We start from the raw sequence: 57,671 nt of genomic DNA, 5'->3' as shown, positions 1-57,671 counted from the left end.
CTAGTACGAGATAACCTCAAATCACTGGGATGGTCAGAGAAAGCCCCAGAGCGCAGCGGCCAGGTGCGTCAACGGTGGGAATCCTTGGAGACCCTAGTGGCTCTAGCTGACCGTCTCACCCACGAGAGGGAGCAGCAGCGCCAGCAGGCAGCAACAAATGATGCTGCTGAATTGCCCCCCGAACTCACCATTTACGAGTTCGTGGCGGTGCTCTTCCAACGCTCCACCCAGCGAGATGCCCCCTCCATGAACGGGGTAACTCTGGCCTCCCTGCACTCTGCCAAGGGTCTGGAATGGGATGCCGTCTTCCTCTGCGGTCTTAATGAGGGGCTGATGCCCATCTCGTTCGCCAAGACTAGCGACGCGGTCGACGAGGAACGCCGCCTCTTTTACGTAGGTATCACCCGTGCCCGCAAATACTTGACCTTTACCTGGTCGCGCTCGCGCACCCCCGGGGGGCGCAGTGGCCGGCAACGGTCCCGCTTTATTAACGATATTGCCCCCAAGGTAGTCTAATGGCCTCATCAGTCCAGATCATTGAGGCGGGGGAGGGGCGCCCCGAAATTGAGGTGGTGCGTTCAGTGCGGCGTAGGCGCACGGTGCAAGCACAGCCGCTGGATGATGGGCGGATACGACTTTTGGTACCCGCCACGAGTAGCCAGGCCGATGTCAGGGACTATATAGAGAAACTCCTACCCAAGGTTCAAGCGCGCAGAGCCCGCAAGGAAGCTACCCTTCAGCAGGTCACCTCTGATGACTTCTTGAGCGGACGAACCGCTCAGCTTCGCGCTCAATATCTGCCGGAGTGCCCAGAACCTGCGTCCGTGCGTTGGGTAAGTAACCAGAAACAGCAGTGGGGTTCGGCTACCCCCGCCCAGCTCAGTATTCGAATATCCGATGTCTTACAGGGGGCACCCATCTATGCCCTAGACGCTGTACTTTTTCACGAACTCTGCCACCTGCTCGAAGCTAACCACAGCCCCCGCTTTAGGGCGTTAGAAGCTCGCTACCCGCAGCTTGAAAAAGCACGAGCCTTCCTGGAGGGCGTTACTTTCGGCCAGCGGGGTAAGGCTAGTTAGGTAAAAGGCGCACAGAGCCTCTGTCCGATAGCACCTTGAACCGTTGGTTATCGAACAGAGGCTCCTTATTTACCCGTCATATGACGCTTTCCAGTAAGGGCTAATCTTGGCCGGAGCTATCGTCTTCAGCCTCGGGCTATTCATCGTAGCCGCCGGAGAGTAGTTTTTCGAGGGCTGCGTCGAACTCGTCTTCGCTGGCGTTGATCAGAGCTCGGCGTGAGATGAAACCTTCGGGGTCATCAAGGTCCTCGCTGGTGGGTAGCGTTTCGGGTGCTGCCCAGAGACCGTCGCGAGCCTCAAAGCCGTGGGCTTCTTCGTAGGAGCGCCAGAAACCCAGAGCTTCGCGCATTTTGCGGGGGCGGAGCTCCAACCCAACGAGCTGGGAGAAGGCATGCTCAGCAGGGCCGCCAGTAGCACGGCGTCGTGCCATGGTTTCAGACAGCTGGACTGCCATGGGCAGGTTCGTAGTGGCTTCTTCGGTGATGAGCGTGACCCACCCTTCGATGAGGGCTAGCAGAGTTTCGAGGCGGTCTAGAGCCAGCTGCTGATCCTCTGTGTTCTGAGGCTTGAACATGTCACCGCTGAAAGCTGCCATCATTTCTTCGGGATTGGTGGGGTCAATCTCAATCTCTGAGGCGGCTTCCTGCATCCGTTCAATATCAACGTGGATGCCGCGTGAGTAGCGTTTGATCAGTTCAATAATGTCTTCGCGCAGCCAGGGGTTAGCTTTATGCAAACGGGTGAGGGCCGCTTCACGCACCGCCAGGTAGAGCATAATTTCCTGAGCAGGAATCTCAAGCCCCTCACCAAAAGCAGCAATACCGCCGGGGAGCAGGGCCGAGCGTCCTGGAGCCAGGGGGATGCCGATATCGGTGGAGGAGACAACTTCACCGGCGAGCTGGCCGGTGGCTTGACCCACCTGCATGCCGAACATCATGCCGCCTATTCCGGCAAAGATGTTGCCCCCGCCCAGCATGCCTTTAATTTCTTCGGGCATCTGGGTCTGAATGGAGGTGTTCATGGCGGTAGAAACCGAAGACGCCACGGGTCCAGCAATTTCTTTCCAGGTGTCAAAGGAGTTCTCTAACCACTCTGCCTTAGACCATGCTTCAGCGTTGAAGGCGGGCCGATCGAAGGCGGTGACGGGGTCGAGCCAGAGGTCAGCTAGGGCGGCTGCATCGCGAACAGCGCCTTGCTGATTAGATGTCATGGACGGGTCAGAGCCTGCGGTAATCACCTGCCGGGCGTGCTGCTTAGCTAGGTCCCAGTTAACCGGTTCATCGGTGGGCTGGGCATTCATCATGGCGTTAACCTGCGCGAAGATGCCAGAAAGCATCGCGGGGTCGATGGGCATCCCCATATTTTTCATGGCATCGGGGTCAAAAGCACCGTTAGCTTCCATACCCATAGCGTTGGGATCGAAGCCTGATTCTTGAAGTTTTCTGAAGAATTCTTCCATGGGGTCATTGCCGGAGTTACCAAATGGATTGTTGGTCATGCTCTGCCTCGCTTGTTGGGTAGGGGCGCAGCCCGAGCTGCACGGTTCTTCTACCAGCCTACTTGCTCAGCCCTCCAACTGCCTCGTAGTTTAGCCCTGGGCGAGTGGGAGTCTGCTGTGTAAATAGTGGGTGCCGAGTAAGGGAAAGCGACAGAGATACTGGCCTAGAGATCGCTGCGCGGTAGGGGCAGGGTTAGTTTGCTTGTAGGCTATTGCTTATGGTTTTTCCTCAGAAGGTTAAAAAGAGCAGGGTCCCTGCACCCCGCGCCGATTTGCGCAGGGTCAGTGCTTGGGCAACTCTGGCATTGGTGGCTGTTTCTTTTGTGGCGCCGGCTAACTTTGTGACCGAGCAGCCAGGCCCCACCTTTAATACCATCGGTGACTTTAATGAGAAGCAACTCATTGAGATTGAGGACGCAGAGACCTACCCGGTCAGTGGTGCTCTAGATATGACTACGGTATCCGTAGCTGGTGGGCCTAACTCAACGGTAGGAGCCTTGAATGTACTTTCAGCCTGGCTGAGTGATTCGGGCTCTGTGTTGCCCAGCGACCTCATGTATGCCCCCACCGTGACCAACGAACAAGTCAGTCAGCGTAATTCGGCGGAGATGACCAATTCGCAGGAGGTAGCTCAAGCGGCAGCGCTCACCTATCTCGGTGAAGATTTTACCGAGCATCTCACGGTTTCCGGGGTGGCTGAGGGTGGTCCTAGCGAGGGCCTGATTGAGGAGCAGGATGTTATTCTGCGGGTTGATGGTGCTAACCTAAATGGTTTTGAAAGCCTCACAGAGGCAATTAATAAGCCCCAGGGAGCGGCTGTGACCGTCACCGTTCGGAGGGATGGAGCGGAACAGGATTTCACTATCACCCCCATCTATAACGAAGAAAACGATAGCTATCTTTTGGGGCTCTATCTGGCACGCAGCTTTGACTTTCCGCTGACCGTTAACTACGGCTTAGAAGAAGTTGGTGGTCCCTCTGCTGGCCTGATGTTTGCCCTCGGTATTATTGATGAACTCACCGAGGGTGAGATGACCGGGGGAGAACACTTCGCCGGTACTGGCACCATTGACACGGATGGGGCCGTAGGCGGTATTGGAGGTATCGCGCAAAAGATGCGGGGCGCCTCGGAGGCGGGGGCTACCGTCTTTCTTGCACCCGCTGAGAACTGTGATGAAGTGGTGGGTCGAGTGCCCTCGGGGCTGAGCGTGGTGAAGGTAGAGACGCTCACTGATGCTGTGGAGGCAGTAGAGCAGATTGGCAAGGGTTCAGATCCGGCGACCTTCCCCACCTGCTCCTAAAGACCAGAGGGCTGAGGTTTTCTCTCCATCTGCTAGCTGAATGTTACCTTTCACCTCGAAACCCCCTGTTTTCTTTGGCAGAATGGTGCCTAATACCTTGAACCGTTTCACTACGGTTCAGTTATTTATGTAGCCGCTCAATCTGCGGCGCACCATTACAATACCGAAGGAACATGTGTGAGTACCGGAAGCACCGCTAACACCTCTTCACGCGCTCCTCGGCGTAGAAATAAACCCCTCTTGATGACAGCCGCTATCGTTGCGGTTGCCATCGTAGTTTTTGTTTTTGCTAGCCAGGTATACACCGACGTCCTCTGGTACAACCAGCTGGGCTACCTCAAGGTGTTCATCACTGAGAATCTCACCCGCATTATCATTTTTGCTGGAGTGGCTCTGATTTCAGGGTTAGCGATTTGGGCAAGCCTCTTCTACGCTTACAAGCGCGGCGAACTGCAAACTCCCAACCCTAAGCGTTATCAACAGCGTGGCCCCAGGGTTGACGCTGATGGCAACCCTTTGCCCGATCCCTACGCTGATTTCCAAGAAATGTTCAATCAGAACATGGCACGCTACCGCGATAGCGTTGATTCGATGCGTAAGGTGCTGTTGATTGCAGTGCCTCTACTCCTGGGTGCTTTTATTGGTACCGGGGCCATGTCCCAGTGGGAGACCGTTCTCCTTTTCTTCAACGGTGAAAGCTTCGGTGCCACCGATGCCGAGTTCGGTATTGATCTGGGTTTCTTTATGTTCACCCTGCCCTTCCTGAACCTGTTGACCGGTATTCTGCGCACTATCGTCATTTTTTCAGCGATGGCGGCTCTGGTTATGCACTACTTCTACGGTGGCATCCTGGTACACGAAAAGGGTATTACTACGACTAAGGCCTTCCGCCAGCACTTCGCTATTTTGGGAGGCATCTTCTTGTTGCTGACTGCCGCTGTGCTCTGGCTGGACCGTTACAACGCTACACAGGACCAGTCCGGTTCTTGGGCTGGCGCTATGTACAGTGACGTAAACTCCATCATTCCGGTCAAGGCCATTCTCGCTATTGCGGCTCTGTTGGTCGCGGTTCTCTTTGTCGTGACAGCCATCAACGGTAATTGGCGTCTTCCCATGATTGGTACTGCGGTGCTGGTTATTGCTTCGCTGGTTGCTGGTAGCCTCTACCCCTGGATCGTTCAGCGTTTCCAGGTGGTACCTAACGAACAGGCCGCTGAAGAACCTTACATCCAGCGCAATATTGACGCTACCCGCGCTGCTTACGGTCTGGATGCCATCGAGGTCACTAATTATGACGCGAAAACCTCCACCGCCGCTGGCACCCTATCGGGTGAAAGTGAGACTATCTCGAACATTCGCCTCCTCGATCCCAACGTGGTTTCCGGAGCTTTCGCGCAGTTGCAGCAGTTCCGCCCCTACTACCAGTTTGGGCAGAACCTCTCAGTGGACCGTTACGATATTGACGGCACCCCCACGGATACCGTTATTGCTGCCCGTGAGCTGAACCCTGCACAGAACTCCGGTTCATCCTGGGTTAACCAGCATGTGGTCTACACCCACGGTTACGGCGTTATCGCAGCTTATGGCAACCAGGTAGAGGCCGACGGCAAGCCCAAGTTCATCCAGTCCGGTATCCAGGCAACCGGTGAGATTAGCGAGAGCTATGAGCCCCGTATCTACTTCGGTGAGTCATCCCCCGACTACTCCATTGTTGGTGGAACCTCTGAGGATGAGCCGCTAGAGCTTGACCGCCCCCAGACCACTGACGATGAGAGCGGCACGGACGCCAAGTACACCTTCAGTGGTAACGGCGGGCCTAACATCGGTAACCCCTTTAACCGTCTTGCCTACGCTATCAAGTACCAGTCATCTGACATTCTGCTTTCTGATGCGGTGCGTCCTGAATCCCAGATTCTCTACGACCGTAACCCCTCTGAGCGTGTTCAGAAGGTAGCTCCCTACCTGACTGTGGATGGCAATCCTTACCCTGCGATTGTTGACGATCAGGTGGTTTGGATTGTTGATGCTTACACCACCAGCAACCAGTACCCCTACTCCCAGTCAGCTGAGCTTGATAACGCAACCGCTGACTCTGACACTGCCACCGGTGTTGCCCAGGCGTTGCCCAACGAGCGGGTTAACTACATCCGTAACTCGGTGAAGGCAACGGTCAATGCTTACGATGGTTCGGTTAACCTCTATGCCTGGGATGACGAAGACCCTGTGCTGAAGTCTTGGCAGAAGGTATTCCCCGAGACGGTCAAGCCTTATAGCGAAATGAGCGCTTCACTGATTGATCATGTGCGTTACCCGCAGGACCTCTTCAAGGTTCAGCGTGAGGTGCTCAACGCCTATCACGTGACTCGGGCTAATAGCCTCTATGCCGGTGACGATCTGTGGTCTATTCCTAATGATCCCACCAATGACAGTGGGCAGCCACTGCCGCCTTACTACATATCTCTGCAGATGCCAGGGGAAGATTCAGCTAACTTCTCGCTGACTACCTCCTTTATTCCGCAGCAGTCAGATAGCAACACACGTAACGTCATGTATGGCTTCTTGTCTGCTAATGGTGATGCTGGCACTGGTCAGGACGGCGAGAAACATGAGAACTACGGAAAGCTATCCTTGCTGGAGCTTCCCCGCTCGTCAGTTGTCCCTGGCCCCGGGCAGGCTCAGAACGTCTTTGACTCTGATACCACGGTCTCTACCGAGCTGAACCTGCTGCGTACCGGTGCATCATCGGTGATCAACGGTAACCTGCTGACTCTGCCCGTGGGTGACGGTATTCTCTACGTCCAGCCTGTTTACGTACAGTCATCTGGCGATGCAGCATACCCGTCACTGCGCCGCGTTCTGGTCGGATTCGGTGAAAACGTAGGGTTCGCTCCCACGCTTGATGAGGCCTTGAATGAGCTCTTTGGCGGTTCTTCTGGCGCTGAAACCGCCGCGGATGCCGGTGTGAATGAGGCTGAAGCTGCCCAGGCGATGGACCCTGAAGCTACTGATACCGGTTCTTCTAGCTCCGCTCCTAGTGATGCTGAGGGTCTGCAGGGTGCTCTTGAGGACGCTCAGAGCGCCATGGAAGATGCCGATGAGGCTATGAAGAATGGTGACTGGGCTGCCTATGGTGAAGCTCAGAATCGTCTGAATGACGCTCTTCAGCGGGCTCTTGAGGCTGACGGTGTTGAAGGCACGGTTGCTTCTCAGCCTGCAAATGGTGCGAGCGCTTCGGCACTGGCAACTGCCAGCGCAGGGGCTGACCGCTAGCGATCAGGCCCCTGGCTCATTGAGGGGGCTGGAGCTAAACACAAGGGTGCTGCCCTCCCGTAAGGGGGAGGGCAGCACCCTTTTGGGTTTTTTGCTGATGGTGGTGCCCCTTGCTGCTAATACCCTATGTTTTGAGGGGTCGGTCACAAATAGGCCTCTCGACTTGCGCAGTGGTTATGGGGTGCGTATAGTTATATAAGTCGCCGCGGGGTGGAGCAGTTCGGTAGCTCGCCGGGCTCATAACCCGGAGGTCAGAGGTTCAAATCCTCTCCCCGCAACCAAGACGAAAAGCGTCTCACGAAAGTGAGGCGCTTTTCTTTTTAACTATATGCGCCGATGAGGGCGAAAAAAACCTGCAATCGGTACTGGGGGGCACCGATTGCAGGTCTATATCGTGTATACAGCGATCTTAAAGGTTTTAGTCGGCCTGGAATATCCGGGAAAACGTTTTCTGTTCTTCAAAGAGTGCTTTACGTAAGCTGTTGGCAAAATCAGCGGGGATGCGTGTAAAGCGGTGAGTACCACCGTCTAGGGATAGAGTATGGCCTGCCAGTGGCTGGTAGGACAGGCGTGCGTTCTCAAGACTATCGAAGTTCAGCGAAACTGAATGGCCGGATTGAAAGCTGTTTTTAATAATCAGCAGACGCTGGCTGGTCACGAAAAGAACTGAATCGCCAAAGCCAGAAAAGCGCCCGGGGGCAATTTCTAACACAGTCTCGCAGCCAAGGAGTGAATCAGCCATGTGCAGCGCCTTTTGCAGCTTCTTGAGCTGATTCTGATGAGATGAATGTTGGGAGAAGGCCTGATTCAGGGAGGGGGAGTCGAAGGTTTCATTGACCCAGTTTTCGAATTTCATCATGGTTGGTCCTTCGTGGGGGAAAGGCAGGCGCGTGCTTCCATTTACTATACGGGTTTTTGTCCCCAAAAGGAGGGGGCCTTATTGGAATTAAAAAACTTAGCTTAGGGTCACAATTAATTATCCTGTGGAGAGTAAATGGCGTTTAAGTTTATGAAGCACCTAGTAGAAAAGATTTATAAAGTTTCCATATCAAGTAAATATTTTTCTAATGATGTAATCAGGATTTAGTCAGATAGGGGACAAAACCTGGGTTGGCGGGCAAAGAAGTTAACTGAGGGTGTATAGGTAACCCTCCAAGACTTCCACGCCCTGGTGTCATAAACGTGTCACAATTAAAGAAGTTCTCCACACAATCGGCAGAAGAGACTCATGAAACCCCTCATTATTGGTATTGCAGGCGGCACCGGCTCCGGCAAGACGACGCTCACCAACTCACTTCTTAAGCGCTTCAACGGCCAGGTAGGGGTGATTTATCACGATAACTACTACAAGCGCAATGATCACCTCACCTACGATGAGCGTACTGAACTTAACTACGATGCCCCCACAGCCTTCGATAATGATCTTCTGGTCACTCATCTCAAGGCTCTCATCGGCGGTCAGACTATTGAGACTCCGGTGTATGACTTCACCGACCATAATCGCTCAGAAGAAACGATGATTGTTCAGCCTCAGAGGATTATTATCCTTGAGGGCATTCTCATCTTCGTTGAGGAAGAAATTCGAAAACTGTGCGATATCAAAATTTTCGTTGATACCGATGCAGATGTACGCATCCTGCGTCGACTACGAAGAGATGTCATTGAGCGTGGCCGCAGTATTGAGTCGGTTGAAAGCCAGTATCTCGCCACCGTTAAGCCCATGCATGAGCTCCACGTCGAGCCTTCAAAACGTCACGCGGACATGATTATTCCTGAAGGGGCGAACCTTGTTGCTTTAGATATGCTGTTCCATCGGGTCAACGGGCAAATCCACGGGTGGGCAGACAAGTGATGCCAGCCAGGGCTTAAAGTAAGGGGCCAGGCGCCACAAACAGTGGTGCCTGGCCCCTTAGATAACTTCTAGCCCTGTAGTAGGAGGAGGCTAAAAGTTGGTGAGCTTACTTGCCGTTTTTGAGAGCAGCGAGTCGTGCATCAAGTTCGGCCTGACGGCCCAGCGATTCCAGGTCATTGAACTGGGCGTCCAGGGAGGATGCTGCGAGCTCCTGCTGCCCACGAACCTTAGCTTCCTCACGGCGAACCTTGTCCTCAAAACGGGAGATTTCGCTGGTGGGGTCCATAACATCAAAAGACTTGAGGGCATCGTGCACCTGTGACTGGGCAGCAGCAGATTTCTGGCGAGCGTTAAGCTCATCGCGCTTGCGTGAGATTTCGCCCAGCTTTTCCTTCATCTGAGTCAAACCAACCTTCAGCTTCTCCACGATTTCGGTCTGTGACTGAATCTGAGGTTCGATAGCTGAGGCTTCGTTCTCTGCCTGCATCTGGCGACTAAGGGCAATGCGCGCAAGGTTGTCGAACTTATCAGCGTTGGCGGTGTCACCAGCAGCACGGAACTCATCAGCTTTGGTAGAGGCAGCTAGAGCCTTTGAGCCCCATTCGCTCGCTTCACGGGTATCTTCTGCATGGTCTTCTTCGAGCATACGCAGATTGCCGATGGTCTGAGCAACAGCCTGCTCAGCCTCTGCAATGTTGTTGGTGTAATCACGAACCATCTGATCCAGCATCTTCTGAGGATCCTCTGCAGCATCGATCAAGGAGTTAATGTTTGCCTTGGTAAGCTGTGCGATGCGGCTAAAAATAGTCTGCTTTGCCATGAATCTACCTTTCGGGTATTGCGGGTCAGGCGTCGGGCACATGACCACTTGTTTTATTGTCTCAGGACGCTCGCCCCTGGGCTAGGGCTTAGGGGTATCTAATGCTACGTTCTGGGCGAAATTGGTTATTCTTTGACCTCGCATCTAGGGGAGTGCGCTGGTTAGAAGTTACCACCGGCACCGCCGCCTGACCCCCAGCCACCTCCGCCGAAGCCACCTCCACCAAAGCCGCCGCCTCCGCCGAAGCCACCCCCGAAGGAGCCCCCACCCCAGCTGCCTCCACCAAAGCCACCGCTACTGTTGTTTCCGCCCAGCAAGGTGCCCAGCAGAATGCCGCCCAGCATTGCTGAGTTGAAGTTGCCATTGCTACCACCGCGACCACCGTAGCCGCTGTTGTTGAAGTGATCGACGTCGTTGCGGGCGATGTTCTGGGCCTCGTTGGCCAATCTAATAGCGTCATTGGCGTTAGCCAGTGCGGTCACTGGGTCTGAGGTTTGCAGTCGCTGCGCCTCTTGAAGGTGACGCTCAGCTTCACGCAGACGGGTTCGAGCCTCTGCCTTCACCCCGCCGCGTCGAGCCCACACATATTCACTCGCGGCAGATACCTGGGCTTGGGCTGAAACCAGGGCATGGCCCAGTGTCTGGCGTGCTGACTGTTGCTGTTCGTGGATCTGACGCACAGAGCCTAAAGCGGTGTCCAGTTCGGAGCGCACTTCGTGCAGGCGCTGGCTCAGAAGGTAGGGGTCAATTAGTCCCTTATGGCGTTCTGCCCGAATTTGGCCCAGCACTGCTTCAACTCCTGCTGCTGCACCTTGCAACTGGCTGCTGCTTCCGGCTCCGCTGCGAGCCAGTTCCTTAGCCTGAGCTACATCTCGGTCGGCAATGATGAGAGCACTGTCGAGGGACGCGGCCGTTGCATCGAGGTCTTTGGACGCGTGGTCAATGGACTCCAAAAGCCCCTTAGCTTGCCCCAGGGCCTCTTCAGCGGCACGCAATTTGATGATGGCGCCACTACGATTGGTAGCAAGCTGCTCTTCAGCTTCCTGCTCGGTGTTTCGGGCGAATTCAAGACGGGCCTTAGCCTCTTCGATATTGTCCGCCACCGTGGCGAAGGCGCTAGGGGCGTAGGCTGCGGTCATCGTAGTGAGTGAGCGTTGAGCTGCGGGGAAGAGCTGCTCTGTTTGCTTAATTTCAGTAGCTAGGGACTCTAGAGCCTGCGGGGCATTTTGCTCCAGCTGACGAAGCTTAGCGAAGCTGTCTTCCTGTTCGCTGAGCGCCTTCTGCGCGTCTTGGGTTCTAGCAATAATCTCGCTGAGCCAGGCACGCTGATCGGCTTCGGTATCGGGAATATCGTCATCAAGCTGTTTTTGCAATTGGAAAGATCGCTGCATGTGAGACTTAGCTTCTTCAATAGCTGCCAGGTAGGGGGTTACCGCATCTTCACCGTACTGCAGGCGAGCAAACTCAACTTCTTGCAGGGAGTGGGCAATAGCGTCGTCGGTTGAAACGAGTAGCTCACCGACCTGCTGGCGCAGTTGCTGGATACTGGGCTGGGGAGGCTGCTGGGCAGAGGAGGTGCCCGTACGGCCGCCTCCTGTGCGCTGACCCTTACGGGCAGAACGGCTACGGCTCAAGAGCAGAGCGCCACCGCCGGCTACTGCGGCAACGCCCAACAAGGTGCCGCCACCTATCATCACTTCGGTTGCGCGTGAGGTATCCGAGTTTGAGGCAGCAGATCCACTAGTGCCACCTGAACCCGCTGTTTCTTCGATACCTGTGACCGCGGCGTCGGCAGCCCCCTGGAAGTCAAGCTGGGTGAGTTTGGGGTAGATGTAATCGTTATAGATGGTGTTTTGCTGGTCCCTCGAAAGAACCGAAGTGTCACCGGCAATGAAGTAGGCCTGGCGGTCTTCGGTAGCAATGACTAACAGAACATCCTGGGCACCAAAGTTGTTGAGCTCAGCGAACCGACTAGCCCATTCCGAGGAGCTGGAAGGTGCCTCAAAGCTATCAACCGTCACCACAAAGAGATTAACCCGCTGACTGCTTGAAAGATTTGAGATATCAGTTTCAAGACTGGAGGTATTGCCCAGGGAACTGGTGGTATCGGCTACACGGACACCGGGATCTAAATCAAACGGTGCTTCAGCGTAGGCGGCGGGGCCTAGGGCTAGCCCTAGAGCAGCGAGTAGTGAAGCACTCGTGAGTCGTGTGCGTAACATATTTCCCCTTGGTGTAATGGTCCGAAGATTGCTCTGTTTTCATCATAGGGCGTAAATCACTCTATGGCGCCCTGCTGGGGCCAACCTTTCGCGGTGAGCACAGGGCGAGCAATTTTTAGGGGTGAGCATGGGTTTAGTAGTGAGCTTTCCTCTAAACCTGGCTCCCAGTTAAAGCACAGCTAATCTTCACAGTGAATCCAGATGCGTGGAGAATAATAAGCAATCGAACATGCGCCAACGAGGTCGGAGGCGCTGAATTGATGATGAAGGACATACCTCATGACCGAGAATTCCTGGAACCCCCAGAAACCGCAGAAGCCGCAGGGGGAAAGTGAGCCGAACCCGGCACCTGCTGACCAGGACCAAACTGTTCCGCTGAATACGGCCTACCCCGGTGACCAGGGGCGTTCAGCTTACGGTTCATTTGGTGCCTATCAACCGCAACCGGCCCCCAATGCCCCTTACGAAGCTACAGCAGCTCCCTATAGCGCTAATGCGGGTTACGAAAATCAAGCGCAAAAGAGGAAGCCCGGCTTTAAGACCCTCACCGCGGTTGCCCTGCTGTCAGCGCTGCTGGGCGGTGGCGCCGGTGGGGCTGTGGTCGCAGCCAGTGACTTTTCCACCGCATCAGGTACCGCCTCTCTGAGCAGTGGCACTACCATCGTCAACAACACCGATTCGGTTAACGCTGTAACGGCTGCTGCAGCTAAAGCCACCTCCTCAACGGTGACTATTTCGGCTGCTTCGACGAGTGAATCTGGGGCAGGTTCTGGGGTAGTGCTTGATGATGAGGGGCACATCCTCACTAACACCCACGTGGTAACGCTTGATGGGGCGACAGCATCAGCCGAGATCGAAGTGCAGCTTTCCGATGGCTCGGTTCGTACCGCCAGTGTTGTGGGCACTGACCCAACCAGTGACCTGGCAGTCATCAAGCTCAACGATGTTTCGGGACTGACTCTCACTCCGGCCTCCCTGGGAGACTCGGGGAACCTAAACGTGGGTGACACAGCCATCGCTATTGGTGCACCTCTGGGGTTAGAGAACACGGTAACCACAGGTATCGTGTCTAACCTGGCGCGCACCATCGAGGTAGAATCATCTGCCGTTGATGAGCAGCAGACAGATTCTAGCGCTCAGCAGGACCCTTTTGGTAGTTCCCCTTTCCAGTTTGAGATGCCCGGTCAGCAGTCACAGAGTAGCACCAACTCAACAATTTCAATCAATGTTATTCAGACCGATGCGGCGGTTAACCCCGGTAATTCGGGAGGTGCTTTGGTCAACGCTGACGGTGAAGTCATCGGAATTAACGTGGCGATTGCTTCCACCGATTCAGGCAGCTCAAGTAGCGGCAACATCGGCGTAGGCTTCGCCATCCCTATTAACTACGCCAAGCGCGTTTCTCAGGAAATCATTGAGAATGGATTTGCAAGTCATGGTTTGCTGGGGGCTAGTGTTTCAACGTCTCCAGCTAATAATGATCAGTCTGAGGCATTCGGTGACGGAGCCCTGATTCAGGAAGTGGTCAGTGGCGGTGCAGCTGACCTCGCGGGGCTCCGCAACGGGGATGTCGTGGTTGCTGTCGACGGCCGTTCCATTAGCGAAGCCACTGAGCTTACCGCCGCTGTGCGGGAAGCGGCAGCTGGGAGCAAGGTGAGTTTGACCGTCAACCGAAATGGCTCAATTCAGGACGTCGATGTAACCCTGGGCGATAGCAGGGACGCCGGCTAAGAGATATAACGATGCGGGGTGGGCCTCACTGTTAGGTGAAACCTACCCCGCTTCGTTGTAGCCAGTAACTTCTAAGGCTCTTAGACTCTAGATTGCGCCGCCGGGAAACCCGTGCTGTCGCCATGCTTCGTAAATTGCGATAGAGGCGCTATTGGCTAGATTGAGCGAGCGGCGCCCCGGAACCATAGGGATTTTAACGCGCTCGGTGATGTGCTCATCGTTCTGCACTGCCTCGGGTAGCCCCACCGATTCGGGGCCGAACATGAGCACATCCCCCTCGTGGTATTCGATACTGGCAAAGTTAGTGCTGGCCGTGGTGGTAAAGGCAAAGACGCGGGCAGGGGTAAGGGCTGTCCAGGCGTCCTCCAGGGTTTCGTGGACGGTCATCACGGCTAGGTCGTGATAATCCAGACCGGCTCGGCGCAGGTTGGCGTCCTCAAAGTTAAAGCCTAGGGGTTTGACCAGGTGAAGCTCGGCACCGGTGATGGCGGCTAGACGAATCGCGTTGCCGGTGTTGCCGGGGATCTCGGGGGTATAAAAAAGAATCTTGAACACCCCACCAGTTTACGCAGAAGCCGTGGGGGTTTTTCGTGAACCAGCCCATACACGGCCGGGGGAATGGGCGGGTAAGATGAAAGGCTGTACTTGAGTCGGCACGAAAGGAAGCCTATGCCACGCGTTTATATGGATCACGCTGCTACCACCGATGTCTTGCCTGCAGTGATAGAAGCGGTGACCGAGCAGATGCGTGCCGGCGGCAACCCTTCGTCCCTGCATTCTGCTGGGCGGCGTGCTCGTGCCACCGTTGAGTACGCGCGAGAGCAGATTGCTGGTCTGGCTGGCTGTGACTCAGCCGAGGTCATTTTTACCTCCGGTGGCACGGAGGCAGATAACTTGGCGGTTAAGGGTCTCTACTGGAAGCGCCGCGAAGCCAACCCTCAGACGGTGCGCATTATCCTCTCAGCGGTGGAACACCACGCGGTAGGAGATGCGGCAGAATGGCTAGAAAAGCATGAGAACGCTGAACTGACCTGGCTACAACCGGATGGTGATGGACGAATTGCTCCCGAAACTCTCAGAGAAGCAATAGGCGATCACCCAGAAACGGTAGCCCTGGTCACGGTGATGTGGGCTAATAACGAGGTGGGTACCGTACAACCGGTCTCGCAACTAGCGGCAGTCGCGGCTGAATACGGCATCCCTTTCCATACCGATGCTGTTCAAGCTTTTGGCACTCTCCCTCTTAACTTCCGTGCAAGCGGAGTGAGCACCATGGCTATTTCCGCCCATAAGATCGGTGGTCCCATGGGTGTTGGTGCTCTCATCGCTACCCGAGCTACTGGGCTGACTCCCGTCTTGCACGGGGGCGGGCAGGAGCGTTCGGTACGTTCAGGCACCATCGATGCCGCCTCCATCGCAGGTTTTGGTGAAGCCGCTAAGTGGGTTGGTCAGAACCTGAAGCAGGAGGGCCAGCGTCTAGCTCAGCTACGCAACCGTCTGGTGGAGGGAGTCCTGGCAGCTATTCCTGAAGTGACTCTGCGGGGTGCACCGCTTGAGACCCCCGAGCAGACAGTAGACGGTGCGGGTAGGCTCCCCGGCAACGCCCACTTCACCTTCCCCGGCTGCGAAGGCGACTCCCTGCTCTTCTTGCTGGATATGGCTGGAATTGAAAGTTCCACGGGCTCAGCCTGTAATGCGGGGGTACCCCGCCCCTCCCACGTCCTTCTGGCGATGGGGCTCACCGAATATGAGGCCCGTGGTGCCCAGCGTTTCACCTTGGGCCACACCAGCACCGAAGCCGATGTCGATGCCCTGCTAGCGGCCCTACCCGCAGCATGGGCCCAGGCAAAGAAAGCCGGTATGGCAGACCATACCCCAGATGCTGGTCGCTGGAACTAGCCTAAGAGCAAGCAAACTCACGAAATATGTAGACCCTGCCGGTGGTTGCTCAAGTAAAGAGACCACCGCACCCAAGGATTGAGAAGACTATGAAAATACTGGCAGCTATGAGCGGCGGGGTAGACTCCGCTGTTGCCGCAGCCCGCGCCGTTGAAGCTGGTCACGAGGTGGTTGGCGTGCACCTAGCGCTCTCCCGTATGCCCGGGACCCTGCGCACCGGCAGTCGAGGTTGCTGCACTATCGAGGATTCCATGGACGCCCGCCGAGTCTGTGACCAGCTAGGCATCCCCTTTTACGTCTGGGACTTCTCAGAACGCTTTAAAGAAGACGTGGTTGATGACTTCATCAGCGAATACGAACACGGCCGCACTCCCAACCCCTGCATGCGTTGCAACGAAAAAATTAAGTTCGCAGCCCTGCTGGAAAAGGCAGTTGCCCTAGGTTTTGATGCCGTAGTCACCGGCCATTATGCAAAGGTTATCACCGATGCAGAGGGCAACCGCGAACTGCACCGCGCCGCCACTTGGGCGAAAGATCAGTCCTACGTGTTGGGCGTCCTCACCCACGAACAGCTACGTCACGCCTGGTTCCCGCTAGCCGATACACCCTCCAAGGACGAGGTGCGTGCCGAAGCAGCCCAGCGAGGCTTCTCCGTGGCCAAGAAACCAGACTCTTACGACATCTGCTTTATACCAGAGGGTGATACCCGCGAATGGCTCGAAGAACACATCACCATGACTCAGGGCAACATCAAAGATACTGAGGGCAACCTTTTGGGCACCCACCGCGGTTCCCAAGCCTTCACCGTAGGTCAGCGTAAGGGGCTGGCTATCGGGCACCCAGCCGCAGACGGCAAGCCCCGCTTTGTGCTGGAAATTCGTCCCAAAACTAACGAGGTGATTGTGGGTGGTCGGGACATGCTCGAAATCGATGAGATCCGCGGCATCCGTGAAACATGGGCCGGTGTCCCCATCGCCGAAGCCGCCGACTTCCTGGCCCAAAAGCCAGTAGAGGGCGCTCGCAGTGCTGACTTTGAGGTGGAAGCCCAGGTGCGTGCCCACGCAGACCCGGTTGCTTCAACCGCTCACTTGGTCTGGGTGCTGGACGATGAGGCAGAGACCCCCGGCGCTCTCCGACTTGAAACCGTGGTTCGCCTGAACCAGAAGCTCCGCGGCGTAGCTCCGGGGCAGACCATGGTGATTTACCAGGGCACCCGCGTTCTGGGCCAGTCAACCATAGCCCGTGCCTACTCACTGGACCGTGCTGACATTACTGCTTGATGATAGGGAACTGGCATAGTCTCCATCTTCTGCCGGGGCGTAAACGGGCACCACAGCGTCCTCACTGTTTCAGTAGGTGGGAACTTATCCTAATAGATGTACCCAAAGAGCCGGGAATTTTTAGACTGGAATGATGAGCAACATGAGTACAGACCCTGATGAGCTGAGCGCTCACGAGAATTTTGATACCCGAGCAACTTCTATGACGGGTGTTGCCCCTGGAGTGCTAGAAGAGCTGTTCACCATGCGGCAGACCATCGATAATATGGATGCTGCTCTGGTACACATTTTGGCTGAACGCTTTCGTGCTACCCAGCGGGTAGGACATCTGAAGGCTGAGAACAGTTTGCCGGCGGGGGACCCGGGGCGGGAAGAGGCTCAGATTAAGCGTCTGCGCGGCCTGGCGCAGGCAGCTCATCTTGATCCTGAATTCGCAGAGAAGTTTCTGAACTTTATTATTTCTGAGGTAATCCGCCACCATGAGCGAATTGCAGCCGAAATTAATGAGCCCTAATCTCAACTGAAAGGTCAGCTGAAACCTGTGAAACAGCTCCCTGCACTTTACCTGCCTACAGACACTGAGATGCTTGCGCTTCGCAGAGATACTGAACAAGCCCTGACCTTTGAACAGCACCTCTTGGTACGCGCAACCGGTCTAGGCGGCTGGGGCGGGGTGAACATGGTGGACGCTGTCAGCCGAGTACGGGGGGAGCTGGGTGCCCCGCACCTTAGTTTCTTACCTGAACTGGCTGACCGAGGCTTTCATGCCACGGCTCTGGGGCGCACCCTGGCCTGCCTTGAGGGGCTGACTGCTGATGTCACGGCTAGCGGCTGGCGTATCACGGAGGGGTTCGCCAAAGAAGGCAATCTTGCACAGACCGTTTTAGCCTCAGATATCAATGCTCTTGCTGATGTTGTGGGGAAAGAGAAAAACCCCGAGGGCGGGCTTAAGGTGCGGCTACTGGGGCCCTTTAGCCTTGCTGCCAGTACCTACCTGACCAACGGGGAGCTGGTCCTGATTGATTACGGGGCCCGCAGGGACATATGCGACTCTCTTCTTGCAGGTCTTGAATCACTGGTGGAGCGATTAAAGCAGGCTGCCCCCGGGTTGCACTTAAGCTTACAGTTCGATGAACCGTTGCTTCCCGCCGTCCTCGCCGGTGCTATCAAGACATCGAGTGGGTATTCAACGGTGAGGGCACTGAGGCGGCATGAGGCCGTCGAAACCCTGGCTAAAATTCACCGCTACGCGGAGGGGTTAGGAGTCAACGTGCTGGTGCGTAGCAACGTCCTTGAACTGCACCCAGAAATCCAAGCAGTGCTCACGGCTCCGGTGCTTAACCTCTCCGGTCGCCCGACCCGCGACTGGGAGCTGGTAGCCAGGATGGTAGAAGCGGGAGCCCGCCCTCTCTTGGAGACTGTCTCACCGCGTACACGCCTGCCGGTGGGGGAGATAGCAGGTGATCTCTGGGTTCGCTGGAGAGATGTTGGTTTAGCCAAGAACCTGCTGAGCAGTATCACTCTTACCGATCTACCAGGTTTAGAAGAGCAGAGCCCAGAAGTTGCCACAACCGTGCTGGGGCATCTAACGGAGACCGCCCGCGCCCTCTCAGAAATTGCCCAGGACGCTTAGGAGCTGGTCTACAGCGGCAGATGAGGAGACACCGGTTAGACTGGTAGCTGATCTATCTTGAATTTCGAAGGAGCGCCCCGTGAACGCAACCATTCTCGTCGTTGATGATGATGATGCCCTGGCAGAGATGGTGGGAATCGTCCTAGCCCAGGAAGGTTACGACGCTGTCTTTTGTGACGCTGGCGATCGCGCCCTGGAATCTTTTATCACTCATCAACCTGATCTGATTCTCCTGGATTTCATGCTCCCCGGTATGGACGGAATTGAGGTGTGTACGCAAATTCGTGCTGAATCAGATGTCCCCATCATCATGCTCACCGCTAAGGGTGACACCGAAGATGTAGTGAAGGGCCTAGAAGCTGGTGCAGATGACTACATCACTAAACCTTTTAAGCCCGCAGAATTGTTGGCCCGAGTCCGTGCCCGCCTTCGCCCGCGAGAAGAACGTTTCAATGAGCCAATCCGCGTGGGTGCCCTTCACATTGATCTCGCCGGCCATACCGTTTCACGCGACGGTGAGAATATTTCCCTCACTCCGCTGGAGTTTGATTTGCTTGCTAACCTTGCTCGCCAGCCGGGGCAGGTGATGACTCGTGAGACCCTGCTAGGGAATGTCTGGGGCTATGAAAAAACCGTAGATTCTCGTCTGGTTAATGTTCATATTCAGCGCTTGCGAGCCAAAATTGAGAAGGACCCAGAGAATCCCGAGATTGTGCTCACCGTGCGAGGCGTGGGCTACAAGGCTGCCGCACACGGGGCACGCTAAACGGTGGCTCTCTCCCTGGGTACCTCGGACGCTGAGCGGGGTCGCTTCCACTGGCTGGGGCGGCCCCTTCACCGTCTTAGAAAAATGTGGCAGCAATCCCTTCAGTTTCGCGCTGTTCTCACTGCTGCCCTACTGCTCCTTATCTCCTTCATGTTTGTTGGGTCCTTTATTTCCCACCAGATTGCTAACTCTCTGTTCCGAGGCAACCTAGAGCAAGCTTTAGAGGAATCATCGAGCGGCTTCAGCAACGTCCAAACCTTGCTGAATGCTTCTGATGCTACCGGTCGTACTGAAATTCAGCGGGACGTTGCCCGGTTCTTGACGGTGCTGGAAACCACCAGCGCGGATCGCAACCGTGAGTGGGTGCTCCTGCAAGATATCAACGCCACCACACAGGGCTTCGTCTCGGAGCAAAGCCAATCCGGTAACACAACAGCTGCCGATATCCCGGAGGAACTAGCGCAAACGGTGAGCTCTGGGCGGGGTATTTACTGGCAGTCTTCGGCAAGTGTAGGGGCGGACGGAAGGACGGTTCCTACCTTGGTGGTGGGTACTAAGATTTCAATTCCACAGAACCCTGATTACGCTTTTTACCTGGTCTACGATTTGTCTTCTTCTCAAAACACGGTGAATTACATCAACGTTGTGGTGTGGATTGGTTTCGGTATTCTGCTTCTGGTGGTTCTTTCAATTGTGTGGGCCATTTCCCGAACCGTGATTCGTCCTATCAGTTCCACTGCGATTACGGCAGAAAAGCTTGCTGCTGGTAACTTGGACCAGCGTGTTCTGGTACGCGGTGAACACGAAACAGCCAGGCTTGGCATGTCCTTCAACCGCATGGCTGACTCACTTCAGAACCAGATTTCTCGCCTAGAGACGCTGTCCACTATGCAGCAGCGTTTTGTCTCCGATGTTTCCCACGAGCTTCGCACGCCGCTCACCACGGTCCGTATGGCAGCAGAGATGCTGCACGATAGCCGAGACAACATGGAACCCATTTATAAGCGCTCTACCGAATTGCTCTATGACCAGGTAGATCGCTTTGATAACCTGCTGGCAGACTTGCTGGAGATTTCACGCTTTGATGCGGGCAGCCAGACCCTTGATCCCGTTTCAGTGGACTTCATGGCCGTTCTCAGCGAAGTGCTCAAGACGGTCGAGCCGCACCTGCAGCGTACGGGCACCGAGTTGACCGTCCACACCAATCACTCTGAGATGATGGTGGATATGGACCATCGCCGTATCGAACGCGTCATGCGTAACCTCCTCTTCAACGCTGTGGAGCACAGTGAGGGTAAGCCCATCGATATTTATATTGATGCTACCGACACCGCTTTGGGTGTTGCGGTGCGTGACCACGGCATAGGTCTGAGCCCGGAAGAAACGGATCAGGTCTTTAACAGGTTCTGGCGAGGAGATACGTCCCGTAAGAGGACGCTGGGTGGAACTGGGCTGGGGCTATCGATTGCTGCCGAGGATGTCCGTCTGCACCAGGGAACCCTTGAGGCCTGGGGTATTAAGGGGCAGGGGGCCTGCTTCCGCATGACCATTCCCCTGAAAGAAGGCGGAGCAATGGGGACTTCACCCGTTCTCATTAGCGGGCACCCCACCCCTTCACCCGTTGAAGCTGAGCTTGGGGCTGACACCTCCGCCCATCGATTAGGAATAGAGCAGGAGCAACACCTCAATGCGACCTCTTAACCGTAGAGACCTCCTATCGGCATCTTTTGTCTCAGCGGCAGCCGCTCTAACAGGCTGCGCTGCGATTCCGACCGATGGAGAAGTAAACCATTACGCTGACCCTCGGAATACGGCTTCACCTACCGAAGCCATCGACACTCCCGCTGGGCCGGTGCCGGGGGCTACACCTGCTGAAATTATCGATGGGTTCCTGCACGCCGGGGTTGGGGCTAACGATGATTACAGTGTTGCCCGTCTTTTCCTCACTGAATCTCTGGCTGAATCCTGGAGACCTGACGGGCAGACCCTCATCTATAACTCGTCGGTTATAACCGAAGAAACTGGGCAGGATACCTTCATGGTAACCGTCCCAACCTCCACTCTTGTAGACGGTAGGGGGCTTGCTACCTCCTATACCGAAGCTACAGAAAATGAACTTGAGTTTACTCTTCAGCAGGTAGAGGGGGAGTGGCGGGTTGCTACTGCTCCAGATGGAACTGTCTTGAGTAGAACTGAGTTTGGTGAGGTTTTCAGCCCTTTCACCCTCTACTTCTACGATCCAACCTTTACTCAGGCTGTGCCTGATGTGCGCTGGTTCGTAGAACGCCCTACCGTCGCAACGTCTCTCGTGAAGGTTTTGCTGGAAGGCCCGGCGCCTTATCTTGAAGGTGGTGTGATCACAGCGATCCCTCCTAACACCACTTTGGCCCGAAATTCAGTGACGGTGGAAAACGGCAGAGCGGACGTTCAGCTGTCAGGCGGGCCCTCTCTGCAGTCTGCGAGTGCACTCGATTTGGAACGTCTGCGGACGCAGCTCACCCAGACTCTCTCAAACATAGCTTCTATTACCTCAACCCAGCTGAGCATTAATAATCAGGTGATTAATACTCAGGATCTTGAAAATTACCGGGAGCCGGCAATTAACGCTGAAGTGCCTCCATTTGTGCTGGGAGTTGAGAATAACCGCTTGGTGATGCGCGATAATTTGTCTGCGAGTGAGAACCAGAGTTTAGTTTTTGCGCAAAATGGCGTTGCCCCAGCTCAGCCCGCGATGAACTACAGCCGCACTTCCTTTAGCTTTACGGCTGCTGACAGATCTGAGCTGTGGTTAGCTACCCTTTCAGAAGCTCAAGTGGTGCACAGGGGGGTAGGTATTCTTCAGCCGAGCTATGATCATCAGAACTGGCTGTGGATCGCTCAAGAGGACGGCAGTGTGCTGACCTTAGCTGCGGGCCAGCGGGGAGCTGAGCCCAGAACACTTGAAACATGGCTGCACGGTCAGACGCTTTTGTCGTTAGCGGTAGCGCGTGACGGTGCCCGTGTTGCTTTGGTGACCTCAACTGATGGTGCTACTTCGGCTTGGATTTCAGCGATTCGCCGGGCTGAAGACGGGGTGCCGCTGGGGTTGTTAGATCCAGTTCAGGTGGGCGCCGACATCAGCCCTGACGGTGTGGAGTGGGTGAGTGATGAGGACGTAATTCTTTGGAATACCACTACAGCTGAAACCGAGATAGTCTCATTGACCGGTCAAAGCACTCGATATGACAACCTGCCCGACATTGAGCATATAGTGACAGGTAACGGTGTTGACCAGGTGGTTGCTACTAATAAAACGGGCACGCTTTTCATCGTGGCTGGTAATGGTTGGACTCGCATTGAATCCAGCCTGTCGGCGCTTAACTATTCGGGCTAAGCCTCATTTAGTCCCAATGTGGCGGTAATCATTTTATTGGTCCGCACCACTTATCCACTTTTCTAGCTGTCGCTTGTGGTTTAGGCTCTGGGTCGCCATTCTAACGGTATGAAAAGTATAGATGCTCTAGCGGGCTGGGGTGCCAGAGGTGCGCATTCACTTGATGAACTGGCGGAGCTCTTCGCACCGAGGTTCTGCGCTGCGTGTAGGTCCTACGGGGAGCCCATGCGGGGCAGAAGGGCACTGTGCCTCAGGTGCTCGAGGCTTTTGAATATAGCTACCCTGAATCTTGTGATGACGGAACTAACCTACGCTCCCTGCCCGGTAGCAAGCTCCGGTGAGTATGAGTACGAGCTAGCTCATTGCCTCTTGAGTTTTAAAAACGCTGCGCGTACTGACCTGGTATCCTATCTAAGTTCTGCGCTAGCTCGGTCGCTGGTTTTTCTGTGCCAGGAGCTTGGTCTTGCCCAGATTGCGGGGAAAGGTGCATCGGTTTATCTCGTTCCTATCCCGTCCAGCCGGCAGTCAGTACGACGCCGGGGTTTCGCGCCTGCTTCCGAAATCACGAGGGCTGCTAACAAGCTCCTACCTTCGACATATCCAGGAGTAAGTTTTACCGTTCTTGAAGCTTTACGCCCCCTTTACGCTGGCGAAGGAACGGAAGTACTAACTGGTCGTGTGAAAGGTTCCCAGAAGCAATTGGGGCAGCAAGCAAGGTACTGGAGAATGCAGGGCAGCCTGGGAGTGCGTCAACCTGCGCTGAGCTGGGCTGGGCGTTATCTGGATTTATCCGGCCGAGTCTGCATTATCTGTGATGATGTTGCCACCACGGGTGCTTCTATTGCTGAAGCTTATAGGGTTTTATCGGAGGCTGGTGCTTGCGTGGTGGGCGCGGCCGCTGTTGCGAGAGTTCAACGGCGTTCGGAGCTACCCTCGTCTCGGATCATCTCTTAAGAAATATAAAAATGAAGAAAATTTCCCAAAACAACCGCAAAGAATGACTTGCGCCACAAACAGGCGTACAGTTAAAGCAAGGAATCAGCCAGACAGATTCCCCGGATCGAAGCCTTCACAAGCTAAGATTCAACCCCCAGACCGTGGAGGGAATTGTGGAACTCAACGTACAAGGCCGCAACGTCAAAATTAGCGAACGCCTGCAAGAATACGTCGAAAGTCGAGTCGTCAAGTTCGAAACGCTAGGCGATAACGTTACTGACATCGAAGTCAAATTTACTAAAGAAGGCAATGGCGGCCCACGCTCAATCCGTGTTGAAATCACCGTGATTGGTCGTGGTCCCGTACTTCGCGCAGAATCAGAGGGCGAAGATAAATTCGCTGTTTTTGACGATGCCTTTGGCAAACTTCTTGAGCGTTTACGCCGTGCTCGTGACCGTCGTAAAGACCGACGTATAGGTGGTAAGCATCCTGTCTCGGTGGCTGAAGCTACCGGTTCCATCCCCGTAGTAGCTGAAGGTCAGACGGTTGCTACCACTGATATTCATGTTGACGATGTACCTGTCGAGGAGGCCGCGTTCGCCGGTGGATATAACCTCACCGATGAAGTCTCTTCTCCCATTGAAATCAGGAAGAAGAGCTTCCCCGCTGATCGGCTAACTTCCGAAGAAGCCGTTGACCGGATGGAGCTAGTAGGCCACGATTTTTTCATCTACGTTGATAAAGAAACAGGCGCACCATCCGCAGTCTACCGCCGTAAGGGCTGGTCCTACGGTGTGATCGCTCTCGACGCTGAGTAAAGACTCCTAGGTTATTTTCAAAGCCTAAAATATCTAATCGGCCCCCACCCTCTAGGGTGGGGGCCAGCTTTTTGACCGACAGAACACGCGGGCTTCTCTAAGCGCTGGGCAAAAGCTCATCAGAACACCAGTGGTGCACTAGTATTATGTGAATGACTGCGTGCAGATTGTATGCAGCTGCCGGCCCACCTACCTAGGAGCAAACTTCAGTGGCATCTCTTCTGGAAAAGCTACTCCGCAGCGGAGACAAAAGAATCCTCAAGCAGCTGCGTGCTTACACCGATGCAGTAAATTCACTCGAAGATAGCTTTGTCGCCATGACCGACGAAGAGCTCCGCGCTGAAACAGACTCCTTCCGCCAGCGTGTTGAAAAGGGCGAAAACCTGGACCTTCTACTTCCAGAAGCTTTCGCTGTGGTTCGTGAGGCATCTAAGCGCACGCTGGGTAAACGTCATTATGATGTTCAGCTAATGGGTGGTGCTGCTCTGCACCTGGGCAACATCGCCGAGATGAAAACTGGTGAGGGCAAAACTCTGGTTGCAACCGCTCCTGCTTACCTCAATGCTCTCTCAGGCAAGGGCGTTCACGTCATTACGGTTAACGATTACCTGGCTGAATACCAGGCGAACCTTATGGGTCGAGTTTTCCGTTTCTTGGGTATGGAAACTGGCGTTATCCTTGCGAACCAAAGTCCCGAAGTGCGTCGTAAGCAGTACGAAGCAGACGTTACTTACGGGACCAATAATGAATTCGGCTTCGATTACCTACGCGACAACATGGCGTGGACTAAAGAAGAGCAGGTGCAACGTGGGCACAACTTCGCGATTGTCGATGAGGTTGACTCAATTCTGATTGATGAAGCTCGTACCCCCCTGATCATCTCAGGCCCAGCTATGGGCGAGGCTAACCGCTGGTACGGCGAATTTGCCCGCATCGCTAAGCGCCTTGTTCGTGATGAGGACTATGAGGTTGATGAAAAGAAACGTACCGTTGGTGTGCTTGAAAGCGGTATTGATAAAGTTGAAGACCACCTCGGTATCGAGAATCTTTATGAATCGCAGAATACCCCCCTCATCGGCTTCCTCAACAATGCCATCAAGGCTAAAGAGCTCTTTAAAGCCAACAAGGACTACGTTGTTATGAACGGCGAAGTCATGATTGTCGATGAGCACACTGGGCGTATTTTGGCTGGGCGCCGCTATAACGACGGTATCCACCAGGCAATTGAAGCCAAGGAAGAAGTCGAGGTTAAGCCCGAAAACCAGACCATGGCGACCGTGACGCTTCAAAACTACTTCCGCATGTACGACAAACTCTCTGGCATGACGGGTACCGCGGAGACCGAAGCAGCCGAGTTTATGAATACTTATGAACTGGGTGTTGTTCCTATCCCCACCAATAAGGGCATCCAGCGAATCGACCAGCCTGATAAGGTCTATAAAAACGAAATCGCTAAGTTCAATGCGGTGGTCAAGGATATCCAGGAACGCCATGCAAATGGTCAGCCCGTTCTGGTGGGAACCACCAGCGTTGAAAAATCTGAATATCTGTCAAAACTCCTTGTTAAAGAGGGTATTCGCCATGAAGTTCTCAACGCTAAGAATAACGCGCGCGAAGCGTCAATCGTAGCTCAGGCAGGGCGCAAGGGTGCCGTTACTGTAGCTACTAACATGGCTGGCCGAGGCACCGACATCATGCTGGGCGGTAACCCCGAATTTGAAGCCGTTGAATCTATGAAGGCTCTAGGGCTTGACCCTCTTAAAAATGCTGAGGAATACGAATCCAAGTGGCCTGAGGTTCTTGAAGAGGCAGAACTGGCGTCGGCAGCAGAGCATGACGAGGTAACGGCTCTGGGCGGTCTTTATGTGCTGGGTACAGAACGCCACGAGTCGCGGCGAATCGACAATCAGTTGCGCGGTCGTTCGGGGCGTCAGGGCGACCCCGGGGAATCACGCTTCTACCTCTCGCTGTCAGATGATCTCATGCGCCTGTTCAACGGTCAGGCAGCTTCACGTCTTATGGCGGGTGCACCGGACGATACGGCGCTGGACTCAAAGCTAGTATCTCGTGTTATTGCCTCAGCACAGGGGCAGGTCGAAGCTCGTAACGCTGAACAGCGTAAAAATGTGCTCAAATATGATGATGTTCTGAACCGTCAGCGCGAGGCGATGTATAAGGACCGCGGGCAGATTCTTGATGGCAACGATCTCAAGGATCAGATTCAAAAGTTCCGCATTGAGGTTATTACTTCGGCCATTGACGCACACGTTGGCAGCGGGCACGCAGAGGACTGGGACTTTGATGCACTGTGGGAGTCACTCAAGACGGTTTTCCCCGTTTCTATCACCCCAGAAGATCTTTTCGAAGAGGCTGGGGATCGTACTAAGGTCACCCGCGATCTGTTGGTAACCGAGGTGCTTGCCGACGCCGAAGTGCAGTACGAGGATCGAGAAGCTTCTGTTGGTGAGGAAGCCATGCGCGAAATTGAGCGTCGAGTGGTGCTTTCAGTAATCGGCAAACGATGGCCTGAACACCTCTACGAAATGGATTACCTCAAGGAAGGTATCGGACTGCGTGCTATGGCTCAGCGTGATCCTCTGGTTGAGTATCAGAGGGAGGGCTACGCCATGTACCAAAGCATGATGGGAGCCATTCGCGAAGAAACGGTTTCAACCCTCTTCAGCTTGGATCTTTCAAAGCAGCGTACCCAAAATTCAAAGATTCAGCTGAAGATTCCTGCTCAGCCTAAGTTCTTGCAGTATTCGGCACCTACTGAAAGTGGTAAGGCAGAGGTTCGCACTGAGCCTGCTCCAGAGCCTGATAATGATGCCATTGACATAGAAAACAAGTAGATACCCAGAGGGGGGAGGGGCCCGGTCAGCTTATGATCGAGCCCCTCCCTTTTAGGTTTTACAGGTTTATGTGCGGGCGTGAGTGCTTAGGCAATATCAAGAGCCGTAATTTTCCACCGACGGTTGAGGAACTCAGCGCGCAGGGCTACAGCTCGCGCCCTCTGTGCGTCCTGAACGATAAGGCAGGCCTCGTAGGCTTTGGGTGACACCTTTTGAAGAATAATCCTGCGAGCCTTTACTGGGTGCACCCTGGGCTGGAGTGGGCCTGAAGAGGCCGGTGGCTTGAAGGTGCGGTTGACCATCTCATGAACCTTCTGAACCTGTTGGTGGACTCTTCGGTAACAAGCCTGAGAAAGCCAAGGGGAAAGGTGGTGCATGGGGCGTAACCCCATGAAGATTTCAACGGTGGCCAGCCCAATTGAAAGTGTCAGCTGCTCGACCGATTTTTCTTCTGCACTGATGTAGACCGGATCGTTTGGTGGTTGCTTAACCTGTCGTTCGAAGTAGGTAGCGTAGTGCTCTTCGTATTCTGTTGCATCGATGATGCAATAACGGTTGCGGTCATGTTCTGGGAATGCGGTTTTCATGGTTTTCTCCTCAGAAAGGAAGCGTGATGCTTTGCCCCGGGTAAATGAAACTTTCAAGTGTTGGAATGTCTTTGGAATTGGCAGATTGAATGCTGTGGACAAGGTTGAGCACTTCAGAACCGCTAGCTGTAGCGGGTAGGTGCTGTTCGGCAATGGACCAGAGAGTGTCGCCCGGCTGAATAATGTATACCCGTGGTGATACGAGCGCCACGGGGTCATTATCCTGTGAAGATGCCCGCGGAGCTTCTACTGACTTTCGGAGTCCGCCGAATAATGGTGAGAGCTGAGTGCGTTGACTAGTCTTAGTAACCGTCACTTCCACCTGACCTCCTTCTTCGCCAATTAATGTCGTGGATTGTGAATATGAAAACAGGGGAGATGCACCGGGGGAAATGCCGAAGGAATCATCAGAAGGACCCAAGAAAAGGCCTAGCGGAAGCTGTTGCTTGTGTTGCTGAACCTGAGTAACTGAACTAAAGGGCTGAACAGCCGGGATCGTGGAGGCCAATGCGGGGTTGCTCAGCAGCCCCAATCCAAACAGCCCCGTCACAGTAGCTTTTACCGCCATCGGAGCCCAGGAAGGTAAACTGACCTGTTCTCGCCCTTGGATTCTAGCCTTGATAGCGAGCATCGAGCTGACTGCCATACTGAGGAACCACCACAGAAAAACAATGGAGCAAAGGGTGAATGCTACAGCACATGATAGAGCTTCCCACCACGTCCCGGACTCCAGTGAATGCCCCTGAGAAATAAGGTGTAGTGTGTGCGTGAGAAAGCTGTAGCTAGCCAAGCTCCCTATCAGAGCGATGGCAGGAACAGCAACCACCGGGAAGATACGCACAATTTTGCTCTTCATATTCCGCTCCAAACCTATTATTTGATGTAGTTTGATGAATTATCATCATACTAACCTTTTTTAAGGCATTTTCAACATATTTCGTTGTTTTCATGCTCATTTACATTTTCTGCCTCAGTGGATAGGCTCGATACATGAACAACTTAGATTTGCTTCTTCGTGATTATGAGATTCAACTAGATGAGAGTAGACGGCTTACTTATGAGGCAGATGCCGCCGAAGTTCGCCGGTCAGAAGCCGCAAAAATTTATCTAGCAGACCGTCTAGCTGCTCAAATCGGTCAGCTTCTTGTTGTTCATGGGTTGAACTCAGAGATTTGGCGCGGAACCCTCAAAAATATTGGACTGGGCTGGATTCAATTGGAATCAAGTGCAGGTAATCTCATTGTTCCCCTGGTAAGTCTCATGTGGTGGGAGGGTGGGGATAATAAATCCTTCACCTCAGCCCAGGAGGTCAGTAGAAAGTTAACCCTGGGGTATGTTCTAAGGGCTCTAGCCGCTTCACAACAGACCGTGTCAATTTCTCACGGTGGGCCAGACTCCCCGCTCACTGAAGGTCGGATAACAACGGTGGGCGCTGACTATTGCGAATTATTTGTGCAGAGAATTGAAGCAAAAGAAGGCACGCAGAGAAATGAAGTGCGCGTCATCCCCTTTGGGGCGATTGCAGTACTTCATACCAGGTAAATTCAAAAGAACATAGGAAGCTTAGGCTTCTTGATGGTCTAGCTGCTCAGTTTTGATGCTTTCTTCAGTCTTTTGATACATGGCCTGAATGTACTGTTCAAGCATCGAGCTTTCAACTCGCCACTGATTGCGACCACCAATCTGAATTCCCTTGAGTTCGCCGGTTCTCACCAGGGCGCGAGTCTGGCTCAGGGAGATATTGAGGATTTCACTCACATCATTCAGTGTCAGAAAACGCTGTTCGACCATGGGGGCTTCCTTCTTGTGGTGATTCGAACACTATCTTGATTTATTTTAGTGACTTTTGATGTAGTTTGAAAGAAAATTTCCATTATTGAGTCTTGTTAGCGCTTTAAGGCGTAACGTTTGGCCAGATGACTGTGTTGAGTTGGAAAGTTCGTGTTTGATTAGTAAAAATTCTGATAGGAGTACTCAACTTGATGAAGGAAGCTCTGCCCATGCCATCTAAGCTGACACCGCGTTTTAAAAAGCCAGGAGCCACAGACCCACGGCTCCTTATCGGAGTTTTCATTGTGGTTCTTTCTCTGCTGGGGGTTCTCGGAATTATCCGAGCGACCAACCAAACAGAGCCCTTTTATGCACTCACCGCTGATGTCGGTATTGGTGAACATGTCACGACCCAAAACCTAACGGTTGTTGACGCAAGGTTAGCTGGCTCTAGCAAACAATATATCTCCGCAGATCAGCCTATTGCCCCTGGAACTGTTGCCAAGCGTCCTCTAGTCTCAGGGGAATTGCTGGCGGCTTCAGCAATCACTACCGATCTCAAAGAAGGGCGCAGGTTGGTGACCCTTCTCAAAGATCAGTACGCAGTCGCTGACTTCCAAGCGGGGGATCGAGTAGATATTTGGGTTGCCTCAAAGGTTGAAGGATCGAATACATACAATGAACCCCGAGCAATTGCTGAGGGGGCTGAAATCCACTCGGTGACTCCGCAGGAGTCGATTATTGGCGGGACGGGTCAATCTGCTGTAGAGCTGTGGGTAGAGTCCGATCTTTTGAGCCCAGTTCTTGCAGCTAGCAGTGATGGGTCGGTCATCAACATAGTGCCTTCAACCTATAAGGCAGGCCAGTAATGCAGATTCCAATTATTGTTGTTGGAGATACTTCTGGCAGGTATATTTTGGGAATCGAGTCTCAGCGCGGGGATATTAGCGTGGTACGCCACGTCCATGACCTCGGAGAAATGCTGGGAACCGCGCAGAGCGGTATAGCCCGTGCAGTTTTGTTGGTGACCCAATACGAGGATCTCACACAATCGATGCTCGCGGTGCTCTATGAACTTGATGTAGCTGTGTGCGCCGTAATCGATCCGGGCAGCAGCCTGCCTTTTTCCGAGATTTATACCATTGATGCTCTGGCTGATATACCTGATGTACTTCAGGGCGTTCGCTCGGCTGTTGACCGGCTTGAAGATTATGGTGACTCACACGTTGGCGTTTACGATAGGCAACCGAGTAATTCAACATCCGAAGTTGAATCTCACGAAGCCGAATTAGATCAGGCTGTTTCAGAAAAAACAGAAGAGCGTCTTGGCAAAGTGCTGGCTGTCTGGGGAGCTCAGGGAGCTCCCGGTAGAACGACTTTTGCAGTGAACCTCTCAGGGCTAGCAGCAAATGCTGGGCACAAGGTTTGCTTGGTGGACGCAGATACCTACGGTGCCTCCGTAGGGGCTGTTTTAGGCTTGACCGATGACTACTCGAGCTTGGCTCAGATGTGCCATTTTGCCGATAGAGGTAACCTTGATAGCCAAAAGATTGATGAGCTGGTTAGCACGATTCAGCATAAATCCCATCAGCTGGATATCATTAGCGGCATCAACCGCCCTGATCGCTGGACCGAAATCAGGGGTAAAGCCCTAAGCCGAGTGATCAATATGCTGAGGGAGAAGTATGATGTGATCATCATTGACACCTCGTTTTGTATTGAGCAGGACGAAGCTGCGGCCTTTGATGGGCTGGCTCCCTTGCGTAATGACGGTTCATTGACAAGCATTCTTGAAGCAGACCATATTCTCGTTGTTGGCGCTGCAGATGTGGTGGGTGTACCCAGAACGGTCAAAGCTCTGGACAGCCTAAAAAACCTCTTGGCAGACACCATGATGGATATACCTAGAAGCGTCTTCTTTAATAAGGTTCGGGCTGATGCCGTAGGAGCTAATCCCACTGTGGCAATAGAGCATGCCTGGGAACGCTTTGGTCCCTCAGAAAAAATCGAGGGGTATGTGAGCGAAGACCGAGCAACCACAGATAAAGCTTGCCTCTCGGGTAAAACTATTATGGAGGCCGCACCGAGATCCAAGGTAGGACTAGAATTTGAAAGCGTCTTTACACATATCTCTGATGTCCTAGCTTTGCGTCCTGCAGAAGACTTACCAGATGATGTATCAAATCTGTCTTCTGATAACGTGAGGTATAAACGCAGACTCGGCCCTTTAGCTAGGCTTTGGGGTAGATAGAGTGCCCCGTTGGCCGTGATAGACAGTTCAAGAAAGAAATAGCATGCCATTGATCGATACGCTCTCTAGCAGCGGAGCTTTTGGCCCGGGTGATATTGAGTGGCTACATTTGCTCACTAACGAATGGCAAATCATCGCTGATACAGGGTACTGCGACATTCTTCTCTGGGTTCCAGAAGCAGTCCTGGATGGAAGTCACCATCTCCTTTCCCAGCCTCTTGAATCAGATACAGGATTCCTGTGCCTAGCTCAAATTCGTCCGTCCACCACTCACACAGTCTTTCATACCGATAGGGTAGGGCAGCAGCTTAGCGCCGGTCTTTTAGAGAGAGCTGTAGCCAGCTGGAACAGTCATACGCCTAAAGGAACCGACGATGAACACACCATCAAAGACATAATTCTCGATACTGAATTTATACCTCTTATCAGAAACGGGCGTCCGGTGGCATTGCTCTCAGTACATCGAGAAAACCTGGGAACCAGGAAACGGCAGCAGGCAGAACGGGCGTACAGGGACGTTGCCCACCATTTACTGCAAATGGTATCGAGGGGCGCCTGGCCAGAATTTTCGGCACCAGTAGGGACTGCCCACGGTAATCCCCGTGTCAGTGATGGGCTGCTCATGCTCGATACTAACGGCAGCGTACTCTATGCTTCACCCAATGCCCTATCTATCTATAAACGTTTAGGGTTCAGCGGAGACATGGTAGGAGAGAGCCTATTACATCTCACCAGGTCTCTTCTTCCAGCCGGTGAAAAAGCAGATGAGACTCTCCCTTTGGTGCTCACGGGTCGTATGCCCTGGCGAGCTGAAATTAAGGCTAAGCGGCAAAATGTTACTTTCCGAGCGATTCCTCTACGACAATTCTCTCGACTAGGCGAAGAACGCTACGGAGCCTTATTGCTCTGCAGAGATGTGACGGAGCTACGCCGCCGAGAGCTTGAGATGATGTCTAAGGATGCAACAATCCGCGAAATACATCATCGGGTGAAGAATAACCTCCAGACCGTTTCAGCCCTCCTACGTTTACAATCTCGACGTATGAACAGCGTTGAAGCTAAGGAGGGTCTAGAGCAGGCCATGCGAAGGGTCTCTACAATTGCGATGGTGCATGAAGCGCTTTCTCAAGGGCTGACTCAGAAGGTCAATTTCGATGACCTCATCGGCAGGCAATTCAACCTAGCTGCTGAGCTGGCGTCACCAGATCAGCACGTTCATACACGAATAGTTGGGTCTTTCGGTAAGCTCCCCAGCCAAATTGCTACGCCTCTGGCACTAGTTATCAACGAGATTGTAGCTAATGCTGTTGAGCACGGCTTGGCCGGACAAACTGGCGAGGTAACCCTGAGCTGCTCCCACGACTACAAGCCCAGCGGTGAGCATATTATGGTGGTGAGCATTGCTGATAACGGAGTTGGGCTCACCGAAGAAACCAAGATGATGTTGGAAAGCGGTGCTCCATCTTCAGGTTTGGGCACACAGATTGTAATGACCCTTGTTTCAAGTGAATTAGGTGGCAGTATCCATTGGAGCTCAGTCAAACCTCACGGAACACTTGTCACTATAGAAGTTTTGCTATCGGGCTAAGCACAGCGAGGGGCTTCAAAAAACACTGTTAAAGAAAAGAAGGAGAGCTAGAAAGCTCCCCTTCTTTTGCAATATCTGTGCAGTATGGTCTGACCTTAGGACGCACGTCGCGCACGCGCTGCGCGTCGCTTCATAGCCCTTCGCTCATCTTCACTCATACCGCCCCAAACACCTGAATCCTGGCCAGTTTCAATGGCCCACTGGAGGCAGGTATCCATCACAGTGCAAGAACGGCAGACGTTCTTAGCTTCCTCTATTTGAAGGAGCGCTGGTCCAGTATTTCCTACGGGGAAAAAGAGTTCGGGGTCTTTTTCAAGACAAGCAGCACGGCTTCGCCAATCCATTAGCATGCTCTCCTAGGTGTTACCGGAATAACTAAAGCTGAAAATTTTTCAGCAACTATCAATAAAATTTGGCCCCTTATAGTAAGGAGCCAAAGCTGAACTCCACTAACTTTCCCACGTTATGGGTCTTCAAACAAGGGGGGAGCGGCGAAAATTGGCACCGACTGCTGAGTGAAATATCACAGGGTGTACCTTGGGGGTGTTTCTGAGTGAGAACTGCCACGAAAGTGCCTTTAGGCTAGTAAAAGTGATATCACAGAATGAAAAGAAAAGGCGCTAATCATGTCTCAGCAACCTTTACCTGCGGCGGTAAAGCTTACCGGTAGCCTTGTGGCGCTGGAGGTGCTAGCTCTGCTCTTTTTTACGGTGAGCGGTGTGATGACAGCGGATGATGTGAGGGGAGCATCAGTCGTAGGCTTATTCTTCCTACTGGTTGCCTTATCTCTGGGTATCGGTGTGGTGGCGCTCTGGAAGCATCGCCCTTTTAGCCGCGCGCTTATTCTGGTATGGCAATTCTTTGGTGTTGTGATTGGAGTTCAAACTGCTTTAAGCGGCGCACCTCTATACGGTGTGCCGGTGGTGCTACTGAGTGGAGCAATTATCATCTTGATGTTTACTCAGCCGCTGCTTCATCATACTCGCCAGTCTTCTTAAAAGCCGCTCTCAGGGGAACGTGAAAAGCAAGAACCGTTCCATGATCGATAAGCACCCCTCGACCGGGCGGAACCTTGCCATCAGTTTTTAGATCCCAGGGTAGGGCCGTTGCTGTGTAAAAGTTCAGATCAGATACGGAGGTGGGTGCTAATACTAGCCCAGTTTCTGTTCCTGACAAAGCTGACAGGATAGGAGAAGTGCTCCATCTGGGCCATGGGGTGTAGGCCACAATAACCTTAGAAAAACTATCTCTTTCTTGAAGGACGAACCTCTGTATCTCTTCGTTGAGAAGATGCAGATTATCAATACAAAGGATGGGAAGATCTTTATAGCCATCACAGCTAGCGATAAGAGCATCCTTAAGCTGCTTCAGTGTCGGTCTCGCTTCACCAGGTAGAAATATAGCTGAATGCTGTTGGTTCATGTCTATCAGGGACCGCAGAAAACTTGTTTTACCGCTTCCCTTCTTCCCAGAAACAGCTATAAAGTTGCTACCCAGCTTGGGCAGAGAGACTGCGGAGCCATTTCTCGTTATTCCGATGCGGAATCCATCTTTTTCAGTAAGCTCAGGTACATCCTTTAGACAGAGGTGAGTAGGGAGTTGGGCCAGTGCTAGCTTTCTAGCGCATTGTTGAATGATTGGGCTAAATTCTGGGTCTGGAAGCGCAAGGCATACCACCCCGTTTTCTGCAGTGTCGCCCACTAACGATTGAATGGCGGTTCCTTCAACAGAAAACTGGCCTTCATGGGGCCGGTTGTATTCTTTGCGGTGGGACCTCAAGGGATCTGTCTCAAGGTAGGAGGCCGAAAAGAGTACGTTAGCGAAAAGTTGCTGGAACTTGCCGCGTGGCAAGGATGAGGCCGTACATATTGTTTTTACAGTACACTGGCCCACTGGAGACAGAAGGTCTAGTATTTGTGTCTCAAAATCTGGGTAACGTGCGAGAGTATCTTGAATTTGATCAAAACAATCTAAAACTAGCAGCACTGGTGACCGTGACGATATAAGTGTTTCTACAGCACCTCGCACAAAATCGATGTCCTTCAGAGAGTAGGCATAGCAGCTGGCAGTGGAGGCTGGAAATCGTATTTTTACCCGATGAATGAACTGTTCTGATGGGGAAAAACAAAAGACAGCTGAACCGTTACTTAGCGCTTGTTCCATCAGCATAAAAACATGCTCATTGCGTTCAATCGGTGATGCAAGGAAAAGCAGGCAGCCATCATCTTCTTTCCACCGCCATTGGTTCTGGATACCCGCATCAGGCACTTCGAGAACGCCAATGTTGAGGCTGATGGGGGAAGCGCTAACCCTGTATTGCCGGGCACTGAGAGAAGGAGCGATCGGTGCGTAGCTTTTTTCAGCAAAAAATGGCTGCTTTGATAAACCAGAGCACAAGGTAGTTAGCTCTCTATCAGTAAGAGCTTGAGCTGCTTGGCCTAGATCATCATCTGTGCGCTGGTTGTACACCGCTGAAATAGAAATAACCTCGGATTCTGTGGCCCCGTAGTAACCGTTGATGAGCGGTGCTTGAAATTGTATGAGGCGGTTTTCAGAGTCTTTTGCATACCCAGCTCCGGGGGATCGGGCAGGAATCGACGCGGCGTCCTCTGCTGATATGACATTGTAGGAGTCTTGCATGGAACTAACTCTCAAGCAGAAAGCTGTGGCGATATTTGCTCTGATTTCAGCAGACACCGCTCCCTGCGGACGCTGAGTGGCGAGAAAAAGATGGTACCCCAGCGAACGACCTATGGTGGCTATTCGCATAACTTCATTCATGATGATGGGGTGTTGGTCGACCAGCATTTTGAACTCATCGATACAAATCACAACTTCAGGAAAGTCTAGAGTTCTTTCAGCGCCCAAGATTAAAGCACGGTAGTCCGCATGGGAGCTCACTCCAGCTTGATGGAAAGCTTTTTCCCGCTTTTTCAAATCTGCGCGTAAGTATTTTAGGGTACGGGAGAGTTGTGAGATATCGAGATCAGTGAGGGAAGAAACGCAGTGGGGTAGAGCTGTTAGAGGGCCTAGTCCTGCACCCCCCTTAAAATCAATCAGGATAAAGCTTAGGCGGGTGGGCGGGACCTTTAGAGCCATGGACCAGAGCACCGAGCGTAGGAATTGTGACTTACCGGAGCCCGTGGTGCCTGCACACAGAAAGTGGGGACCATGGGTATTTAAACTGTAGGTGAGTGAAGCCCCGGTTTCGGGTTCGATTCCGACAAAGAATTGTAGGTCTTCGATGTCTTGGAGCGGATTCTCAGGGGGAGGGGCAAAATATTCAATGTCGCTAGTTCTCGAAGCAGCAACAGAATGCCCTGACTTGGTCAGGGATTGAATAGGTAGGGAACAAATTAGAGCCCGGTAGGTTGGCTCACTAACGCCATCTAGACTTACTCCTCTATCCAGCAAGCAAACATCATTGGAGGTGGAATCTTCGGCGCTCGAGAGAGAGAAAATTACCGCTTTTTTGGGTAATATGGCGGGCTTTCTTTCACAGATAATAATTCCTGTCGCCCCGGAATCAAGCTTCCTCACCACATAGCTTGATGGGTGAGTCAGAAGTGGCTGCACTAATTGATGATATGACCAGCTATCAGCCGTCGTCACTAAAATACTCACGTGACTGCTTGCTGCCAAAAGATGTACAAGAACCAACCGTTGTGTGTGAACTGGAATAGTAGGCATGAGTTCAGCTGCTTGCTCAACGCTAACTATAAAGGGAGCTACATCAACCCATGGAAGGATTGAGAGCTCTCTTTGTGTACTACGTATCTTAGTTTCGCGCTGGTGATGCCCTAGAACTATTTCTTGACCGATTGAATGGGCACTGAACTGTCTAACATTGGCTAGATCACGTGTAGCTGCTTCCATCACAGCATTCCGGGTCTTTCGACTTTCACCACGGTGGGAAATCATGTGCAACGCCATCAACATTGATGAAGCTACCGACATAGCTAGAATCAGCCATAGACCGGTGATGAGAGCTATCGTTAACCCTACGATGAGTGGCATGAGAATCATGGCAACCCGCAGCGCTTTAGGGCGAGGCGCAGGAATTTCTATTTCAACATCGTCAGTATCCCTGAACGAATCGGAGAATGTTGGGGGCTCACCTATTCTAAGGACGCTGTTGCCAATTTTGATGAGAGATTGGGTCTGTATAGTGTGACTCTTTAGCTTTGAGCTGTAGGTAACTCCTGCATGGTCCACCCTCATATAACCTTCAAGTGGGTGCATACTGGGGTCATTGAGAGTGATATCGCAGTTATCTCGGCCGATACTCCACCGCCCTCTTGAAAGGGAGAATATCTTTCTGGAGTCTGGGCCGTGCATAATCTCGGCACTATAGATTGTTGATGCTTTTTCCACAGCACCTTTACCACGATAAGATTCCACGATAGACCCGTTGAATAGGGGAGGCTGCCCAACTAATAACTCCCTGATGGGGGTGCTGGCTACGGCCCACTCATGGGTCTCTGACCCGAAAAATTTTTGTAGCTTTTCTTGCAGGAGGACGCCAGAAACAGTGCCGATGTACCGTAGACGCACAGCGGTGAACTGCTTTTTCGATGGGTTTTCAACCAGCAATCTAATATCCATGCTGTCCATTACAATTCTGGAGAAGTGCCCTATCAAGGGCGTATATCCGTGATGCAACTTTTCACAGTTGATTTTGAGCATGTGGTGATCGATTGCCAAATAATTTCCCCGCTGGCTTTGCTCACCACATTGGCCTGAGTCCCAGACCGGGCAATAATCACATCGACTTCTCAGGCAAATCGATGAGTAATAGACCACCTTTTCAGGTAGCTTTGGATATAACTTTGTTTACCTCAAAGAAGGTAGACACACCGTAGAGCTTCCTCCGTTGTGGGAGACAAATTATAGAGATGACGCTTTCCCAAGCATCATTCGTAAACAAGGAGTATTAGTGAACGCTGATCTTGTAATTGTGGGTTCAGGTCTCTTTGGCCTGACGATTGCTGAACAGGCTGCAACCGAGCTGGGGCTAAAGGTAGCTCTGCTCGACCGACGTCATCACATCGGCGGCAATGCATACAGTGAGAACGAAGAGCGTACTGGCATTGAAGTACATCGCTACGGTGCGCACCTCTTCCATACCTCCAATGAGCGAGTCTGGGAATACGTCAACCGCTTCACTGGTTTCACGAACTACACCCACCGGGTTTACACCAACCACAACGGCATTGTTTACCCCATGCCCATCAATCTGGGCACCATCAATCAGTTTTTCAATGCAGCCTACTCCCCGGCTGAAGCTAAGGCCCTCATTCAAGAGCAGGCGGGAGAGCTGGCAGGAACTGACCCGAAGAACCTCAACGATAAGGGTATTTCCCTCATCGGACGCCCGCTCTACGAAGCGTTCATCAAGCACTACACTGCCAAGCAGTGGCAGACTGACCCCGCTGATTTGCCGGCGTCCATCATCTCTCGTCTACCGGTGCGCTACAACTACGATAACCGCTACTTCAATGACAAGTACGAAGGTCTGCCAGTTGACGGCTACACTGCCTGGCTTGAGCGTATGGCAGCCCATCCTAATATCGAGGTGCACCTCAACACTGACTTCTTTGAAGAAGGTCACGAGTACTCTCGCTCCAAGGTTATCGGCCAGGTACCGGTTATTTATACTGGGCCTGTTGACCGTTACTTTGACTATGCCGAAGGTGACCTGTCCTGGCGCACCATTGATCTTGAAGAAGAAGTTCTCGAGATGGAAGACTTCCAGGGTTGCTCCGTTATGAACTACCCTGATGCTACCTATCCCTATACCCGTATTCATGAGTTCCGTCACTTCCACCCGGAGCGGGACTACACTAAGGATGCCACTGTCATCCACCGTGAGTACTCACGTTTTGCCGAGAAAGGCGATGAACCCTATTACCCCATCAATACCGGTGCTGACCGAGATATGTTGCTGAAGTACCGTGACTTGGCTGCCGGTGAGCAGAACGTACTGTTCGGTGGGCGTTTGGGCACCTATAAATATCTTGATATGCACATGGCTATTGGTGCGGCTCTGTCAATGTTTGACAATAAGCTCCGCCCCCATTTTGAAAAGGGCCAACAAATCGCTTCCGGCGGAATTGACGCTTAAGGTAAGGAAATATGAGCACAACGACTACTACTGAGGTGAGCCCTCAGCGCGTACTTCAACGCGTTATTTTGCCTGAAGCTGTCCAAACTGACGTTATCCCGCTCTATATTGATGGTGGTAACGCTACGGGCGTGCAGCTTCCCACACGTCTGGACGGCAATGCCGCTGATACCATCGCTCAAGCAACGGCTGCCCAAGAAAATGTAGCTACAAATTCTGCACTTTCCAAAACTAACCAGCCAGATGTTCTAGGGCGACGCTCAGCTCAGATTTCATCGGGTAAAACGGTGTCTTTTGGAACATATTTCAATGCTTTCCCTGCATCATACTGGCGTCGTTGGACCTCTCTGCAGTCTGTAACTCTTAGGGTTCATACTGAGGGCGAGGGCATGGTAGTTGTCTATAAATCTAACGCTCGAGGAGTAATCCAGCGCGTTGATGCTGCGGTGGTGGCAGGGGCCATGACCTCAGAGTTCGATCTAACTTTGGCACCCTTTGGCGACGGTGGCTGGTACTGGTTTGACCTTTCCGCAACTAAGAGTGACGTCACCCTGGTCGAGGCGGAGTGGACAGGCGCTATTACCCCTCGCTTAGGAGGTGAAGGCGGCAAAGCTACCGTCCAAATCACCACCATGAACAAAGTCCAGTACTGCATCGATAACATTCGGTCACTGGGCGAGAACCTTGATGCTCTAGGGAGCGTCAAAGAAATTCTTATCGTGGATCAGGGAACTGAAAAGGTTTCTGATCACCCTGATTTTGAAGATGTGGTTGCACCTCTAGCTGGGAAGTTCCGGATTATTAACCAGGGCAACCTTGGTGGGTCCGGCGGCTTCGCTCGGGGCATGTACGAATCAGTTAATAACGGAAGTGACTATGTGTTGCTCCTTGATGATGACGTTGTGGTTGAACCTGAGTCCATCCTGAGAATGATCACTTTTGCCGATTACTGCAAGAACCCCACCATTGTGGGCGGCCATATGTTTGATATGTACGACCGCTCAGTTTTGCATGCTTTTGGCGAGGTAGTTAACCCCTGGCGTACTTTCTACGATCGTCCCCACGAAGACATGTCTTTGGGGCACGACTTGGGAAAGATGAACTTGCGGAGCACCCACTGGATGCACCGCCGTGTCGACGTTGATTACAACGGCTGGTGGATGTGCCTTATCCCCACCGAGGTCATCAAGCAGATTGGTCTGTCACTACCCCTATTCCTCAAGTGGGACGACGCTGAATACGGGCTGCGAGCGAAAGAGGCCGGGTTCGCCACCGTCTCCTTCCCCGGTGCTGCTCTGTGGCATGTATCGTGGCAGGATAAAGATGATTCTGTAGGTTGGCAAGCCTACTTTCACGAACGTAACCGTCTCATTACAGCACTGATTCATTCACCCTTCGATAAGGGCGGATCAGTTCTTAGGGAGTCCCTCTTTCTGGATGTCAAGCACGCGCTTTCCATGCAGTATTACACTGAAGAGGGCCGTTTGATGGCAATCGAGGACCTTTTATCGGGTCCTGACCACCTCCATCCTTCACTCAGTGCGCGCCTGCCCGTTATTAGGGGCAAGGTTAAAGATTTCCAGGACGCTCAGCTTAAGACCAATCTGGATGATTATCCCCAGCCTAAGACAAATAAGCCGCCCTTCAAGGGAAGGCGGAATTTCAAGTCACCCGGTTATCAGAAGCTGATTCCCTGGGCTGTTTCTACCGTAGGCCGCCAACTGTTCAAACCGGTGGATGGCCTCGCTAAGAAACACCCTCAGATTCAGTTGAATTACTCTGAAAACCGTTGGTGGACTGTTTCTAAGTTTGATTCAGTGCTGGTTACCAATGCTGAAGGCACAGGTGTTTTCTGGTATCAGCGCGATCCCCAGCAGCTGCGTGCCAACCTTGCGAGGGCAACGAAGCTTCACGCTCGTATTTACCGCGAGTGGGCGTCCTTGCGCCAGCAGTATCGAGATGCTGCAGCACGCGTTGCTTCCTATGAAGCGTGGCAGGAAACGTTCAATCAGCACACTGAATCTGAGCTTCGTCGATGAGTATTTCAACCCATTCCCCCCTGCTACCCCCCGGTCGTGGCAGGGGGCTAAGGGATGTTCTCAAAAACCGGTACCTTCTCAAACTTCTCGTCGATAAAGAGATTCAGGTTCGCTATCGAGGATCCGTGCTGGGTATCTTATGGTCCTACATTAAACCTGGTGTCCAGTTCGGTGTCTTCTATATCGCCATGGGTCTTTTTCTGGGGCTAGAGCGAGGTATGCAGAATTACGCAATCTACCTGTTCTCAGGAATGATTGTTATCAATTTCTTCTCTGAGGGTTTCAGTAATGGCGCTAAAGCCATGGTTGTAAATGGCGCTCTGATCAAGAAAATCTATCTGCCGCGCGAGCTGTTTTCTGTCTCAACGATTTGGGTAGCACTCATCCATTTTGTTCCGCAGATTCTGGTCTTGCTGATTGCCTGTTTCTTCGCTGGGTGGAGCCCCGATATCAAACAGTTGGGTGCTGCTTTTGTGGGAATGGCTATCATCATGCTATTTTCTGCAGGGCTAGGCCTCATATTCGGAGTTGCTAATGTATTCTTCCGGGATTCTGAAAACATCGTAGATATGCTTCTAATGGTGGCGACCTGGTTCTCGCCGGTTCTCTACTCCTGGACCATGGTGAGGGATACCCTTTACCCGTGGGTGATGACCGTTTATATGCTCAACCCGCTTACGGTTGCTGTAGAGCTGTTTCACTACGCTTTCTGGATTTCAACGCTAAGTGCGGATGCTTTGACTCTACCCACTTCCCATATCCCTCCGAACCTTCTGACCTTCTGGGTGCCGATAGCTCTGCTGATCTCATTGGTGACCCTGTGGATTGGCGATGCACTCTTCCGTAGGCTTGAGGGCAACTTTGCTCAGGAGCTCTGATACAGCGTGAAGATTGAAGAAATGAACCTGCCACCGGTTTCGCCGGACGCCGCAGTGGTGATTCGCGTTGACTCTCTGGTTAAACGTTTTGTGCTCCGCCATACTCGCTCTATGAAGGAAGCCTTTATCTGGCTCATTAAGGGGCGTAAGGGCGACCTGAACGAAAAGTTCAATGCACTGAACGGTGTAACGGTAGACGTGCGCGAGGGGGAGCGGGTAGCTCTACTCGGCTTTAACGGCTCTGGTAAATCAACTCTGCTCAAACTTATCTCTGGAGTAATGCACCCTGATGGGGGAGAAGTGCTGACGCGCGGCCGTATCGCTGGCCTGATCGAGGTTGGTGCGGGCTTCCACCCCGACCTCACTGGACGAGATAACGTCTATCTCAACGCTGCAATTCTCGGCATGGAGAAGGAACAGATTGAGGCTAAGTTTGACCAAATCGTTGAATTCTCAGAAATTGGTGAATTCATTGATACCGAGGTCAAATTTTATTCTTCAGGTATGTACCTGCGATTGGCGTTCGCGGTGGCTGTTCATACCGATCCAGAGATTTTCTTGGTGGATGAAATCCTCGCGGTAGGCGATGAACCCTTCCAGAAAAAATGTATTGGCAAGATTAGAGAGCTGTGTGCAGAAGGCAAGACCCTGGTGGTCGTGAGTCACGACCTTGACTTGGTCTCAAAGATTTGTGACCGCGGCGTGGTTTTGGAGAAGGGGAACCTTAGCTTTGATGGGCATATCGATGACGCTATCAAGATACTACGCGGAGAAATGTAAAGCAGCCGCTACATTCTAGTGAGAGGGCACCCACTGAACATATCGTTCAGTGGGTGCCTTTCTAGAAGCTATGGTCGAAAATTGTGTCAATATGTTACGCATTTATAGTCCTTTGTGTACACCTCTCACCCTGAGTCACCCCAAAATGAGGATAAATCTATTCCTGCTAGTCAAAGGATGGCTACTGGTTAGTAGCTAAATACGTTCTGCTATTTCGTGGAGTAGGTTATCCACAACCCGGTGATTAGGCTTGGATATTCCACCATATCAAAGCTATGTTTGTGCTTATATCTGAGGGTTCGGGAGCTGGGATAAGGGGGGAATGACAGTGTCCGTAATCGAAGCTGAACGTCTGCTTGAGATGGACGTGCGTGACCTAGTGCGTCAGAGCAATATTGATCCCCTGACTCAACCTGATGAGGCCAGAAAACTCATCACCAGAGCTATCGATTCCTACGAACAGAGAATGCTCAGGGGGATTGTTCCTAGAGTCGATAACCTTGTGCCTCTTCACCACGTGCTTTTCGACAGAGTGTGTGGGTTTGGTGAAATCCAAAAGTTTCTTGATGATCCTGATGTTGAAGAAATCTGGATTAATTCACCCACCGAGATATTTGTCGCTCGGGGAGGAGAATCTGAGCTAACCGGTGTCTCTCTGGACGACCAGCAAATTAGAGCGCTAGTTGAGCGAATGCTGAAAACCTCTGGACGCCGTCTGGACCTTAGTACCCCTTTTGTCGATAGCTCCCTGCCTGACGGGTCCAGGTTGCACGTTGTAATCCCCGATATCACCAGGAAGCACTGGTCTGTGAATATCCGGAAGTTCATTGCCAGAGCAACGCGTCTCAACGATCTCGTGAAACTAGGTTCACTCTCGCCAGAGGCTGCTCGCTTTCTTGATGCTGCCATTGCTAGCGGTATTAACGTTCTTGTTTCGGGAGCTACCCAGGCTGGTAAAACCACCATGTTGAACTGTTTAACAGCCTCAATCGGTATGCGTGAACGTGTTGTGACATGTGAGGAGATCTTTGAACTCAAAATACCCTTAAGGGATGTCGTCAATATGCAGTGCAGGCAACCCAACCTTGAGGGACAGGGCGAAATTCCGCTTCGACGTCTTGTGAAAGAAGCATTGCGCATGCGCCCTGACCGCCTTATCATCGGCGAAGTCCGCGAAGCAGAATCCCTTGATATGCTCATTGCTCTCAACTCTGGCTTACCCGGTCTGTGTACTATTCATGCCAACTCTGCCAGGGATGCAATAACAAAAATTTGTACCCTGCCATTGCTCGCCGGTGACAATATCTCATCAGGCTTTGTGGTTCCAACCGTAGCATCATGCTTTGATCTAGTGGTCCACTGTGCCCGTGACCTACAAGGAAAACGGCGAGTAGAGGAAATTGTGGCTGTAGGCAACAGGGTCGAGAACGGAATAATTGAGACTTCGACACTTTTTACCCAGCGTGAGGGCCGCCTCGTGTGTGTTGGCTCAGAAACACCTTCTCAGGATAAATTTAGGAGGGCGGGTTTTTCCCCAGAGACCCTTCTCAGTCACACCGGGGATTCAGCATGATAAGCGTCATTATCGGTTTGATGATGGGAGTTGGATTCCTCTTTATTTGGGTGTCTTTCTGGCAGGAAACACAGAATAAGCCTTTGAAGGTCCGTAAGGCATCCAGCTTGCAGACTATGTTGAGGCAAGCTGACCTTGAGAAGGTATCGGTCAAATTATTCTTCGCAATGTCGCTGGTGGCTGCTCTCTTCCTTACGATCATCGCATTGGCGCTCACAGGCATAGTTCCACTGGCGATCATTTGCGGGGTGATAGGAATCTTTTTACCCCGAACGGTGATACGTTACCGCGCAAAGCGTAGACAAACCGTGTTACGGGATTTGTGGCCAGATGCGGTGGATCATCTCAGGTCTGCTATCAGAGCCGGAATGTCTCTTCCGGAAGCTCTGATGCAACTTCAACACCGCGGCCCGGAACCTCTCAGGCCAGCTTTTGCAGCTTTCGCTTCAGACTATAGAGCTAGTGGTGAGTTTGTTCCTGCACTGGAACGTCTGAAGACGCGGCTCAGTGATCCTACAGCAGATAACATCATCGAAGCTCTTAAAGTAACGCGTGAGGTTGGCGGTACTGATTTAGGCCGACTATTAGGAACGCTGAGTATGTTCCTTCGAGAAAATACCAGAACCCGTTCTGAGCTCGAGGCTCGTCAATCGTGGACGGTCAATGCCGCACGCCTGGCCAGTGTTGCCCCGTGGATAGTCCTAGGTCTTATGGCTACTCAACCCAGTACACTAAAAATCTATAATAGTGTGGCTGGATTTGTAGTTCTATCTGGTGGCCTGCTTATTACGATCTTTGCTTACAGACTGATGATGAGAATAGGTTCACTGCCTGAAGAAAAGCGGGTGCTGGCATGAACCTCGAAGTTATCTTAGGGTTGAGTTTAGCCTGTGGCCTTTGGCTCATTATTCTCAGCACGCTGGTGCACCGAACCGAGGACTTTTCTGAGCGTATTGCCTCTCAACTTCGTGCAGCTGAACTGAGAAAAAATTCGGTGAGTGAGTTCCGCAATTTACCTGAAGGTTTATATGGTGGGTTTACAGCTATGCTGGCACCGGCCATCGAGACAATGTACAAGACCTTGGGTAGGAGTAGCCTGGATACCGCTTCTCTGGAGAAACGTATTGAGCAGTGGGGAGGTGGACTCACCGTCTCTGAGTACCGCGTGCAGCAAGTTCTGTGGAGCATTGGAGCTCTGACCCTGGCACTGTTTTTTGTGGTGATGGGTGCAGTAAGGGGACAGGTAGGAATAATAACCGGTCTGATTCTCGTGCTGCTGGCTGGCGCCTGCGGTTTCCTGGGTAGGGACTACTGGTTGACTCAACAGATTAATAAGCGTGAAAAGGCAATGCTTGCCGAGTTCCCGGCGCTGGCTGAACTGATGGCACTATCGGTAACAGCTGGTGAGTCAGCAATTGGTTCTCTTGAACGGGTGGTGCGTAGCTCAAACGGTGAGCTTTCAAAGGAATTCCGTAAGATTTTAGCCCTGACCCGTTCTGGTGAAAGTCTTCTGAGTGCCTTACAGAGCTTTTCTCGTAGAACTTCCGTCGCAGCTTTATCTCGATTTGTAGATGGTCTCATTGTCGCTATCGAGCGAGGAACACCGTTAGCTGATGTGCTTAGAGCTCAAGCCCAGGACGTCAGGGATAACGCTAAACGAGAGCTGATGGAAACCGCTGGCAAGAAAGAAATCGGCATGATGACACCGGTTGTTTTCCTTATCTTGCCGCTCACCGTGTTGTTTGCGATGTTTCCAGGTATCTCACTTCTCAATCTAAATTTTTGACCACCTACTCACAGCTATATCGAAAAGAAGGAACCCCGCTATGAAGAATCTTATGAACGAAACCTATCTGAAAGTGATGTTGTCTCTTTTTGCCCCGTCTACTTCGGAAGATCACAGCGATCGAGGGGATGTACCTGGCTGGGTCATGATTACCATGATGACCGCAATTTTGGTCGCTGCGATTCTTGTGGTTGCTCAAGATGCGCTCATCGGGATGTTTAATAACGCTATGTCGATGCTGAGCCGCTAAAGATATGGTGCGCGAGGATCTTCAAAAGGGTAACGCTACCGCGGAGTTCGTCATGGTTTCGGCTATGGTGGTCTTACTCTTTCTGGGTGTCCTGCAAATAGCGTTTGCTATGTTCACAAAAAATGTGGTGCAGGATGCTGCCTCGCAAGGCGCTCGATACGGGGCGCTGCTGGATCGACAGCCAGAAGATGGTGGCGCTAGAGCTGTAGAGCTTCTATATAGTGTTCTGCCGGACTCCTACCAAGCAGATGTCACCACAGGAATTACTGACTGGCAGGGCGTACCTGCTGTTGAGGTACGTATTCAAGCACCTGTTCCCTTGCTGGGACCTTTTGGTTTCGTCTCATCCTGGGAGGTGACCGGACATGCCGTGGTTCAGCAGTGACATGCTTAGGGTGAGCAAACGCGCAGAATCTACAGAAGCTAAGAGGCAACCCGATGAATCGTCACCTGCGGGCACGGACCATCACGAGAACGGAAATGCTCTGATTGAGTTTATTGTGCTGGGTACCATGCTAATGTTGCCCACCATGTATTTTCTCATCTCCGTTTTCGCTCTCCAGTCTGGAGCTTTTGCAGCTTCTAATGCTAGTCAGCAATCTCTTCAGTATGTGCAACAAGTTGAACCTAGCCTAAGAGGTCAAGGTGCTGCCCAATCAGTTGCAGAGCGGGCAGCCAGTGACTACGGCGTGGATGCGAGCAAGGTCAGTACTCAGTTCGGATGCGAAGATAGCTGCGCTAACGGCGAGCGTCTAACAGTCAGTGTTTCAATCGAAGTGCAGTTGCCGCTTATACCCTGGCCAGGTGCTCCAACTATTGCAACGATGACTTCTCAAGCTATTAGCTGGGGAGGGCTCTACTCATAATGACTGCAGTTCGCTTAAGAGACCGAGCTTTGCTATTAAGCCATCACAATAAACACTCTGTAGACAGCGAGAAGGGCAGTATTCTGTTGCTCATAGTGGGTCTCTGCCTCGTGCTTTTATTAGTAGCCTCCACGGTGGTGGCCGTGAGCTCAGTGTACCTGGAAAGACACCGACTTCAGGCACTGGCCGATCAGAGTGCCAGCGCTGCTGCTCAGCGGGTAGAAGGCATCAGCTCTGCAGGAGCAGGTGAGGCTGTGCCCCGGCTAAACCCGACAACGGTTAACTCAACGGTCCAAACTTTTATCGGGGAGAGTGGTGCAGCATCTGATTTTAATAACCTAATTATTAATCCCGCTACAGGTGTCTCCACCTCCAATACGGCTGTAGTGGTACTCAACTCAACGGCCTATCCGCCCTTGTTGTCGGTGGTGGTTCCTGATGGCGTCCCCATCACCGTTACCGGCAGAGCACGCGTTCAGACCACCCAGCAACAGTAGAGAAAAGCTCCCCGCTGCTCTACTTTCTGCCCTTGAGTAAAATGGCGGTAAGAAACTCACAGAGCTTATAAATTTCAGATAGGCTTAATACCCATGGCATCCATAGACTTTTCAGCTGAAATCAGAGACCTTCGATCAACCTACGCTTCCATCGCAGAGGTAAGCGACATCGAAGGTATGCGCCGTGCCATCGAAGACCTTTCAGAGCAAGCTGGTGCACCTGAGCTTTGGGATGACCCCGAGAACGCCCAAAAAATAACATCATCACTCTCCCATAAACAAGCAGATTTAGCCCGCCTCCTCAAAATTGAAGAAGCCCTGGACGAGCTTGAGATCATGGTTGAGCTCAGTGAAGAAGACAGCGATGCTGAGGCACTTGCAGATGCCGAAAAAGAGCTAAGCACTATTCGTGCCAAGCTGGCTGAGCTTGAAGTACTAACCCTGCTCTCTGGGGAGTACGACCAGCGTGACGCTGTAGTCACAATCCGCGCTGGGGCCGGTGGTGTTGATGCAGCTGACTTCGCTGAAATGCTATTACGGATGTATACCCGCTGGGCTGAACGCAACGGGCTCGAGGTTAATATCTTGGATACCTCCTATGCTGAGGAAGCCGGCCTCAAATCAGCGACTTTCGAGGTCAAAGCACCCTTCGCTTTCGGACGTCTCTCTGTTGAAGCTGGCACACACCGCCTTGTTCGCATCTCGCCTTTCAATAGCCAGGGAAAACGAATGACCAGTTTTGCGGCAGTCGAGGTAATACCCCTCATTGAGCAGACTGACCACGTAGATATCCCTGAGAACGAGTTAAAAATTGATGTGTTTAGGTCATCTGGACCAGGTGGCCAGTCAGTCAACACTACTGACTCAGCGGTTCGCATGACGCATATTCCCACCGGAATAGTTGTCTCGATGCAAAATGAAAAGTCTCAGATACAAAACCGGGCAGCTGCCCTCAGAGTGCTTCAATCACGGCTTTTACTCCTCCAAAAAGAGCAAGAAGACGCCCGGAAGAAAGAACTCGCCGGCGATGTTAAGGCAAGTTGGGGCGATCAAATGCGGTCATACGTACTAAACCCCTACCAGATGGTTAAAGATCTACGCACCAACCATGAAGAAGGCAACCCCAGTGCAGTCTTTGACGGAGGGCTAGATAGTTTTATTGATGCTGGGGTACGATGGCGAGCTGCTGCACGAGCTGAAGGAAAAGACAAAGAGTAAGAATGGCTAAGAAAAAACCTGTTAAGGCTGACCCAAATAATAGTATCGTCGCCTCCAACCGCAGGGCTCGGCACAATTACAACATCATCGAAACCTGGGAGGCCGGCTTGGTGCTCCTAGGTACAGAGGTCAAATCCTTACGAGATGGTGGAGCATCCCTCACCGATGGTTTCTGCCAGATGTACGGCGATGAACTATGGCTAGAGAATATCCATATCGCAGAATACGGCCGCGGTTCGTGGACCAACCACACATCCCGCCGCCGGCGTAAACTGCTGTTGCACCGCAGCGAACTTAATAGAATTGCCCAGAAATTACGCGAAAGCGGCTACACAGTTGTGCCGCTCAAGCTTTATTTCACCAACGGTAAGGCCAAGGTAGAAATCGCGCTAGCCACCGGTAAACGCGATTATGATAAGCGCCAAGCGCTTCGTGAGCGGCAGGATAACCTTGAAGCTCACAAAGCTATGCGCTATAAGAATCTTGGTTAAGACCCAACCAAACACTCAAGGAGTAAATGATGACCACCGGAAATAACAACGAAAACCCTTACGGCGACTACGTACCCGGGCAGTACTCTGCTTCAGGAAACAACGATGGTCAGCCTAACTCAACTAGCCAGGCTGGATCCCAGGCAGCTACTGGCAGCAACCCAACTGACTACTCAACGAATACCCCTTCCTACAACGGAGCTCAGCAGCAAGTCTACAACCAGCCCGCTACTGACTACTCACAGGGCTACCAGCAGCCAACTTACGGAGCTAACGGTTACACCACTTACCAGCAGCCCAAGCCGAAGGGGCTGGCTATCGCAGCGCTGGTGCTCGGTATCCTTGCCTTCCTCAGCGGCTGGATGCTGATTGGCGGTATTTTTGGTCTGGTTGGTCTAATCCTGGGCATCGTTGCTCTGGTGAAAGCTAACAAGGGTCAAGCTGATGGTAAGGGAATGGCTATTACCGGCATCGTCCTCAGCACACTGGGTCTTTTCGCTGCCATCGTTATGGGAATACTCTTTGGATGGGCAGGCGGAGCTGCTTTGGAATGCGCTGATTATTCTAATGATCAGGTTGCGTTAGAGCAGTGCATCAATCAGCAGATGGGAATCAGCACCTCCGATAACTAAGCCTGGGTGTTTCTCAAACGACTCACTTGTCCTCTACCTTTACACGGGTAGAGGACAAGTGTAGACTGGGGTATCCGAGTAATGACGAGCTGGCATTTTTATACGAGAACATCGTTAGAGGCTGCTAGGTAACGTTTTATTCGGGTTCTTTGATAAAAGAATATGGGGATGATCGGTTTCGACGATGTGAGTTGAAATGGATGAAGCGTGCCGAGGATGCAGAGTTATCTCGTTAACGCCCTCTGCAAAAAAATAAGTGCAGAATCTAAGCGCACTGACTTCGCACTCGCTGCCTAATTAACCCAGCGATGCAGTCTGGTAGCCTGAGCATGCCTTTGGCTCAGTCACTACCATCAGTTTAAAAGGCCACTGCTGTTTGCCCAGTTCACAGGGGTAAACGGGACTTTTATGTGAATAGGTTAGGCCCTGTAAGTGTTTGCGCAAGCAGGGTAGCCGAAAACACCGCTTTCACAAACTGCGCACGGAGAAGACCCGTTGACGCCACATCGGACCGGGGTTCGATTCCCCGCATCTCCACAGACCGCCCTCTGGCCCTTGAAATATAGGTTCAGGGGGCTTTTTGTGTCTAAAAGACACAGATAGGCTGAGAGAGCCTCGAACAGTGAAAACCCGGGGTTGGTCTAGCTATCACTCTCGTTTGCTTCCTGAACCCCAGGGCGCCTATTAAGGCTCAAGATCTCGTCCATGGTTTTTACGAGTGCTCTCATCAATCGTCTCAGGGGGGGGGAAGAGAGACATCTCGATAGGCAAGCACTTGATAAGTAGATTTGATGAGTTTGGTCAGCAACGTATTAAAAAAATCTGCTCTTGGTCACTGCCGGTTCTTCGTTGAGAGCGCTGAGAACTCTTTAGGCGAGCCGTGAAGCACGCTTTCTTACCGCTGACCCCCTAATAGCACTAACCCTACCCCCGGTTATGGCATGCCCAAACGGGCCCTATTTGCCGCTGGTGCAATCGAACCGGACTCCTCATAAGGCCTCTGGTCCTTGGATGAACTGATAATCTAACCTATAGAGACTTAGAGAACACATTAGAGTGGAAAGCAGGAAGCCGTGCCCCAGATTCAGCAGCCACCAAGAGCCCCCATGGCTGGGGCGTCCGGCGTCCAGCCGTACCGTGAGCCACCACAGGCTGCCCCCTATGACCTTTCTACCCCAGGTGAGCCTGAAGCCTACCGGGTTCCAGTAGCCTACCGCCGACCTTACGGCCAAATAACCCGCGATAAGCGCGGGCGCGCTTACTTCACCGCATTCATGTCAATCATGTGCGCCGCTGCCGCCTATATGACAGTTTTGCTTGCTGGCGGCTTGGCACTGCTGGCTACGATTCCCGCAGTCACAGCCCTAGTGCTTGGAATTGTAGCCCTGCGGCAAAAGTCAGCCAGTCAAAGAACACAGTTCACCGGCAGAACAAACGGAATGGCCTGGGGCGGTATCATCGCCGGAGCTCTTTGTATACCTTTAGCCATTGGCATGCTACTGGTGACCTCTTGGTTCATGAGAGTCGCCGAGCAAGCTAACTGCGAAGTCTTATATTCAGGTAATGAAGAGGCAATCGCAGAATGCGTCGCTGAGAATGCTTAATAAAGAAACTGCCGGGGTTGATGACCCCGGCAGTTTTCTTTTAACCCATGGTTTTTTCAGTCCCTAGATAGTTCAGAACCTCCTGGTGAAGTTTGCCGTTGGAAGCCAGTGCGTTGCCACCGTGAGGCCCTTCTACACCTGCTAGAGAGGTAAAACTGCCGCCTGCCTCTTTAATAATGGGCACAAGAGCAGCCATATCGTGAAGGTTGAGCTCTGGCTCAGCAGCGAAGTCAACAGAACCTTCAGCGACCATGCAGTAGGACCAGAAATCTCCGTAGGCGCGGGTCCTCCACACCTGATCGGTAAGGTCGATAAAGCTGTCCCGCAGACCCAGTTCTTTCCACCCGCTGAGCGATGAATAAGAAAAAGAAGAATCCTCCAGTCGGTTAACCGCTGACACGCTAATACGTTTTGCCTTGGCAAGTGAGCGGCCGGTGTAGGCCCCCGTGCCCTCTGCAGCCCACCAACGTCGTTGCAATGCCGGCGCTGAAACCACACCTACTACCGGTTTACCGTGCTCCAGCAGAGCAATGAGGGTAGCCCAGACCGGGACGCCGCGTACAAAGTTTTTGGTTCCGTCAATGGGGTCGATAACCCACTGACGGGGGGAGGTGCCGGTGGAACCAAATTCTTCGCCTAACACTGAATCACGGGTGCGTACCCGTGAGAGCTGGGAGCGGATGAGCTGCTCGGCTTCACGGTCAGCGTCTGTAACGGGGGTGAGGTCTGGCTTGGTCTCCACAGTGAAATCGTGGGCGTTGAATTTAGTCAGGGTCAGCCGGTCAACGGTATCCGCCATAATGTGCGCCAGGCGCAAGTCATCGGTGTAATTTGTATTCATAGTTGCTCGTTAATGTTCTAAATTGCCAAGTTCTTTTTCTGTATCGCCTTCTTGCTCATCTACCCGTAGTAGTTTGCGAAGCGACTCGAGGCGTTCGGCACCGGCTTCCCCCGCCTGCCCAGCCTCTACGTATGCTTGAAGGCCACAGTTGGGGGCGGTAAGGGAGTGGGTACAGCCCTTTGGGCAGTCTAACGCGCCGGGGGCTAGGTCGCTAAAAGCTGCGACTAGGTTTTCTACGGGAACGTGAGCCAGCCCGAAGGATCTGATCCCGGGAGTATCGATAATCCAGGTGCCAGCTTTGCTGTCACGGGGCTGCAAAGCCAGGGCTGAAGAGGAAGTATGCCGCCCCCTACCCGTCACAGCGTTGACGTGCCCCGTAGCTCGCTCAGCGCCAGTCAGTGCATTGACAAGGGTTGATTTACCCACACCTGAGTGGCCCAGAAGCACCGAGACTGAACCGTCCAAAATGGTGTGGAGCTGCTCAACCAGAGACACATCGAGCCCCTCTGAACCCTGTTCACTGGGTGCCCTGCCGTCCACAGCCTTTGATAGCAGGATGGTCAGATCGACATTCCGGTAGTAATCTAGCAGCCATTGGGGGTGCTTGAGATCAGTTTTGGTGATACAGAGAATTGGCTTAAGACCGGAATCAAAGGCTGCGACCAGGGATCGGTCGATGAACCCTGTGCGCGGCTCAGGATTTTCGGCGGCTACTACGATAACCAAGTAGTCAGCGTTGGCAACGACAACACGCTCGACCGGATCAGTATCGTCGGCACTTCGGCGAAGGAGGTTAGTGCGCTCTTCGATGCGGATGAGGCGGGCGAGTGTATCGGGTTTGCCGCTGATATCTCCTACGAGACCAACCTTGTCTCCCGCCACGATAGGGGAGCGGCGTAGCTCTTTGGCTCTGACCGCTGTTACTGAGCGTTCCTGGGCGGTACCTTCATCTACCACTGCGGTGTAACGGCCCCGATCTACGGTGATAATTCTGCCGATGGTGGCTTCTTTATAGGCTGGTCGGTCTTTAGTGCGGGGGCGTGAGCCCTTTTTGTTGGGGCGAATTTTGACATCGCTTTCATCCCAGTGCCGGCGCATTACTGAGCCCCCTTCCACTGGTCCAGCATGTTCTGCCATAAGTGAGTAAACCCCGGTAGCGTCTTGGCTGTGGTCTCTACATTTTCCACCACGACGTCGGGAACCTGCAGCCCGATAATGGCTGCTGCGGTCGCCATACGGTGGTCATCGTAGGTTCTGAAGAAATCACCGTGTTCTACCGGTGCCTCAATTCGAATGCCGTCAGCAGTTTCTTGAGCCTGACCGCCAAGCCTATTAATCTCTTGGGTAAGAGCGGCTAGGCGATCTGTCTCGTGGCCTCGAAGGTGGGCAATACCCGAAAGGACGCTGGGGGTGCTGGCCAGGGCGCAGATAGCGGCAACGGTCGGCGCTAATTCACCGGCTTCTGATAAATCCCAGTTCAGGCCGGGGTACTGGGAGGAGGCTCCCGCAGCAGGGCCGGTCACCCTTAGCTCTCCACCCTCGAGGGATACTGCGGCCCCAAAGGCCGGGAGAATCTCAAGCCAGTGATTACCGCCCTGAGTTGTTTCAAGCGGCCAGCGGGGGATGATAACTGTATTACCGCTAACTACGGCAGCTGCCAGAAAGGGCCCAGCATTCGAAAGGTCAGGTTCTATCGTCACCTCAAAGCCAGGGAACCGTGCGGCTGCAACCTGCCAGGTGTTCTGCCCATCGTAAGAAACGTCAATACCTACCTGGCGCATGGTCTCGAGAGTCATCTCGACATGCGGCATAGAAGGAATGGGTGAGCCTATATGGCGAAGGGTCAGGCCGTTTTCAAAACGGCAGGCCGCGAGCAAGACCGCAGAAGCGAACTGAGATGAAGCGGAAGCATCGATTTCTAGCTCGCTAGCAACAATCAAACCATCACTGATAACCGTAAAAGGGAGGGCACCTACACCGGCATCTTCCACCTGGGCGCCTAGGGCACGAAGCGAATCGATAACGGGACCCATAGGACGCTGACGGGCATGGGGGTCACCGTCGAAAGCAAAAGAGCCTGAAAGCAACGCCGCAACCGGTGGAACGAACCGCATCACGGTTCCTGCCAGACCCACATCAATTGAAACCGAACGTTCTGGAGCTGAAAAATCAATGGGATGAACCCTAAGATCAGGTCCAAAAGAGGAGTTCGTTGGAATCTCTTCGAATCTGGCACCAAGCTGGGTAAGAGCCTGAACCATGAGCTGTGAATCCCGAGAATGCAGGGGGGCGTGAATCAGGGAAGGGGTTTCCGCTAGAGCGGCTAGAAGCAGATAGCGGTTGGTGAGGGACTTAGATCCGGGAATTTCCACCAGAGCTGAGGCATCCGCGGCGCCACTCAGAGTTGGTGCTCCCCAGTCGCCAGATGCCATCGCTGAATTATTCACGCTCACTACGCCAATACCTGCTTCCGTTCTACATTGTTTCACAGTGTACTCACCATTTTAGGGTCCCTCGATAGACAGTCGAAAACCCCGCACCGATAGGGTGCGGGGTTTCTCGAACTATGAATGCCTAGAAAAACTTGCTCTAGGAGGCAAAGAGATTCTCAACCTTCTTGTGGGCATCGTTGCTGGCGTCCTTAACGTCACCAGCCAGCTGCGATGATTTCTTAGCAACCTGCTGACCTAGCCTGTTGGCACGCCAGGCAAATGAGGGGTTGCCATCGGTGTCTACTGAAGCAATAGCTACAGCACCTAGTAACGATGCGTTACGGACGGTTGACTGGCGGCGGGCTGACTTCTGCTCTGTTGTCTGAGCCTCAGAAGCCTGATGCTCAACGTAGGCATTGATTGCGCCAGTAACGAGCAGGACAGTCGATGAGAAACGCGGTAGCTTACCGAGGGCAAATAGAGCGCCAGCTGCAACCTGTGAACCTGCTAAAGCCTGACCGACTAGCTTCTCCTGGCCTTCTAGCCCACGAAGCTGAGGTGCAGCCTTGCTCGCTAGGCCGATTGCCTTGGACAGGTGCTTAGTTGAATCTGGGTCACGCAAACGTTCCACCCCTGAAACAATAAAGCTTGAAGCCAACATAGGGCGGGCCAAACGGCGTACTAGTGACATGAGTTCCTCCTCATTAGAATGCTTTTCCCTCGCGCGGGAATCGGCAGTTTCTACCTATCACTAAGCTTACATAATAAATACTTCTCAACGGTGCGCTCTGCGCAACATCTACTGAAAAACTGTACCTGGGAATAAAAGCTAACCGCTGTACCTTGAACCCTATAGGACGTTCGTGCCACAGTGTCATCACCGGTAGAGTTAGAAATCAGCGAAAGAAGACAATTGGAGGGCAATGACCACCACAACCTCACCCGTGGCAGGTAAACCTGAAGCTGCGGAAGGTGCCTCCGGCGCCGCACCGGAGACCGACGCTGAACGAAAGCTACGTTTTGAGCGCGAAGCATTGCAGTACGTAGACCAACTCTACGCTGCAGCCCTGCGCATGGCCCGTAACCCCGCGGACGCTGAAGACCTGGTGCAAGAGGCCTATATGAAAGCCTTTTCAGCCTTCCACCAGTACAAGCCCGGAACCAACTTAAAAGCCTGGCTTTACCGTATTCTGACGAATACTTACATCAATGTCTACCGCAAGCGGCAACGTGAACCGCAGCAAGCGAATACTGACACTGTAGAAGATTGGCAGTTGGCTCAAGCGGGCGCACACGATTCCAAGGGGCTAGAATCAGCCGAGACAGAGGCCCTGTCACACCTACCTGACTCCAATATTAAAGAGGCTCTGCAAGCCATTCCAGAGGATTTCCGCATGGCGGTCTACTACTCAGATGTTGAAGGGTTCTCCTACAAGGAAATCTCAGAAATCATGGACACGCCTATCGGAACGGTGATGTCCAGGCTTCACCGGGGGCGTAAGCTCCTGCGAGATTTGTTGTCCGACTATGCTACTGACCGCGGTATCACGGGTATATAAAAAAGACAAAAGGAAAGGAGATTCGCATGAATGAAACCCTCCCCAGCACCGCAGACAATCCCTGCGCTGAACGACTCGCCAGTATCTACGAATACCTTGATGACCCCATCAGCTGTCAGGATCTGGAAGAGTTACAAGCGCACCTGGCCGAATGTAGCCACTGCGCTAAAGAATATGATCTTGAGTGCATTATCCGGCAAGCGATACGCCGAACCTGCACAGAGACAGCTCCCACCAGCCTTACCTCGAAAATTCGAGCTCGCATAGACGAGCTTCACTCTGAAGGTCACCACGAGCACCCTAACGCTTAGACGCACGAGGTAAATCTACCCATGAAAAAGGGCCCTCACCTAAGTGAGGGCCCTTTTTATTGCCTTATGAATTGGGGCGCTTACCGTGGTTCGCGCCGCCCTTACGGCGATCCTTACGCTTACGACCGCGCTTGCTCATATGAGCCTCCTTGATAAAGGTGGAACTGCAGTACCGGGGTAGCGCAGCTATTGGTCGGTAGCACCATTAAATGGCACTTCTGCCTATTCTCGCATATCTCGGCACGCTTTGCATTTTCACGAGCC

General features: G+C 52.8%; 53 protein-coding genes, 1 tRNA gene and 1 other RNA gene (1 of these 55 cut by a window edge). 40 read left to right on the top strand and 15 right to left on the bottom strand.

The window, feature by feature from the left end; translation table 11 throughout:
• Together M3668_RS01620 and M3668_RS01615 are read left to right on the top strand one after the other, a co-directional pair.
• A protein-coding gene (locus M3668_RS01620) for an ATP-dependent helicase (RefSeq protein ID WP_251379679.1) crosses the window boundary here: on the top strand, positions 1–516 show its 3' portion. It extends 1,272 nt beyond the left edge of the window; the window shows 516 of its 1,788 coding nt (coding positions 1,273–1,788); its start codon lies off the left edge, out of view; it ends in the stop codon at positions 514–516.
• Positions 516–1,079, top strand: coding sequence for a M48 metallopeptidase family protein (locus tag M3668_RS01615; RefSeq protein ID WP_251379084.1), 564 nt, complete (start codon positions 516–518; stop codon positions 1,077–1,079). Before M3668_RS01620 ends, M3668_RS01615 begins: the two co-directional genes overlap by 1 nt.
• Positions 1,080–1,215: 136 nt before the next feature.
• On the opposite strand, the gene M3668_RS01610 is transcribed toward M3668_RS01615, so the two are convergent.
• On the bottom strand, positions 1,216–2,577 hold the full coding sequence (locus M3668_RS01610; protein WP_251379083.1) for a zinc-dependent metalloprotease: 1,362 nt from the start codon (positions 2,575–2,577) through the stop codon (positions 1,216–1,218).
• Between the two features lie 218 nt (positions 2,578–2,795).
• Here M3668_RS01610 and M3668_RS01605 point away from each other — a divergent pair, with 218 nt between their 5' ends.
• From M3668_RS01605 to M3668_RS01595, 3 genes are all read left to right on the top strand, one after another.
• On the top strand, positions 2,796–3,878 hold the full coding sequence (locus M3668_RS01605) for a YlbL family protein (protein ID WP_251379082.1): 1,083 nt from the start codon (positions 2,796–2,798) through the stop codon (positions 3,876–3,878).
• Between the two features lie 177 nt (positions 3,879–4,055).
• Positions 4,056–7,148 carry a UPF0182 family membrane protein gene (locus tag M3668_RS01600; RefSeq protein ID WP_502948942.1) on the top strand — a complete coding sequence of 1,031 codons (3,093 nt, stop codon included), beginning with the start codon at positions 4,056–4,058 and terminating at the stop codon, positions 7,146–7,148.
• Positions 7,149–7,352: 204 nt separating this feature from the next.
• Positions 7,353–7,429, top strand: a tRNA-Met gene (locus tag M3668_RS01595).
• 137 nt (positions 7,430–7,566) lie between these two features.
• Here the strand turns inward: M3668_RS01595 and M3668_RS01590 are convergent.
• A complete protein-coding gene (locus M3668_RS01590; RefSeq protein ID WP_251379081.1) occupies positions 7,567–8,007 on the bottom strand; it encodes a hypothetical protein in 441 nt (146 codons plus the stop codon).
• A gap of 369 nt (positions 8,008–8,376) precedes the next feature.
• Between M3668_RS01590 and udk the strand changes: the two genes are divergently transcribed.
• Entirely contained in the window at positions 8,377–9,000 is a 624-nt protein-coding gene (gene udk / locus M3668_RS01585; RefSeq protein ID WP_251379080.1) for a uridine kinase, read from the top strand.
• A 106-nt stretch (positions 9,001–9,106) separates the two neighbouring features.
• Here udk and M3668_RS01580 read toward each other — a convergent pair whose 3' ends face one another.
• Positions 9,107–9,820 carry a PspA/IM30 family protein gene (locus M3668_RS01580; RefSeq protein WP_251379079.1) on the bottom strand — a complete coding sequence of 238 codons (714 nt, stop codon included), beginning with the start codon at positions 9,818–9,820 and terminating at the stop codon, positions 9,107–9,109.
• 161 nt (positions 9,821–9,981) lie between these two features.
• A complete protein-coding gene (locus tag M3668_RS01575; protein WP_251379078.1) occupies positions 9,982–12,042 on the bottom strand; it encodes a TPM domain-containing protein in 2,061 nt (686 codons plus the stop codon).
• A 279-nt stretch (positions 12,043–12,321) separates the two neighbouring features.
• Between M3668_RS01575 and M3668_RS01570 the strand changes: the two genes are divergently transcribed.
• A complete protein-coding gene (locus M3668_RS01570) occupies positions 12,322–13,773 on the top strand; it encodes a S1C family serine protease (protein ID WP_251379077.1) in 1,452 nt (483 codons plus the stop codon).
• Between the two features lie 87 nt (positions 13,774–13,860).
• Here M3668_RS01570 and M3668_RS01565 read toward each other — a convergent pair whose 3' ends face one another.
• Positions 13,861–14,328 (bottom strand): tRNA (cytidine(34)-2'-O)-methyltransferase, encoded by a 468-nt coding sequence (locus M3668_RS01565; protein WP_251379076.1) that lies wholly within the window; start codon positions 14,326–14,328, stop codon positions 13,861–13,863.
• A gap of 114 nt (positions 14,329–14,442) precedes the next feature.
• Here M3668_RS01565 and M3668_RS01560 point away from each other — a divergent pair, with 114 nt between their 5' ends.
• The 10 genes from M3668_RS01560 (at position 14,443) to secA (ending at position 27,330) form a co-directional block, all read left to right on the top strand.
• Positions 14,443–15,672, top strand: a complete 1,230-nt coding sequence (locus M3668_RS01560) for a cysteine desulfurase family protein (protein WP_251379075.1) — start codon at positions 14,443–14,445, stop codon at positions 15,670–15,672.
• Positions 15,673–15,761: 89 nt separating this feature from the next.
• Positions 15,762–16,952 (top strand): tRNA 2-thiouridine(34) synthase MnmA, encoded by a 1,191-nt coding sequence (gene mnmA / locus M3668_RS01555; protein WP_251379074.1) that lies wholly within the window; start codon positions 15,762–15,764, stop codon positions 16,950–16,952.
• 142 nt (positions 16,953–17,094) lie between these two features.
• Positions 17,095–17,466 carry a chorismate mutase gene (locus tag M3668_RS01550; protein WP_251379073.1) on the top strand — a complete coding sequence of 124 codons (372 nt, stop codon included), beginning with the start codon at positions 17,095–17,097 and terminating at the stop codon, positions 17,464–17,466.
• A 27-nt stretch (positions 17,467–17,493) separates the two neighbouring features.
• A complete protein-coding gene (locus M3668_RS01545; RefSeq protein ID WP_251379072.1) occupies positions 17,494–18,585 on the top strand; it encodes a uroporphyrinogen decarboxylase/cobalamine-independent methonine synthase family protein in 1,092 nt (363 codons plus the stop codon).
• A 79-nt stretch (positions 18,586–18,664) separates the two neighbouring features.
• A complete protein-coding gene (gene mtrA, locus M3668_RS01540) occupies positions 18,665–19,351 on the top strand; it encodes an MtrAB system response regulator MtrA (RefSeq protein WP_251379071.1) in 687 nt (228 codons plus the stop codon).
• Positions 19,352–19,435: 84 nt separating this feature from the next.
• Entirely contained in the window at positions 19,436–21,052 is a 1,617-nt protein-coding gene (gene mtrB, locus M3668_RS01535) for an MtrAB system histidine kinase MtrB (protein WP_251379070.1), read from the top strand.
• The gene (locus M3668_RS01530) at positions 21,039–22,724 is read left to right on the top strand and encodes an LpqB family beta-propeller domain-containing protein (RefSeq protein ID WP_251379069.1); all 1,686 of its coding nucleotides are present in this window, start codon (positions 21,039–21,041) and stop codon (positions 22,722–22,724) included. The genes mtrB and M3668_RS01530 overlap by 14 nt, the downstream gene beginning before the upstream one ends.
• A gap of 108 nt (positions 22,725–22,832) precedes the next feature.
• A complete protein-coding gene (locus tag M3668_RS11090) occupies positions 22,833–23,678 on the top strand; it encodes a ComF family protein (protein WP_353055957.1) in 846 nt (281 codons plus the stop codon).
• Between the two features lie 155 nt (positions 23,679–23,833).
• Positions 23,834–24,478: a ribosome hibernation-promoting factor, HPF/YfiA family gene (gene hpf, locus M3668_RS01525; RefSeq protein WP_251379068.1), complete on the top strand. Its 645-nt coding sequence runs from the start codon at positions 23,834–23,836 to the stop codon at positions 24,476–24,478.
• Positions 24,479–24,687: 209 nt separating this feature from the next.
• A complete protein-coding gene (gene secA / locus M3668_RS01520) occupies positions 24,688–27,330 on the top strand; it encodes a preprotein translocase subunit SecA (RefSeq protein ID WP_251379067.1) in 2,643 nt (880 codons plus the stop codon).
• A gap of 86 nt (positions 27,331–27,416) precedes the next feature.
• On the opposite strand, the gene M3668_RS01515 is transcribed toward secA, so the two are convergent.
• Together M3668_RS01515 and M3668_RS01510 are read right to left on the bottom strand one after the other, a co-directional pair.
• Positions 27,417–27,917, bottom strand: a complete 501-nt coding sequence (locus M3668_RS01515) for an Rv3235 family protein (RefSeq protein WP_251379066.1) — start codon at positions 27,915–27,917, stop codon at positions 27,417–27,419.
• Between the two features lie 10 nt (positions 27,918–27,927).
• A complete protein-coding gene (locus tag M3668_RS01510; protein WP_251379065.1) occupies positions 27,928–28,773 on the bottom strand; it encodes a LysM peptidoglycan-binding domain-containing protein in 846 nt (281 codons plus the stop codon).
• A 134-nt stretch (positions 28,774–28,907) separates the two neighbouring features.
• On the opposite strand from M3668_RS01510, the gene M3668_RS01505 reads away from it, so the two are divergent.
• The gene (locus tag M3668_RS01505; protein WP_251379064.1) at positions 28,908–29,459 is read left to right on the top strand and encodes a hypothetical protein; all 552 of its coding nucleotides are present in this window, start codon (positions 28,908–28,910) and stop codon (positions 29,457–29,459) included.
• Positions 29,460–29,480: 21 nt separating this feature from the next.
• Here the strand turns inward: M3668_RS01505 and M3668_RS01500 are convergent, their stop codons facing one another.
• Positions 29,481–29,708, bottom strand: a complete 228-nt coding sequence (locus M3668_RS01500; protein WP_251379063.1) for a helix-turn-helix domain-containing protein — start codon at positions 29,706–29,708, stop codon at positions 29,481–29,483.
• A 188-nt stretch (positions 29,709–29,896) separates the two neighbouring features.
• On the opposite strand from M3668_RS01500, the gene M3668_RS01495 reads away from it, so the two are divergent.
• From M3668_RS01495 to M3668_RS01485, 3 genes are read left to right on the top strand one after another with little or no spacing between them, the layout of a single operon-like run.
• Positions 29,897–30,556 (top strand): CpaB family protein, encoded by a 660-nt coding sequence (locus M3668_RS01495; protein WP_251379062.1) that lies wholly within the window; start codon positions 29,897–29,899, stop codon positions 30,554–30,556.
• Positions 30,556–31,938: a CpaE/TadZ family protein gene (locus tag M3668_RS01490; protein WP_251379061.1), complete on the top strand. Its 1,383-nt coding sequence runs from the start codon at positions 30,556–30,558 to the stop codon at positions 31,936–31,938. Before M3668_RS01495 ends, M3668_RS01490 begins: the two co-directional genes overlap by 1 nt.
• 43 nt (positions 31,939–31,981) lie before the next feature.
• Entirely contained in the window at positions 31,982–33,526 is a 1,545-nt protein-coding gene (locus tag M3668_RS01485; protein WP_251379060.1) for a sensor histidine kinase, read from the top strand.
• Between the two features lie 95 nt (positions 33,527–33,621).
• Here the strand turns inward: M3668_RS01485 and M3668_RS01480 are convergent, their stop codons facing one another.
• A complete protein-coding gene (locus M3668_RS01480) occupies positions 33,622–33,870 on the bottom strand; it encodes a WhiB family transcriptional regulator (RefSeq protein ID WP_135013289.1) in 249 nt (82 codons plus the stop codon).
• Positions 33,871–34,152: 282 nt separating this feature from the next.
• On the opposite strand from M3668_RS01480, the gene M3668_RS01475 reads away from it, so the two are divergent.
• A complete protein-coding gene (locus M3668_RS01475) occupies positions 34,153–34,524 on the top strand; it encodes a hypothetical protein (RefSeq protein WP_251379059.1) in 372 nt (123 codons plus the stop codon).
• Here the strand turns inward: M3668_RS01475 and M3668_RS01470 are convergent.
• On the bottom strand, positions 34,484–38,230 hold the full coding sequence (locus M3668_RS01470; protein ID WP_251379058.1) for an FtsK/SpoIIIE domain-containing protein: 3,747 nt from the start codon (positions 38,228–38,230) through the stop codon (positions 34,484–34,486). The two genes, M3668_RS01475 and M3668_RS01470, sit on opposite strands and share 41 nt — an antisense overlap.
• Before the next feature lie 232 nt (positions 38,231–38,462).
• Here M3668_RS01470 and glf point away from each other — a divergent pair, with 232 nt between their 5' ends.
• From glf to M3668_RS01390, 16 genes are all read left to right on the top strand, one after another.
• Positions 38,463–39,650, top strand: coding sequence for a UDP-galactopyranose mutase (glf, locus tag M3668_RS01465; RefSeq protein ID WP_251379057.1), 1,188 nt, complete (start codon positions 38,463–38,465; stop codon positions 39,648–39,650).
• Positions 39,651–39,661: 11 nt separating this feature from the next.
• Positions 39,662–41,689, top strand: coding sequence for a glycosyltransferase (locus tag M3668_RS01460; protein ID WP_251379056.1), 2,028 nt, complete (start codon positions 39,662–39,664; stop codon positions 41,687–41,689).
• Positions 41,686–42,567 (top strand): ABC transporter permease, encoded by an 882-nt coding sequence (locus M3668_RS01455; protein WP_251379055.1) that lies wholly within the window; start codon positions 41,686–41,688, stop codon positions 42,565–42,567. Before M3668_RS01460 ends, M3668_RS01455 begins: the two co-directional genes overlap by 4 nt.
• A gap of 6 nt (positions 42,568–42,573) precedes the next feature.
• The gene (locus M3668_RS01450; protein WP_251379054.1) at positions 42,574–43,347 is read left to right on the top strand and encodes an ABC transporter ATP-binding protein; all 774 of its coding nucleotides are present in this window, start codon (positions 42,574–42,576) and stop codon (positions 43,345–43,347) included.
• A 322-nt stretch (positions 43,348–43,669) separates the two neighbouring features.
• On the top strand, positions 43,670–44,920 hold the full coding sequence (locus tag M3668_RS01445) for a TadA family conjugal transfer-associated ATPase (protein WP_251379053.1): 1,251 nt from the start codon (positions 43,670–43,672) through the stop codon (positions 44,918–44,920).
• Positions 44,917–45,777, top strand: a complete 861-nt coding sequence (locus M3668_RS01440) for a type II secretion system F family protein (RefSeq protein ID WP_251379052.1) — start codon at positions 44,917–44,919, stop codon at positions 45,775–45,777. Before M3668_RS01445 ends, M3668_RS01440 begins: the two co-directional genes overlap by 4 nt.
• Positions 45,774–46,706: a type II secretion system F family protein gene (locus tag M3668_RS01435; protein WP_251379051.1), complete on the top strand. Its 933-nt coding sequence runs from the start codon at positions 45,774–45,776 to the stop codon at positions 46,704–46,706. The genes M3668_RS01440 and M3668_RS01435 overlap by 4 nt, the downstream gene beginning before the upstream one ends.
• A 40-nt stretch (positions 46,707–46,746) precedes the next feature.
• Positions 46,747–46,956 (top strand): hypothetical protein, encoded by a 210-nt coding sequence (locus M3668_RS01430; RefSeq protein WP_251379719.1) that lies wholly within the window; start codon positions 46,747–46,749, stop codon positions 46,954–46,956.
• A gap of 4 nt (positions 46,957–46,960) precedes the next feature.
• Positions 46,961–47,341 carry a TadE/TadG family type IV pilus assembly protein gene (locus M3668_RS01425; RefSeq protein ID WP_251379050.1) on the top strand — a complete coding sequence of 127 codons (381 nt, stop codon included), beginning with the start codon at positions 46,961–46,963 and terminating at the stop codon, positions 47,339–47,341.
• A 10-nt stretch (positions 47,342–47,351) separates the two neighbouring features.
• Positions 47,352–47,822, top strand: a complete 471-nt coding sequence (locus M3668_RS01420; RefSeq protein ID WP_251379049.1) for a hypothetical protein — start codon at positions 47,352–47,354, stop codon at positions 47,820–47,822.
• On the top strand, positions 47,822–48,319 hold the full coding sequence (locus tag M3668_RS01415) for a pilus assembly protein TadG-related protein (protein ID WP_251379048.1): 498 nt from the start codon (positions 47,822–47,824) through the stop codon (positions 48,317–48,319). Before M3668_RS01420 ends, M3668_RS01415 begins: the two co-directional genes overlap by 1 nt.
• A 93-nt stretch (positions 48,320–48,412) precedes the next feature.
• Positions 48,413–49,537 (top strand): peptide chain release factor 2, encoded by a 1,125-nt coding sequence (gene prfB / locus M3668_RS01410; RefSeq protein ID WP_251379047.1) that lies wholly within the window; start codon positions 48,413–48,415, stop codon positions 49,535–49,537.
• A 2-nt stretch (positions 49,538–49,539) separates the two neighbouring features.
• Entirely contained in the window at positions 49,540–50,028 is a 489-nt protein-coding gene (gene smpB / locus M3668_RS01405; protein ID WP_251379046.1) for an SsrA-binding protein SmpB, read from the top strand.
• Positions 50,029–50,054: 26 nt separating this feature from the next.
• Positions 50,055–50,660 carry a DUF4190 domain-containing protein gene (locus tag M3668_RS01400; RefSeq protein ID WP_251379045.1) on the top strand — a complete coding sequence of 202 codons (606 nt, stop codon included), beginning with the start codon at positions 50,055–50,057 and terminating at the stop codon, positions 50,658–50,660.
• A 164-nt stretch (positions 50,661–50,824) separates the two neighbouring features.
• Positions 50,825–51,200, top strand: a transfer-messenger RNA (tmRNA) gene (gene ssrA / locus M3668_RS01395).
• Positions 51,201–51,733: 533 nt separating this feature from the next.
• Positions 51,734–52,264 carry a DUF4190 domain-containing protein gene (locus tag M3668_RS01390; protein ID WP_251379044.1) on the top strand — a complete coding sequence of 177 codons (531 nt, stop codon included), beginning with the start codon at positions 51,734–51,736 and terminating at the stop codon, positions 52,262–52,264.
• A 40-nt stretch (positions 52,265–52,304) separates the two neighbouring features.
• Here M3668_RS01390 and hisN read toward each other — a convergent pair whose 3' ends face one another.
• The 4 genes from hisN to M3668_RS01370 form a co-directional block, all read right to left on the bottom strand.
• Positions 52,305–53,105 (bottom strand): histidinol-phosphatase, encoded by an 801-nt coding sequence (gene hisN, locus M3668_RS01385; protein ID WP_251379043.1) that lies wholly within the window; start codon positions 53,103–53,105, stop codon positions 52,305–52,307.
• A 9-nt stretch (positions 53,106–53,114) separates the two neighbouring features.
• Positions 53,115–54,203 (bottom strand): ribosome small subunit-dependent GTPase A, encoded by a 1,089-nt coding sequence (gene rsgA / locus M3668_RS01380; protein ID WP_251379042.1) that lies wholly within the window; start codon positions 54,201–54,203, stop codon positions 53,115–53,117.
• Positions 54,203–55,558: a 3-phosphoshikimate 1-carboxyvinyltransferase gene (gene aroA, locus M3668_RS01375; RefSeq protein ID WP_251379041.1), complete on the bottom strand. Its 1,356-nt coding sequence runs from the start codon at positions 55,556–55,558 to the stop codon at positions 54,203–54,205. The genes rsgA and aroA overlap by 1 nt, the downstream gene beginning before the upstream one ends.
• A 136-nt stretch (positions 55,559–55,694) precedes the next feature.
• Positions 55,695–56,228 (bottom strand): DoxX family protein, encoded by a 534-nt coding sequence (locus tag M3668_RS01370; protein WP_251379040.1) that lies wholly within the window; start codon positions 56,226–56,228, stop codon positions 55,695–55,697.
• A gap of 232 nt (positions 56,229–56,460) precedes the next feature.
• Between M3668_RS01370 and M3668_RS01365 the strand changes: the two genes are divergently transcribed.
• Entirely contained in the window at positions 56,461–57,096 is a 636-nt protein-coding gene (locus tag M3668_RS01365) for a sigma-70 family RNA polymerase sigma factor (RefSeq protein WP_251379039.1), read from the top strand.
• A 26-nt stretch (positions 57,097–57,122) separates the two neighbouring features.
• A complete protein-coding gene (rsrA, locus tag M3668_RS01360) occupies positions 57,123–57,407 on the top strand; it encodes a mycothiol system anti-sigma-R factor (RefSeq protein ID WP_251379038.1) in 285 nt (94 codons plus the stop codon).
• 64 nt (positions 57,408–57,471) lie between these two features.
• Here rsrA and M3668_RS11215 read toward each other — a convergent pair whose 3' ends face one another.
• Positions 57,472–57,546, bottom strand: coding sequence for a 50S ribosomal protein bL37 (locus tag M3668_RS11215; RefSeq protein WP_377129465.1), 75 nt, complete (start codon positions 57,544–57,546; stop codon positions 57,472–57,474).
• Positions 57,547–57,671 lie beyond the last annotated feature (125 nt).

The sequence above is a fragment of the Rothia sp. P100 genome (assembly GCF_023712425.1).
GTDB lineage: Bacteria > Actinomycetota > Actinomycetes > Actinomycetales > Micrococcaceae > Rothia > Rothia endophytica.
The sequence above is the reverse complement of the archived record's forward strand: the minus strand, read 5'-3'. Positions and strand labels throughout refer to the sequence as shown.

Coding starts and splice junctions, on each gene's coding strand:
- M3668_RS01580 (WP_251379079.1), bottom strand. CDS start 9,820: ATGGCAAAGCAGACTATTTTTAGCCGCATCGCACAGCTTACCAAGGCA.
- M3668_RS01445 (WP_251379053.1), top strand. CDS start 43,670: ATGACAGTGTCCGTAATCGAAGCTGAACGTCTGCTTGAGATGGACGTG.
- M3668_RS01500 (WP_251379063.1), bottom strand. CDS start 29,708: ATGGTCGAACAGCGTTTTCTGACACTGAATGATGTGAGTGAAATCCTC.
- M3668_RS01590 (WP_251379081.1), bottom strand. CDS start 8,007: ATGATGAAATTCGAAAACTGGGTCAATGAAACCTTCGACTCCCCCTCC.
- M3668_RS01490 (WP_251379061.1), top strand. CDS start 30,556: ATGCAGATTCCAATTATTGTTGTTGGAGATACTTCTGGCAGGTATATT.
- M3668_RS01475 (WP_251379059.1), top strand. CDS start 34,153: ATGTCTCAGCAACCTTTACCTGCGGCGGTAAAGCTTACCGGTAGCCTT.
- rsrA (WP_251379038.1), top strand. CDS start 57,123: ATGAATGAAACCCTCCCCAGCACCGCAGACAATCCCTGCGCTGAACGA.
- M3668_RS01455 (WP_251379055.1), top strand. CDS start 41,686: ATGAGTATTTCAACCCATTCCCCCCTGCTACCCCCCGGTCGTGGCAGG.
- M3668_RS01510 (WP_251379065.1), bottom strand. CDS start 28,773: ATGAAGAGCAAAATTGTGCGTATCTTCCCGGTGGTTGCTGTTCCTGCC.
- rsgA (WP_251379042.1), bottom strand. CDS start 54,203: ATGCGCCGGCACTGGGATGAAAGCGATGTCAAAATTCGCCCCAACAAA.
- hisN (WP_251379043.1), bottom strand. CDS start 53,105: ATGAATACAAATTACACCGATGACTTGCGCCTGGCGCACATTATGGCG.
- M3668_RS01615 (WP_251379084.1), top strand. CDS start 516: ATGGCCTCATCAGTCCAGATCATTGAGGCGGGGGAGGGGCGCCCCGAA.
- M3668_RS01365 (WP_251379039.1), top strand. CDS start 56,461: ATGACCACCACAACCTCACCCGTGGCAGGTAAACCTGAAGCTGCGGAA.
- prfB (WP_251379047.1), top strand. CDS start 48,413: ATGGCATCCATAGACTTTTCAGCTGAAATCAGAGACCTTCGATCAACC.
- M3668_RS01430 (WP_251379719.1), top strand. CDS start 46,747: ATGAAGAATCTTATGAACGAAACCTATCTGAAAGTGATGTTGTCTCTT.
- M3668_RS11090 (WP_353055957.1), top strand. CDS start 22,833: ATGAAAAGTATAGATGCTCTAGCGGGCTGGGGTGCCAGAGGTGCGCAT.
- M3668_RS01425 (WP_251379050.1), top strand. CDS start 46,961: ATGGTGCGCGAGGATCTTCAAAAGGGTAACGCTACCGCGGAGTTCGTC.
- mtrB (WP_251379070.1), top strand. CDS start 19,436: ATGTGGCAGCAATCCCTTCAGTTTCGCGCTGTTCTCACTGCTGCCCTA.
- M3668_RS01570 (WP_251379077.1), top strand. CDS start 12,322: ATGACCGAGAATTCCTGGAACCCCCAGAAACCGCAGAAGCCGCAGGGG.
- M3668_RS01605 (WP_251379082.1), top strand. CDS start 2,796: ATGGTTTTTCCTCAGAAGGTTAAAAAGAGCAGGGTCCCTGCACCCCGC.
- M3668_RS01485 (WP_251379060.1), top strand. CDS start 31,982: ATGCCATTGATCGATACGCTCTCTAGCAGCGGAGCTTTTGGCCCGGGT.
- M3668_RS01460 (WP_251379056.1), top strand. CDS start 39,662: ATGAGCACAACGACTACTACTGAGGTGAGCCCTCAGCGCGTACTTCAA.
- M3668_RS01480 (WP_135013289.1), bottom strand. CDS start 33,870: ATGGATTGGCGAAGCCGTGCTGCTTGTCTTGAAAAAGACCCCGAACTC.
- M3668_RS01435 (WP_251379051.1), top strand. CDS start 45,774: ATGAACCTCGAAGTTATCTTAGGGTTGAGTTTAGCCTGTGGCCTTTGG.
- M3668_RS01530 (WP_251379069.1), top strand. CDS start 21,039: ATGCGACCTCTTAACCGTAGAGACCTCCTATCGGCATCTTTTGTCTCA.
- M3668_RS01550 (WP_251379073.1), top strand. CDS start 17,095: ATGAGTACAGACCCTGATGAGCTGAGCGCTCACGAGAATTTTGATACC.
- M3668_RS01370 (WP_251379040.1), bottom strand. CDS start 56,228: ATGTCACTAGTACGCCGTTTGGCCCGCCCTATGTTGGCTTCAAGCTTT.
- M3668_RS01440 (WP_251379052.1), top strand. CDS start 44,917: ATGATAAGCGTCATTATCGGTTTGATGATGGGAGTTGGATTCCTCTTT.
- M3668_RS01505 (WP_251379064.1), top strand. CDS start 28,908: ATGAACAACTTAGATTTGCTTCTTCGTGATTATGAGATTCAACTAGAT.
- M3668_RS01610 (WP_251379083.1), bottom strand. CDS start 2,577: ATGACCAACAATCCATTTGGTAACTCCGGCAATGACCCCATGGAAGAA.
- M3668_RS01575 (WP_251379078.1), bottom strand. CDS start 12,042: ATGTTACGCACACGACTCACGAGTGCTTCACTACTCGCTGCTCTAGGG.
- M3668_RS01415 (WP_251379048.1), top strand. CDS start 47,822: ATGACTGCAGTTCGCTTAAGAGACCGAGCTTTGCTATTAAGCCATCAC.
- M3668_RS01400 (WP_251379045.1), top strand. CDS start 50,055: ATGATGACCACCGGAAATAACAACGAAAACCCTTACGGCGACTACGTA.
- M3668_RS01515 (WP_251379066.1), bottom strand. CDS start 27,917: ATGAAAACCGCATTCCCAGAACATGACCGCAACCGTTATTGCATCATC.
- mnmA (WP_251379074.1), top strand. CDS start 15,762: ATGAAAATACTGGCAGCTATGAGCGGCGGGGTAGACTCCGCTGTTGCC.
- udk (WP_251379080.1), top strand. CDS start 8,377: ATGAAACCCCTCATTATTGGTATTGCAGGCGGCACCGGCTCCGGCAAG.
- smpB (WP_251379046.1), top strand. CDS start 49,540: ATGGCTAAGAAAAAACCTGTTAAGGCTGACCCAAATAATAGTATCGTC.
- M3668_RS01560 (WP_251379075.1), top strand. CDS start 14,443: ATGCCACGCGTTTATATGGATCACGCTGCTACCACCGATGTCTTGCCT.